This window comes from Paenibacillus alginolyticus DSM 5050 = NBRC 15375 (genome assembly GCF_000422905.1).
GTDB lineage: Bacteria > Bacillota > Bacilli > Paenibacillales > NBRC-103111 > Paenibacillus_E > Paenibacillus_E alginolyticus.
Genome location: NZ_AUGY01000042.1, coordinates 1 through 57,671 on the forward strand (window position 1 = coordinate 1; position 57,671 = coordinate 57,671).

General features: G+C 44.1%; 55 protein-coding genes, 3 tRNA genes, 1 pseudogene and 1 riboswitch (1 of these 60 running past the window's edge). Of the genes and pseudogenes, 44 read left to right on the forward strand and 15 right to left on the reverse strand.

Annotated elements, in window-relative coordinates; translation table 11 throughout:
- Window positions 1-988: 988 nt before the first annotated feature.
- The 8 genes from pyrR (at window position 989) to G519_RS0118990 (ending at window position 10,205) form a co-directional block, all read left to right on the forward strand.
- Window positions 989-1,543: a bifunctional pyr operon transcriptional regulator/uracil phosphoribosyltransferase PyrR gene (pyrR, locus tag G519_RS0118955; RefSeq protein WP_029196045.1), complete on the forward strand. Its 555-nt coding sequence runs from the start codon at window positions 989-991 to the stop codon at window positions 1,541-1,543.
- Window positions 1,519-2,445 (forward strand): aspartate carbamoyltransferase catalytic subunit, encoded by a 927-nt coding sequence (locus G519_RS0118960; protein WP_127527930.1) that lies wholly within the window; start codon window positions 1,519-1,521, stop codon window positions 2,443-2,445. Before pyrR ends, G519_RS0118960 begins: the two co-directional genes overlap by 25 nt.
- A gap of 20 nt (window positions 2,446-2,465) precedes the next feature.
- A complete protein-coding gene (locus G519_RS0118965; protein ID WP_029196047.1) occupies window positions 2,466-3,749 on the forward strand; it encodes a dihydroorotase in 1,284 nt (427 codons plus the stop codon).
- 186 nt (window positions 3,750-3,935) lie between these two features.
- The gene (gene carA / locus G519_RS0118970; protein ID WP_029196048.1) at window positions 3,936-5,120 is read left to right on the forward strand and encodes a glutamine-hydrolyzing carbamoyl-phosphate synthase small subunit; all 1,185 of its coding nucleotides are present in this window, start codon (window positions 3,936-3,938) and stop codon (window positions 5,118-5,120) included.
- A gap of 14 nt (window positions 5,121-5,134) precedes the next feature.
- Entirely contained in the window at window positions 5,135-8,344 is a 3,210-nt protein-coding gene (carB, locus tag G519_RS0118975) for a carbamoyl-phosphate synthase large subunit (protein ID WP_029196049.1), read from the forward strand.
- Window positions 8,345-8,440: 96 nt separating this feature from the next.
- Window positions 8,441-9,130, forward strand: a complete 690-nt coding sequence (gene pyrF, locus G519_RS0118980; protein WP_051253512.1) for an orotidine-5'-phosphate decarboxylase — start codon at window positions 8,441-8,443, stop codon at window positions 9,128-9,130.
- A 40-nt stretch (window positions 9,131-9,170) separates the two neighbouring features.
- The gene (pyrE, locus tag G519_RS0118985; protein WP_029196051.1) at window positions 9,171-9,812 is read left to right on the forward strand and encodes an orotate phosphoribosyltransferase; all 642 of its coding nucleotides are present in this window, start codon (window positions 9,171-9,173) and stop codon (window positions 9,810-9,812) included.
- Window positions 9,813-9,896: 84 nt separating this feature from the next.
- A riboswitch (cyclic di-GMP riboswitch) is annotated at window positions 9,897-9,981 on the forward strand.
- Between the two features lie 20 nt (window positions 9,982-10,001).
- On the forward strand, window positions 10,002-10,205 hold the full coding sequence (locus tag G519_RS0118990) for a putative motility protein (protein WP_029196052.1): 204 nt from the start codon (window positions 10,002-10,004) through the stop codon (window positions 10,203-10,205).
- Window positions 10,206-10,718: 513 nt separating this feature from the next.
- Here the strand turns inward: G519_RS0118990 and G519_RS0118995 are convergent.
- Window positions 10,719-11,591, reverse strand: a complete 873-nt coding sequence (locus tag G519_RS0118995) for a LysR family transcriptional regulator (RefSeq protein ID WP_029196053.1) — start codon at window positions 11,589-11,591, stop codon at window positions 10,719-10,721.
- A 123-nt stretch (window positions 11,592-11,714) separates the two neighbouring features.
- On the opposite strand from G519_RS0118995, the gene dapA reads away from it, so the two are divergent.
- The gene (dapA, locus tag G519_RS0119000) at window positions 11,715-12,596 is read left to right on the forward strand and encodes a 4-hydroxy-tetrahydrodipicolinate synthase (protein ID WP_029196054.1); all 882 of its coding nucleotides are present in this window, start codon (window positions 11,715-11,717) and stop codon (window positions 12,594-12,596) included.
- A 13-nt stretch (window positions 12,597-12,609) separates the two neighbouring features.
- Window positions 12,610-13,017: a RidA family protein gene (locus tag G519_RS0119005; RefSeq protein ID WP_029196055.1), complete on the forward strand. Its 408-nt coding sequence runs from the start codon at window positions 12,610-12,612 to the stop codon at window positions 13,015-13,017.
- 97 nt (window positions 13,018-13,114) lie between these two features.
- Here the strand turns inward: G519_RS0119005 and G519_RS0119010 are convergent, their stop codons facing one another.
- Both G519_RS0119010 and G519_RS0119015 read right to left on the reverse strand, forming a co-directional pair.
- Window positions 13,115-13,621, reverse strand: a complete 507-nt coding sequence (locus G519_RS0119010) for a GNAT family N-acetyltransferase (protein WP_029196056.1) — start codon at window positions 13,619-13,621, stop codon at window positions 13,115-13,117.
- Between the two features lie 24 nt (window positions 13,622-13,645).
- Window positions 13,646-15,022: a dipeptidase gene (locus G519_RS0119015; RefSeq protein ID WP_029196057.1), complete on the reverse strand. Its 1,377-nt coding sequence runs from the start codon at window positions 15,020-15,022 to the stop codon at window positions 13,646-13,648.
- A gap of 178 nt (window positions 15,023-15,200) precedes the next feature.
- Between G519_RS0119015 and G519_RS0119020 the strand changes: the two genes are divergently transcribed.
- The 22 genes and pseudogenes from G519_RS0119020 (at window position 15,201) to G519_RS47670 (ending at window position 39,066) form a co-directional block, all read left to right on the forward strand.
- Window positions 15,201-15,746 (forward strand): GNAT family N-acetyltransferase, encoded by a 546-nt coding sequence (locus G519_RS0119020; RefSeq protein ID WP_029196058.1) that lies wholly within the window; start codon window positions 15,201-15,203, stop codon window positions 15,744-15,746.
- Between the two features lie 134 nt (window positions 15,747-15,880).
- Window positions 15,881-16,501, forward strand: a pseudogene (locus G519_RS43635) (nitroreductase family protein).
- Window positions 16,502-16,786: 285 nt separating this feature from the next.
- A complete protein-coding gene (locus G519_RS53030; RefSeq protein WP_268617356.1) occupies window positions 16,787-16,909 on the forward strand; it encodes a hypothetical protein in 123 nt (40 codons plus the stop codon).
- Complete coding sequence (locus G519_RS0119040) at window positions 16,899-17,420, forward strand: VanZ family protein (RefSeq protein WP_029196059.1); 522 nt, start codon at window positions 16,899-16,901, stop codon at window positions 17,418-17,420. Before G519_RS53030 ends, G519_RS0119040 begins: the two co-directional genes overlap by 11 nt.
- Before the next feature lie 42 nt (window positions 17,421-17,462).
- Window positions 17,463-18,158 (forward strand): response regulator transcription factor, encoded by a 696-nt coding sequence (locus tag G519_RS0119045; RefSeq protein WP_029196060.1) that lies wholly within the window; start codon window positions 17,463-17,465, stop codon window positions 18,156-18,158.
- A complete protein-coding gene (locus G519_RS0119050; RefSeq protein WP_029196061.1) occupies window positions 18,151-19,260 on the forward strand; it encodes a sensor histidine kinase in 1,110 nt (369 codons plus the stop codon). Before G519_RS0119045 ends, G519_RS0119050 begins: the two co-directional genes overlap by 8 nt.
- Before the next feature lie 344 nt (window positions 19,261-19,604).
- Window positions 19,605-20,375 (forward strand): ABC transporter ATP-binding protein, encoded by a 771-nt coding sequence (locus tag G519_RS0119055; protein WP_084160229.1) that lies wholly within the window; start codon window positions 19,605-19,607, stop codon window positions 20,373-20,375.
- Window positions 20,338-21,438: an efflux RND transporter periplasmic adaptor subunit gene (locus tag G519_RS0119060; RefSeq protein ID WP_029196063.1), complete on the forward strand. Its 1,101-nt coding sequence runs from the start codon at window positions 20,338-20,340 to the stop codon at window positions 21,436-21,438. Before G519_RS0119055 ends, G519_RS0119060 begins: the two co-directional genes overlap by 38 nt.
- Window positions 21,438-24,371, forward strand: coding sequence for an ABC transporter permease (locus G519_RS0119065; RefSeq protein WP_409372017.1), 2,934 nt, complete (start codon window positions 21,438-21,440; stop codon window positions 24,369-24,371). Before G519_RS0119060 ends, G519_RS0119065 begins: the two co-directional genes overlap by 1 nt.
- Window position 24,372: 1 nt before the next feature.
- On the forward strand, window positions 24,373-25,305 hold the full coding sequence (locus tag G519_RS43640; RefSeq protein ID WP_051253506.1) for an ABC transporter ATP-binding protein: 933 nt from the start codon (window positions 24,373-24,375) through the stop codon (window positions 25,303-25,305).
- Entirely contained in the window at window positions 25,302-26,780 is a 1,479-nt protein-coding gene (locus G519_RS0119075; RefSeq protein WP_029196065.1) for an ABC transporter substrate-binding protein, read from the forward strand. Before G519_RS43640 ends, G519_RS0119075 begins: the two co-directional genes overlap by 4 nt.
- A gap of 52 nt (window positions 26,781-26,832) precedes the next feature.
- The gene (locus G519_RS0119080; RefSeq protein ID WP_029196066.1) at window positions 26,833-28,986 is read left to right on the forward strand and encodes a hypothetical protein; all 2,154 of its coding nucleotides are present in this window, start codon (window positions 26,833-26,835) and stop codon (window positions 28,984-28,986) included.
- Window positions 28,987-29,261: 275 nt separating this feature from the next.
- On the forward strand, window positions 29,262-32,372 hold the full coding sequence (locus tag G519_RS0119085; RefSeq protein ID WP_029196067.1) for an efflux RND transporter permease subunit: 3,111 nt from the start codon (window positions 29,262-29,264) through the stop codon (window positions 32,370-32,372).
- A 29-nt stretch (window positions 32,373-32,401) separates the two neighbouring features.
- Window positions 32,402-33,658, forward strand: a complete 1,257-nt coding sequence (locus G519_RS0119090; protein ID WP_029196068.1) for an efflux RND transporter periplasmic adaptor subunit — start codon at window positions 32,402-32,404, stop codon at window positions 33,656-33,658.
- A gap of 66 nt (window positions 33,659-33,724) precedes the next feature.
- Entirely contained in the window at window positions 33,725-35,476 is a 1,752-nt protein-coding gene (locus tag G519_RS0119095; protein ID WP_029196069.1) for a hypothetical protein, read from the forward strand.
- Between the two features lie 164 nt (window positions 35,477-35,640).
- Window positions 35,641-35,805, forward strand: a complete 165-nt coding sequence (locus tag G519_RS51315; RefSeq protein WP_164484139.1) for a hypothetical protein — start codon at window positions 35,641-35,643, stop codon at window positions 35,803-35,805.
- A gap of 91 nt (window positions 35,806-35,896) precedes the next feature.
- Window positions 35,897-35,973: transfer RNA gene (locus G519_RS0119105), tRNA-Met, on the forward strand.
- A gap of 11 nt (window positions 35,974-35,984) precedes the next feature.
- Window positions 35,985-36,058, forward strand: a tRNA-Ile gene (locus G519_RS0119110).
- Window positions 36,059-36,499: 441 nt separating this feature from the next.
- On the forward strand, window positions 36,500-36,856 hold the full coding sequence (locus tag G519_RS43645; protein WP_036633410.1) for a hypothetical protein: 357 nt from the start codon (window positions 36,500-36,502) through the stop codon (window positions 36,854-36,856).
- Window positions 36,857-37,040: 184 nt separating this feature from the next.
- Window positions 37,041-37,319: a DUF2277 domain-containing protein gene (locus G519_RS0119120; protein WP_029196070.1), complete on the forward strand. Its 279-nt coding sequence runs from the start codon at window positions 37,041-37,043 to the stop codon at window positions 37,317-37,319.
- Window positions 37,320-37,464: 145 nt separating this feature from the next.
- Window positions 37,465-38,211: a DUF1906 domain-containing protein gene (locus G519_RS0119125; RefSeq protein ID WP_029196071.1), complete on the forward strand. Its 747-nt coding sequence runs from the start codon at window positions 37,465-37,467 to the stop codon at window positions 38,209-38,211.
- An 81-nt stretch (window positions 38,212-38,292) separates the two neighbouring features.
- On the forward strand, window positions 38,293-39,066 hold the full coding sequence (locus G519_RS47670) for a stalk domain-containing protein (protein WP_051253507.1): 774 nt from the start codon (window positions 38,293-38,295) through the stop codon (window positions 39,064-39,066).
- Between the two features lie 49 nt (window positions 39,067-39,115).
- Here G519_RS47670 and G519_RS43655 read toward each other — a convergent pair whose 3' ends face one another.
- On the reverse strand, window positions 39,116-40,252 hold the full coding sequence (locus tag G519_RS43655; RefSeq protein ID WP_051253508.1) for a hypothetical protein: 1,137 nt from the start codon (window positions 40,250-40,252) through the stop codon (window positions 39,116-39,118).
- Between the two features lie 167 nt (window positions 40,253-40,419).
- On the opposite strand from G519_RS43655, the gene G519_RS0119140 reads away from it, so the two are divergent.
- Genes G519_RS0119140 through G519_RS0119150 form a run of 3 tightly spaced genes read left to right on the forward strand, consistent with a single transcriptional unit; the run spans window position 40,420 to window position 43,123 of the window.
- Complete coding sequence (locus tag G519_RS0119140; RefSeq protein ID WP_036633411.1) at window positions 40,420-41,253, forward strand: alpha/beta hydrolase family protein; 834 nt, start codon at window positions 40,420-40,422, stop codon at window positions 41,251-41,253.
- Window positions 41,254-41,256: 3 nt separating this feature from the next.
- Window positions 41,257-42,618, forward strand: a complete 1,362-nt coding sequence (locus tag G519_RS0119145) for a Na+/H+ antiporter NhaC family protein (protein WP_029196073.1) — start codon at window positions 41,257-41,259, stop codon at window positions 42,616-42,618.
- Window positions 42,611-43,123, forward strand: coding sequence for a metallophosphoesterase (locus tag G519_RS0119150; protein WP_029196074.1), 513 nt, complete (start codon window positions 42,611-42,613; stop codon window positions 43,121-43,123). Before G519_RS0119145 ends, G519_RS0119150 begins: the two co-directional genes overlap by 8 nt.
- Window positions 43,124-43,375: 252 nt before the next feature.
- Here G519_RS0119150 and G519_RS0119155 read toward each other — a convergent pair whose 3' ends face one another.
- The 7 genes from G519_RS0119155 to G519_RS0119185 all read right to left on the reverse strand — a co-directional run bounded on the left by G519_RS0119155 (window position 43,376) and on the right by G519_RS0119185 (window position 50,526).
- On the reverse strand, window positions 43,376-43,756 hold the full coding sequence (locus G519_RS0119155) for a hypothetical protein (RefSeq protein WP_029196075.1): 381 nt from the start codon (window positions 43,754-43,756) through the stop codon (window positions 43,376-43,378).
- 23 nt (window positions 43,757-43,779) lie between these two features.
- Window positions 43,780-44,607: a hypothetical protein gene (locus G519_RS0119160; RefSeq protein WP_029196076.1), complete on the reverse strand. Its 828-nt coding sequence runs from the start codon at window positions 44,605-44,607 to the stop codon at window positions 43,780-43,782.
- 5 nt (window positions 44,608-44,612) lie between these two features.
- Window positions 44,613-45,107, reverse strand: coding sequence for an anti-sigma factor family protein (locus G519_RS0119165; RefSeq protein WP_029196077.1), 495 nt, complete (start codon window positions 45,105-45,107; stop codon window positions 44,613-44,615).
- A complete protein-coding gene (locus G519_RS0119170; RefSeq protein WP_029196078.1) occupies window positions 45,104-45,628 on the reverse strand; it encodes an RNA polymerase sigma factor in 525 nt (174 codons plus the stop codon). The genes G519_RS0119165 and G519_RS0119170 overlap by 4 nt, the downstream gene beginning before the upstream one ends.
- 35 nt (window positions 45,629-45,663) lie before the next feature.
- Complete coding sequence (locus G519_RS0119175) at window positions 45,664-46,959, reverse strand: VTT domain-containing protein (protein WP_029196079.1); 1,296 nt, start codon at window positions 46,957-46,959, stop codon at window positions 45,664-45,666.
- 88 nt (window positions 46,960-47,047) lie between these two features.
- Entirely contained in the window at window positions 47,048-50,134 is a 3,087-nt protein-coding gene (locus G519_RS0119180; protein ID WP_029196080.1) for an efflux RND transporter permease subunit, read from the reverse strand.
- 197 nt (window positions 50,135-50,331) lie between these two features.
- Complete coding sequence (locus G519_RS0119185) at window positions 50,332-50,526, reverse strand: hypothetical protein (RefSeq protein WP_029196081.1); 195 nt, start codon at window positions 50,524-50,526, stop codon at window positions 50,332-50,334.
- A gap of 361 nt (window positions 50,527-50,887) precedes the next feature.
- Between G519_RS0119185 and G519_RS0119190 the strand changes: the two genes are divergently transcribed.
- Window positions 50,888-50,960 (forward strand) — tRNA-Val (locus tag G519_RS0119190).
- A gap of 158 nt (window positions 50,961-51,118) precedes the next feature.
- Here G519_RS0119190 and G519_RS0119195 read toward each other — a convergent pair.
- From G519_RS0119195 to G519_RS50305, 3 genes are all read right to left on the reverse strand, one after another.
- Complete coding sequence (locus tag G519_RS0119195; protein WP_029196082.1) at window positions 51,119-51,409, reverse strand: hypothetical protein; 291 nt, start codon at window positions 51,407-51,409, stop codon at window positions 51,119-51,121.
- Between the two features lie 197 nt (window positions 51,410-51,606).
- The gene (locus tag G519_RS0119200) at window positions 51,607-51,816 is read right to left on the reverse strand and encodes an alpha/beta-type small acid-soluble spore protein (RefSeq protein ID WP_029196083.1); all 210 of its coding nucleotides are present in this window, start codon (window positions 51,814-51,816) and stop codon (window positions 51,607-51,609) included.
- 157 nt (window positions 51,817-51,973) lie between these two features.
- Window positions 51,974-52,117, reverse strand: a complete 144-nt coding sequence (locus G519_RS50305) for a hypothetical protein (RefSeq protein ID WP_154669592.1) — start codon at window positions 52,115-52,117, stop codon at window positions 51,974-51,976.
- 311 nt (window positions 52,118-52,428) lie between these two features.
- On the opposite strand from G519_RS50305, the gene G519_RS0119210 reads away from it, so the two are divergent.
- From G519_RS0119210 to G519_RS0119250, 8 genes are all read left to right on the forward strand, one after another.
- Window positions 52,429-52,755 (forward strand): hypothetical protein, encoded by a 327-nt coding sequence (locus G519_RS0119210; RefSeq protein ID WP_029196084.1) that lies wholly within the window; start codon window positions 52,429-52,431, stop codon window positions 52,753-52,755.
- 167 nt (window positions 52,756-52,922) lie between these two features.
- Entirely contained in the window at window positions 52,923-53,474 is a 552-nt protein-coding gene (locus G519_RS0119215) for a superoxide dismutase family protein (RefSeq protein ID WP_029196085.1), read from the forward strand.
- Window positions 53,475-53,495: 21 nt separating this feature from the next.
- Complete coding sequence (locus G519_RS0119220; protein WP_029196086.1) at window positions 53,496-53,969, forward strand: hypothetical protein; 474 nt, start codon at window positions 53,496-53,498, stop codon at window positions 53,967-53,969.
- A gap of 216 nt (window positions 53,970-54,185) precedes the next feature.
- Entirely contained in the window at window positions 54,186-54,392 is a 207-nt protein-coding gene (locus tag G519_RS0119225; RefSeq protein ID WP_029196087.1) for a hypothetical protein, read from the forward strand.
- A gap of 426 nt (window positions 54,393-54,818) precedes the next feature.
- Window positions 54,819-55,517, forward strand: coding sequence for a glycosyltransferase family 2 protein (locus G519_RS0119235; RefSeq protein WP_029196088.1), 699 nt, complete (start codon window positions 54,819-54,821; stop codon window positions 55,515-55,517).
- Between the two features lie 6 nt (window positions 55,518-55,523).
- Window positions 55,524-55,865, forward strand: a complete 342-nt coding sequence (locus G519_RS53580) for a DUF2304 domain-containing protein (protein WP_029196089.1) — start codon at window positions 55,524-55,526, stop codon at window positions 55,863-55,865.
- On the forward strand, window positions 55,862-56,218 hold the full coding sequence (locus G519_RS0119245) for an EamA family transporter (RefSeq protein ID WP_051253509.1): 357 nt from the start codon (window positions 55,862-55,864) through the stop codon (window positions 56,216-56,218). Before G519_RS53580 ends, G519_RS0119245 begins: the two co-directional genes overlap by 4 nt.
- Before the next feature lie 27 nt (window positions 56,219-56,245).
- A complete protein-coding gene (locus tag G519_RS0119250; RefSeq protein ID WP_029196091.1) occupies window positions 56,246-57,457 on the forward strand; it encodes an ArnT family glycosyltransferase in 1,212 nt (403 codons plus the stop codon).
- Here the strand turns inward: G519_RS0119250 and G519_RS0119255 are convergent.
- On the reverse strand, window positions 57,426-57,671 hold the 3' portion of the coding sequence (locus tag G519_RS0119255; RefSeq protein WP_029196092.1) for a CBS domain-containing protein. Its footprint extends 186 nt past the window's final position; the window shows 246 of its 432 coding nt (coding positions 187-432); its start codon lies beyond the right edge, outside the window — the gene reads right to left on this strand; it ends in the stop codon at window positions 57,426-57,428. The two genes, G519_RS0119250 and G519_RS0119255, sit on opposite strands and share 32 nt — an antisense overlap.

Genomic DNA, 57,671 nt, shown 5'->3' on the forward strand with positions numbered 1-57,671 from the left:
GGAGTTGCTCAGACAGTTCGCAATACGATTTCAGTTGCAACAGCTGAGCAACGACATGAAGCCCTATGGCTGAACCCGCAAACAGCTTCTTTGACCGATGATCCTGAAAAATAGACCGATAATCTAGGACATTGAGCACTTTGAGACATTGACAAACTACTAAAAATTCCTTATCGTTATCCATGGTTTGCTCCTTTGTTTGGGAGAATGATGGATAGCGCGTCATTCCCTAAACATAGGTGCTTTTTCTTTGTTTGTCTAGATTAATAAATACTTTATATTACAAATTAAGTAAATATTTGATGTGAGGTTTGATGCATCGGTAATGTACAAAATGCAGTTAAACGCCATTTATTGAGGAAGATATCTTTGATTAACTGCACTTTTTGCATCAATTTGATTTCGAGCGCTCATCAGCTGCTGCAAAACCGCGTTTACGTTTCGTTCACATGCTGATTTTTTGATCACTTGGAGCAACCATCACTTTGCAATCTAACGTGTGACTTATGTCACGAGCTTTTCGAAAGTAATAGCTGAATATATCTCAACATTTGTCATGAAAATGGATTTTGATATTGACTTATTGTGTCGAAAGTGGGATAATTCTTTTAATTAAATATGTACCTTTAAAAACAGTCCAGAGAGGCTGGCAAGGTAGTCGATGAGAAAAGACGGGATATACTGAGTCGCGGATTCAGTGTAGACAAAGCTAAGGGATGTGCGCATCCTTATGCCCCGCTCTGTATCTTTATGCACTCGTAACTCCTTGCCAATAAATGGGCAAGGAGTTTTTTGGTTTTGCTAACAGAAAACCTACGAATGCATGCGATGCCAGTTTTCCTACGGAAAACTAAGTAATTGCTTACGATGCAAGTTTTGCTAAAGCAAAGCTCAGCAAATGCTTACGATGCAAGTTTTCCTACGGAAAACTAAGTAAATGCTTACGATGCCAGTTTTGCTAAAGCAAAACTCTCAGGAGGCGAGAAAGATGAATGAAACGGCCGAACACACGATTATTGATGAAATGGGAATTCGCAGAGCGCTAACGCGGATTGCGCATGAGATACTGGAAAAGAATAAAGGGGTAGAGAATTGTACCTTGATTGGGATTCGGACCCGTGGTATTTACTTGGCCAAGCGAGTAGCAGAGCGAATTCTTGAGATTGAAGGTGTGCCGGTTCCTGTCGGAGAGATTGATATCACTTCTTATCGTGATGATCGCGTGAAGGTGAGGTCAGTGGAAAATGTTCAGGAAGGCGGCAACATCCAAATTCAAGACCGCAAAATCATCCTGTTCGATGATGTGCTTTACACCGGAAGAACGGTGAGGGCAGCCATGGATGCATTGATCGATCTGGGCAGACCGCAAATGATCCAACTGGCCGTACTAGTTGACAGAGGGCATCGTGAATTGCCCATTCGCCCTGATTATGTAGGAAAGAACGTACCTACCTCCAAAAGTGAAAGTATTGAGGTGCAGCTTACAGAAATCGATGAGAAAGATGGCGTCGTTATTCGATGGCAGAGGGGGAAACAGGAGTGAGCATAGTGGGTACACAAACCAAGCATTTTTTAGGTTTGAAAGGCGTAAGTGCAGGGGAGATAACGAGCATACTTGATCGTGCTGCCTACTGGGAACAATCATCTTCAAAGGTGACGAATCAGTTTAAAGGCAAATTCGTTTCCAACTTGTTTTTTGAAAATAGTACAAGAACTCGGTTCTCCTTTGAACTGGCGCAAAAGCGGCTCGGAGCTGACGTACTTAATTTCTCCGCAGCGGAATCTAGTGTACAAAAAGGTGAGTCGATCTACGATACAGTTCGTACCCTCGAGTCCATGGGCATCGATGCGGGTGTTATCCGATTGAAGCCAAACGGTGTTCTGCAAGAGCTGGCTGAGAAAATCAAAATCCCGCTCATTAACGCGGGGGACGGCAATAATGAGCATCCAACGCAGGCGCTGCTCGATTTCTACACAATGCGCAAACAGTTCGGCGCCATCAAAGGTCTGACGGTCTCGATCATCGGAGATATCTTACACAGCCGTGTCGCTCGCTCTAATCTTTGGGGCCTAATCGCACTAGGAGCAAAGGTGCAGTTCTGCGCGCCGGAAAGCATGCAAGCTCCGGAGCTGGCTGAGTTCGCACCGTATGTGTCCTTCGAGGAAGCACTGAAAGCGGACGTGGTCATGATGCTGCGTGTGCAGCTTGAACGGCACGACAAAGGAATCATTCGCTCAGCAGAGGAATATCGCGAGCAATATGGGCTAACGACAGAGCGCGCAAGCCGCATGGCACCTCATGCAATCATCATGCATCCAGCACCAGTCAATCGAAATGTAGAGCTTGATGATGAGCTGGTAGAACACGAGAAATCCAAAATTTTCACACAAATTGCTCATGGTGTTCCGATTCGTATGGCGGTCATCGAACGAGCTTTATCATAATACAGGGGGACTTCAACACAATGGGCATTTGGATCTTAAACGGGCTTACCGTCGATGTAAATAATGTACAAGCGAAGAAACACATTTTGGTAGAGAATGATAAAATTGCAAAGGTTATAGATGTAGTTGATGGTTCGGTTCCACCAACCGAAGGCCATGAAGTCATTGATGCAGCAGGTAAGCTGGTGACTCCAGGATTCATCGATATGCATGTCCACTTAAGAGAGCCTGGTTTTGAACATAAAGAAAATATCGCGACCGGAACACGTTCCGCAGCAAGAGGCGGCTTCACAACGATCGCTTGCATGCCGAACACAAGACCTGTGATCGATACCGTTGATACGGTGAACTACATATTGGATAAAGCGGCAACAGAAGGTGTCGTCCGTGTTCTTCCGTACGGCACGATTACGAAGAACGAGCTGGGCCGCGAGTTAACCGATTTCGCTGCGCTGAAAGAAGCGGGCGTCATCGGTTACACCGATGACGGCGTCGGCGTACAAAGCGCGCAAATGATGAAGGATGCGATGGCGTTAGCTGCATCGATCGGGATGCCCATCATCGCGCATTGCGAGGATGACACGCTTGTGGTTGGCGCGCCGGTCAGCGAAGGCACGTTTGCGAAAAAGCACGGACTCAAGGGAATCCCGAACGAGTCCGAGGCGATTCATGTGGGTCGCGACGTGCTGCTAGCCGAAGCGACTGGTGTTCACTATCACGTGTGCCACGTAAGCACCGAGCAGTCCGTTCGACTGATCCGCCATGCGAAGCAGTTCGGCATTAAAGTGACTGCCGAGGTATGTCCGCATCACCTCGTGCTCTCGGAAGAAGACATCCCAGGGCTCGATGCCAACTGGAAGATGAACCCGCCGCTGCGCACACCGCGCGATGTGCAGGCTGTCATCGAAGCTTTGGAAGATGGCACGATAGACATTATCGTAACGGATCACGCGCCGCACACCGAAGAAGAGAAAGAGAAGGGCATGATGCTGGCTCCATTCGGCATCCTCGGCTTCGAAACCGCGTTTTCATTGCTTTACACTAAATTTGTACTAACAGGCAAATGGTCATTAGGCTTCCTTGTAGATCGTATGACGAAAAAACCTGCCGACGTATTCGGTCTTCCATACGGAACACTGGAAATAGGCAGCGCAGCTGATATCACCATCGTGGATTTGGAAACAGAGCGCGAAGTTCTCAAAGAAGAGATCGTTTCACGCAGCAAAAACACGCCATTCATCGGCTGGAAGCTGCAAGGCTGGCCGGTTGTTACCATTGCTTCTGGCAAAGTGGTTTGGTCATAAATTGTTCTTAAATGATGTTGAAAACAAACTAAAATCCGCTTTAAGATCTATACGCAGATCGAAAAATCGTGTATATTTATACAGAATGATAGATTTTTATGCAAATCTTATACAAAACAAGAAGTTGTAGGCATGACATCCGCGGTTCGTAAGAATCGCTGACAATAGCGAAGGAGTTGAAAGAACATGCAAGCAAGATTGTTGCTGGAAGACGGCACTCTTTTTACAGGAAAATCGTTCGGTAGTGAAGGTGAATCCGTCGGCGAGGTTGTATTCAATACAGGTATTACAGGTTATCAGGAAGTGCTTTCCGATCCTTCCTATTGCGGTCAAATCGTGACCATGACGTATCCATTGGTGGGGAACTACGGTGTGATTCGGGATGATTTTGAATCCGTACGTCCTTTCATTCATGGCTTTGTCGTTCGTGAGCATGAAGAGATTCCTAGTAACTGGAGAGCGCAATATACGCTGGGTAGCCTGCTGAAAGAATACGGCATCGTTGGGATCAGCGGCATCGATACGCGCATGTTAACTCGTAAAATCCGTCATCACGGCGTTATGAAAAGCCTTTTGACAACATCCAATAAATCCATTGCTGAGCTGACTGAAATCTTAAGAGGAACGCCTCTTATGACGGATCAAGTCGCTCGTGTATCCACGAAAAGTGTATACGGCGCACCAGGTCACAAAGAACGTATCGTTCTCGTAGACTTCGGAGCCAAAAGCGGAATCATCCGCGATCTAAGCAAACGCGACTGCGACGTTGTTGTTGTACCTCAAGATGCTACAGCTGAACAAATTCGTCGCCTTGCGCCAGACGGCGTGCTGCTGTCTAACGGCCCTGGGGATCCGAAAGATGTACCTCACGCTGTGGAAATGATCAAAGGCTTGCTTGGCGATATCCCGCTCTTCGGTATTTGCTTGGGTCACCAGCTGTTCGCACTGGCATGCGGCGCCGACACGGATAAGCTGAAGTTCGGTCACCGCGGCGGTAACCATCCGGTGAAAGACCTCATATCTGGTCGCTGCTACATTACTTCGCAAAACCATGGCTACACGGTTAAGGAAGAATCCGTCCAAGGAACTGACCTTGAAGTGACGCACATCAACAATAATGACCGCACTATTGAAGGCTTGAAACATAAAAAATACCCTGCTTTCTCGGTTCAGTATCACCCAGAGGCAGCACCGGGGCCATTTGACTCCAGCTATTTGTTCGATGATTTCATCTCGCTGATTCGTCAGCACAAAATCGATAACCCACAGCAGCCGCGCCAAGCGCAAATGCTTGCACAGTGGAAAGCTTCCACGGCATCGACATCTGTAAGTAAAGCTTACGAAGCAAGTTTTGCTAACGCAAAACTCTAGGGAGGAACTGCAATATGCCAAAAAATAATACACTCAAAAAGATTCTCGTTATCGGTTCCGGTCCTATCGTCATCGGTCAGGCAGCGGAATTTGACTATGCAGGTACACAAGCTTGCCAAGCGCTTAAAGAAGAAGGCATGGAAGTTATCCTGATCAACAGCAACCCTGCTACGATCATGACGGATACGAACATGGCGGATAAAGTATATATCGAACCGATTACGCTTGAGTTTGTTACGCAAATCATTCGTCAAGAACGTCCTGATGGTTTGCTTCCAACACTCGGTGGTCAAACAGGTTTGAACATGGCCGTTGAACTAGCTCGTGCGGGTGTTCTGGAAAGCGAGAACGTGAAGCTTCTGGGAACACAGCTTACAGCGATTGAGAAGGCAGAGGATCGTGACCTTTTCAGAGACTTAATGAGAGAATTAGAGCAGCCTGTACCAGATAGCGTTATCGTAACGACGGTTGCTCAAGCGGTTGATTTTGCGAACGAAATCGGCTTTCCAATTATCATTCGTCCTGCCTACACACTAGGTGGAACAGGCGGCGGTATCTGTAACACGATGGAAGAATTGACGGAAATCGTTGCTTCCGGAATTCGTTACAGTCCAATCGGTCAATGTCTCGTAGAGCGCAGTATTGCGGGCATGAAAGAAGTCGAGTACGAAGTAATGCGTGACGCGAATGATAACTGTATCGTGGTATGTAACATGGAGAACTTTGATCCCGTGGGTGTACATACCGGAGATAGTATCGTTGTAGCACCAAGCCAAACCTTGTCGGACCGTGAGTATCAAATGCTGCGTTCGGCATCACTGAAAATCATTCGCGCCTTGAACATTGAGGGTGGCTGTAACGTACAGTACGCGCTTGATCCGCATAGCTTCCAATACTACGTAATTGAAGTGAACCCGCGTGTAAGCCGCTCTTCAGCGCTTGCATCCAAAGCAACGGGCTATCCGATTGCAAAGATGGCTGCGAAAATTGCGATTGGCTACACGCTCGATGAGCTAGTCAATCCAGTAACAGGCCAAACCTATGCCTGCTTCGAGCCAGCACTGGATTACATCGTTTCCAAAATTCCGCGTTGGCCGTTCGATAAATTTACGGCAGCAAACCGTAAGCTGGGTACGCAAATGAAAGCGACTGGGGAAGTTATGGCGATTGGCCGTACATTCGAAGAGTCCATTCATAAAGCGGTTCGTTCCTTAGAAATCGGCGTACACCGTTTGTTCCTTAAAGAGACGGATCTTATTGATCAAGAAACACTCGAGTTACGCCTGCAAAAGCCTGACGATGAGCGTCTGTTCTTACTCGCAGAAGCGTATCGCAGAGGTTACACTGTGGAACAATTGCAGAATTTGACGAAGATTGACTGGTGGTTCTTGAACAAACTTGAAGGTCTGATCAAATTCGAAGCTGAGATTGCTGCTGCTGATTTGACGGCTGAGCTGCTGTTCGAAATCAAGCGTAAAGGCTTTACAGACCGTGCTGTGGCTGAGATACGCACACTTGCAGGCAGATCGACTTTCACCAAAGAAGCAGACGTGAGAACATTCCGTCTACAACAAAATATCAAACCAGTTTACAAAATGGTAGATACTTGCGCAGCGGAATTCGAAGCTTCAACGCCATACTACTATTCAACTTATGAGCAAGAAGATGAAGTAACGGAAACAACGAAAGAGAAGGTTGTCGTGCTTGGTTCCGGTCCGATTCGTATCGGTCAAGGGATTGAGTTCGATTACTCCACGGTTCATGCAGTTTGGGCGATCCAAGCGGCAGGTTACGAAGCGGTTATTATCAACAATAACCCAGAAACGGTATCAACAGATTTCAATACATCCGACCGCTTGTACTTCGAGCCTCTCTTCTTTGAAGACGTGATGAATGTGATCGAACGCGAAAACCCAATCGGGGTAATCGTACAATTCGGTGGCCAAACAGCTATTAACTTAGCTGCACCTTTACACAAAGCCGGTGTACGCATTCTCGGTTCCGATCTCGAAAGTATCGATACGGCGGAAGATCGTAAGAAATTCGAAGCTTTACTTAGCAAGCTCTCCATTGCTCAACCACCAGGCGGTACCGTTACATCGGTTGACCAAGCTGTGGGTACAGCAGCGAAATTCGGATATCCAGTTATCGTTCGTCCATCTTACGTCCTTGGTGGACGCGCCATGGAAATCGTCTACTCCGATGAAGAATTGCTAAGCTACATGGAATATGCTGTGAAAATCAACCCTGAGCATCCGGTTCTGATCGACCGCTACATGCTCGGTAAAGAAGTAGAGGTTGATGCCATCTGCGATAGAGAAACGGTTCTAATCCCTGGGATTATGGAACACGTTGAACGCGCAGGGGTTCACTCCGGTGACTCCATCGCGGTTTATCCGCCGCAATCGATCTCGGATGCGATTAAACAACAAATTATCGACATTACGACGAAAATCGGCCTTGAGCTGAACGTAGTGGGTCTAGTCAACATCCAGTTCGTTATTCATAACGATCAAGTGTATGTGATCGAGGTTAACCCGCGTTCATCCAGAACCGTGCCTTTCTTGAGCAAAGTAACGAACATCCCGATGGCCAACGTGGCTACACGCGTCATTATGGGACAAAAGCTGGCGGATATGGGCTACCAAGGCGGATTATGGCCGGAAGACAAGTACGTATCGGTTAAAGTGCCAGTGTTCTCTTTCGCTAAGCTGCGCCGTGTTGATACAACTCTCGGACCTGAGATGAAATCGACAGGCGAGGTTATGGGGCGCGATATCAATTTTGCCAAAGCACTCTATAAAGGCTTAATTGGAGCGGGGATGAAAATTCCTGCAGCGGGATCTGTCGTAGTAACCGTAGCTGACAAAGATAAAGAAGAAGCGATTGAAATCTTAAAAGGCTTCTATCGTCTTGGATATAAAATTATTGCAACAGGCGGAACAGCATTGGCCATTGAACAAGCTGGGCTTCCAGTAACAACCGTGAACAAGCTGAGCGAAGGTTCGCCAAACATTCTGGATCTCATCCGCAGCGGTGATGCACAGTTCGTTGTGAACACGCTGACGAAAGGTAAAGAGCCAGAGCGTGACGGCTTCCGCATTCGTCGTGAAGCGGTAGAGAACGGTGTGGTTTGTATGACATCACTCGATACAGTAAGAGCGCTTGTTAATATGCTTGAAGCAATCAACTTCTCCTCGCGTGCAATGCCAATTCATGTCTAAGACTAGGCTTAACGAAGTCAGTTTTGCTAAAGCAAAACTCTAAGGAGAGTGACGAACTTGAGTATTCTAACTCGCACAGATGTTACAGGACGCATTATGGTCGCTTTGGATTATGCGAACGCAGAAGGTGCTGAAGGGCTGCTAAAGCAGCTCGAAGGCATCCCTTGCTACGTGAAGGTGGGCATGCAGCTGTTCTATGCTGCAGGTCCAAGCTTCGTCGCGAGCCTGAAGGATCGCGGCTACAAGGTGTTCCTCGATGTGAAGATGCATGACATTCCGAACACGGTCAAAGGCGGCGCGGAAAGCGTGACGCGCCTTGGGGTTGATGTGTTCAATGTCCATGCTGCCGGAGGCAAGCAGATGATGGAAGCCGCCTTGGAGGGTGTCGACAAGGGGCTAGCCGCCCAAGCTGCACGCCCAATCGTTATCGGCGTGACGCAATTGACCAGCACAAGCGTGCAGGTGCTGAATGACGAGATCGGCCTGACCGGTACGGTTGAACAGGCCGTCATTCGTTATGCCCGCTTAGCGCATGCTGCGGGGCTTCAGGGTGTTGTCGCGTCACCGCTTGAGGTGACTGCGATTAAGGCGGCGTGCGGTGACGGTTTCGTCACCGTGACGCCAGGCATTCGCCCTGCGGGAGCCGACGTAGGCGACCAATCGCGCATCATGACGCCGGCTGAGGCGTTCGCGCAGGGGACGGACTACGTCGTGATAGGTCGACCGATCACAGGCGCAGCGGATCCAAGAGCAGCGATTGAAGCGATTATCGATTCAATCGTGTAATAAGCTTTTGTCTAACTACGGAAGGAACGGTGGTAGGAACATGAGTCAACTCGAAGCAATAGCGCAGCATATTGCAGCGTCGTTATTAGATATAGAAGCGGTAGCACTTCGACCGCAGCAGCCTTTTACATGGACATCTGGCCTCAAGTCGCCAATCTATTGTGACAATCGTCTGACGATGTCACACCCAGCTATTCGCGAAGCGATCGCTGACGGATTCGCAGCTTTGATCCAAGAGAAATTCCCGGATGCTGAGGTTGTTGCTGGTACGGCAACAGCGGGCATTCCTCATGCCGCTTGGGTAGCTCAGAAGCTAGGTCTCCCGATGATCTATATTCGCGATAAAGCCAAAGGGCATGGCAAAGAGAACCTGATTGAAGGCACTGTGAAACCAGGACAAAAGGTGATCGTGATTGAAGATCTTATCTCTACGGGAGGCAGTTCTTTGAAAGCGGCTATTGCTGTCAAAGAAGCTGGCGCTGTATCGCTGGGCGTGCTGGCGATTTTCTCCTATCAGCTTGATAAAGCTACAGAAGCGTTCCAAGCTGCGGATATGCCGCTGTACACACTTTCCAACTACGCTACACTGCTAGAAGTGGCTCTAGAAAAGGGTAAAATCAAACAAGAAGATATGGAATTGCTTCGTTCTTGGAGATCGAATCCTGCTGCATTTGGTGTGTAAGTTTGTATGACTTAAAATAATGCGAAGATTGACGAATTGTGTAAGATTATCCTATACTAGAAAAGTGCTAGGTACTGCCTAACATCTGCGAAATGGCAAATGGCGCGAAAGCGACAGACGCAAAGCTATAGGGGCTACTCGGTTTACCGTATGCTCGCCAGCTACCGAACGATGAGAGGAGGAGTGCTCGTGAATATCAGCAACAGTATGATGACTGCGATTAGTGGCGGAGACGCTTTGAAGCAAGCCGTTGGCATTGAGCTTATAAGCAAAGTAAGTGATATGCAAGCAGCTTCATCTAGTACATTAGTACAGGATTTTACGAAATCCCAACAGCTGGTTACCGCTTCAGCGACACCGCATTTGGGTGGCAATCTCGACATCCGCATATAAGTTCATAACAGAGAAGCTCTACCTTTACGTAAAGGAGAGCTTCTTTTTTTACTTATAAGAAGTTATATATTTTGGGTTAGGGGGTAAAACAAAGCTTATTCCCTCCTGATGTTTGTAGAGCGGACGGGCCTAGATAGAGAAACTAGCATGTGAGAGCCTGCATTCAGACTAGATATTATCCCTTGCCCACAGAACTGTTGTATTTTGTGCAACAATCCGGCGGGAATCGCTCAGAAATAGGCGTTTTAAGCCTAAATTGCTGCACGAAATACAACAATAGCAGGCTACTTCGGCGTAAGAAGGGTGTATTGTTGCACAAAATACAACTTGGACTATGGTGTACTCGGGGATTTTCAATTGGCGGGTTCCCAACATGTGGCGGAAGCCTATCTGCACTCACGAAAGCTGAATGACTCTAAAATCGAATTTTGGAGTTATGAATAATAGTTATGAATCACAAAACTGCTGAACGACTCTAAACGGCGGAATAATCCGTGTTTCTTATTCGCCAGGTTATCCTTGGGTCAGTTGGTGAATGAATGTTTGCAAAGGCTGAGACATCCACTTTTTGGGGTGAAGCAGCAGCTGAAGGTCCAATTTTACGTCTGGATGTGAAAAAGGAAGATGAGCTAATTTCCCTTGTTCCAGTTCATCCTGTACGGCAATTTGGGGCAGAAGGGCGATGCCAAGCCCATTCATGACGCAGTGTTTAATGGTTTCTAAATTACCGAGCTCAAATCCAATCTGAAGCGGGATAGCATGATCTTTTAGCAACTTTTCAAACATGCCTCGATAGATGCAGCCCTCTTCTGTAACGATAAATTCGGTTTGCTGAAAATCGGTTAGTTGTATCTGTGTTCGTTTCGTTAGCGGATGCTCAAGCGGTGCCACCAAAACTAATGGTTCTTCCCTAACTTTTGTACAAGCAAGGGCGGTATCTGAAGGATAACGATCTAACAGGAGTCCAATGTCATAGTCCCCATCTCTGACTTTGGTTATGAGGGAAGCCTCACTGTCAGGGAAGAGCTGGATATTCAGTCCAGGGAATTGTTGCTTCAGCACATGTAAATAGGGAGGTAAATAGTAAGCAGCGAGAGAGTTAATTGTCCCGATCGTCAGTGTTCCGCTGACTTCGCTTGTTATCATTTCTTTGGATTGATCATAGAGGTCAAGCATTTGCAAGACTAGCTTTAGCAAGCTTTCACCCGGTGCTGTTAATCGAAGCTGACGTCCGTATCTTTCGAAAAGGGGTACGCCATACTCTCGTTCCAGCTTCTGAATTTGCATCGTAATGCTCGATTGCGCATAGCCCAACTCTTCAGCAGCTCGTGTAAAGCTCTTTCTCCGTGCAACCTCCCGAAAGGTTCGGAAATAGGTTAGATCCATGGGAACCCCTCGCTTCATTATCAAAATTTTTGATGAGTCTTATCATTTATTATAGCTAACTGTGATGCAATGATCCATGCTAAAGTGAATGTACAAATAGATGAGGACTGGGAGATGATTGGGATGTTAAGAGAGAAAGACTTACATGGGATCTATGTTCCCATTATTACGCCATTTGATGAAGAGTATGAGGTGGATGCAGCCTCTTTTTATAATCTAGCTTACAATTTATTTCAAGATGAGATAGACGGACTGGTCGTCAATGGAACGACAGGGGAATCTCCGACGATTACAAATGAGGAGATGGCGATCTTGTTCGCTACCGCACAAGCAGCTCGTGAGGCTGCGCAAGTAAATGCCTCGATCATTGTAGGTACAGGAACGAATGATACGTTGTCCACGGTGAAAAAGACGGAAGCTGCTGGGAAATTAGGAGCTGACGCCGTTTTAGTTGTTGTGCCTTATTATAATAAGCCGAGTCAACAAGGGATCATTGAACATTTTCGCCGGGCAGCCAGCGTTGGTGTGCCTGTCATTTTATATGAAGTACCGCATCGCACAGGCGTGACGTTGGAACTTGATACGGTGCGTACGATACTTGAACTTGATGGCGTCATCGGTATGAAAGACAGTACGCCGAACACACGATTGGTGTCTGAGCTTACCCGTCTTGGCTCGAAACCCGTTTTGTGCGGGGAGGATTCACTGCTTTATGACGCGCTAAGCTCAGGTGCTAAAGGGATTATGAGCGCGTCAGCGAATGTAATGACGGAGCGGTTTGTATCGGTTTATCGCCATTTTGAAGCTGGACAGCACGAGATGAGCAAACAGCTATTCGAGGAGTTGCTGCCCCTCATTCGATTGCTTTTCGAAGAGCCGAATCCGGCACCTCTCAAATGGCTGCTTGAGCAGCAAGGTGTCATTGAATCGGGAACCCTTAGATTGCCGCTTCTTTCGGTGACAGAAGGCTTGCAGAAGAAGTTAGCCGCTTTTTTACAAAAATGAGAGGGAGAGAGTTATGAATCGGACTAGGGTATTTACAGGCTCACCTTGGGAGCCTGTTGTCGGCTATTGTCGGGCAATTCGGGTGGGGAACCGGATCGAAGTTGCTGGCACAACGGCAATGAAGGATGGTGAGGTCGTTGGCGTTGGTAATCCGTATGAACAAGCAAGGTTCGTCCTCCAGACGATCGAGCAGGCGCTGCAAGAACTTGGGGGTCAACTGTCAGATGTGATTCGAACGCGGATGTTTGTAACGGATATTTCGTTATGGGAGGAATTCGGCAGGGCGCATGGGGAGTTTTTCCGTGACGTGCAGCCTGTAGCAACGATGGTAGAAGTGAAGGCTTTAATAGATCCTTTGTTGTTGATAGAGATTGAGGTAGAAGCTCATTTATATAAGGAAACTTTGAATGGCTTGAAATGAGGCTTTTCATAAGGCTTTAAGTATAAAAAAGCGCTTGTCCTCTTAGAAGGCGATTGAAAATCGCGAGTATAAGGGGAAAGCGCTCTTTATTTCCATATTAGCCTACACGTTTACCAAGAATGATGAGGTCGCGCTCGATTCCGTCCAGTTCGGCAATGCCAGGCAGATGGGCCCAATTAGCGAAGCCAAATTTACGGAAAAGGTGGAGGCTGGGATCGTTATGACCGAAAATGAAGCCGAGAAGCGTCTTCAGTCCCAGCTTTGGACTTGCCTCTATCGCATGCTCCATCAGGTAACGACCAATACCTTGGCCGCGATAAGCTTCATCGATATAAATGCTGACTTCCGCTGTAGCGTTATAGGCAGGACGGCCATAGAAGGATTGAAAACTGAGCCAGCCACAAATGCGCTTGTCGTTTTCCAATACCCATAAAGGACGGAAGTCCGCGGTATGTTCATGGAACCAGCCTTCACGACTAGACGTGGTCACGGGTTCTGTATCTGCTGTAACCATGCGTCCTTCAATTGTGGAATTATAAATCCGCACAATTTCCGCTAAGTCATCCAAGCTGGCATCGCGGATCATTAGGTTGTTCGTACTCATGTTAAGACTCATCCCTTTCAGTGATTATTCACGCATTGCGGCAAGCTTCAGCCAGAAACGGCTAATGGTTTCTGTACCTTTATCCCAATTGACCAAATGAAAATGCTCATTCGGTGCGTGCAGGTTCTCACCTGGCAAACCAAAGCCAAGCAGCACGACGGGGGCGTCTAATACGCGTCCCAACACCTCAACAATCGGGATTGAACCTCCGCTTCGTGTATATACAGGCCAAGCGCCATAGGTATCCTCATAAGCTTCCGCCGCTGCTACCATGACAGGCTCGTCGATTGGCGTGATAAAAGGATTTCCGCGCAGCTGGCGGTCTAGAGTCACTTTTACGCCAGGCATTGAAAGGGCACGGATATGATGTTCAACCGCATCCATGATTTCTTCGGGGACTTGTGCGGCTGCGAGACGGCAAGCTATTTTAGCACTGGCACGGTTAGGAATGATTGGTTTGATGCCTTCACCCTGAAAGCCGCCGCTCACGGATGTGATTTCCAAGGTCGGTCTGGAAGTTGTTTGTTCATAGAACGAGAACCCTTTTTCCCCATATAGCGTGTCAACATGTAAGTCCGATCGAACCTTATTCGAGTCGGGTTCTACTTGTTTAAATGCTTCACGTTCTTTGTCCGAGAGCTCGATGACGCGATCATAGAAGCCTTTTACCGCTACACGACCATCCTCATCATGGAAGGAATTCAGCAGCTTGGATAAAGCGTGAATCGGATTTTGAACAGCGCCGCCGAAAAGGCCCGAATGCAGGTCGCTATTTGCGCCATCCACCGTAATTTCAAACCCAGCCAGCCCGCGAAGTCCATACATAAGTGCAGGTTTTCCTGGTCCTTGCATCTGAGTATCGGAAAGAACAATGGTGTCAGCTTGCAATTTATCTTTATACTTTTCCACGAAGGCAGGCAGGTGCTTACTCGCAATCTCTTCTTCGCCCTCAATACAAAACTTCACATTCACAGGCAGACTGCCGTGCGTTCGTAAAAAAGCCTCAATCACTTTGGCATAAAGCAGCAGTTGACCTTTATCATCGGTGCTGCCGCGGCCAAATAGCTTGCCGTCTTGAATCACAGGCTCAAATGGAGGTGTGTTCCAGAGTTCGAGCGGCTCAGCCGGTTGAACATCATAATGGCCGTAGACAAGTACTGTTGGCTTGCCCGGAGCATGCAACCAGTCTGCATAAACAACAGGATGTCCCCCGGTAGGCATAATTTCAATGTTCTCAAGACCGGCTTTCTGCAAAGACTGAGCCGTCCATTCTGCGCAGCGAATCATGTCAGGCTGATGCTCGGCGACAGCACTTATACTTGGAATCCGCAAAAACTGCATTAATTCCTCTATGTGTTGGTCCCTTTGCTCATTCAAATAGGTTTTGATCGTTTCTATCATGTTAATTTCTCCTTCTTTGTAAGCCATTTAGATAGTTGCTTCTTTTTAAGTTCCCCAAATGCAAGTAAATTCCTGCAAATAAGTAAGGAAGACATACATTTTAAAAGAAAGTTGCACAATGTAAAGAGAAGTAGGTATTATTGGTTAGGTAAATTCTGCTAATGAAGGGGGAAAATTGATGAAACTCTTGGTTAAGACCGAACGAATGTCTTTAGTTATATTGGATCGTTCTTCCGTAGATCTGGTTCTGGATTATGTGATTCGCAATCGAACTTTTCTCGAACCGTGGGAATTAGAGCGGAATGAAGCGTATTTCACGAAGGATTATCAGGCTGAGCAGTTGGAACAAGAAGCAGTGAAGATCAAGGAAGGCCAGATGCTTAAGGTATGGATGCTATTTGAAGAACGTATAGTTGGGTCAATTGCTCTTAGTAATATCGTCAGAGGTGCCTTCCAATCTTGCCACTTGGGCTACCGAATGGACGGAAAGCTTCTTAATCGAGGTCTCATGACAGAGGGACTGAAAGCGATCATTCCCTACGTTTTTGATGAGATGAAACTTCACCGCATTGAAGCCAATATCATGCCTCGAAACGCGGCGTCCCTGAAGGTCGTTGAGAAGTTGGGCTTTTATGAAGAGGGCTTGGCGCTCAAATATTTACAAATACATGGCGTTTGGGAGGACCATATTCATATGGTACTGCGCAATACAGCTATGGAATAAAATTCGTGAAAATCACAGAAAAATGTCGAAAAATGTAATCGGAAATAGTCAAATCATTTTGCTATCAAGTCACTACTCTAATAGAATTAAGTATTGAGCAGGTACTCATACATCATCATTAGGGGGACTTCATGTTGAATGATTTTGAATCGGTTGTAAAATCTAGACGATCTGCAAGCAAATTTACGCAAGGGATCGATATTTCACAAAAAGAATTAGAGCAAATTTTTTCCCTGGTTAAGTTTGCCCCATCCGCTTATAACTTACAGCATGCTAATTATGTTGTTGTCACAGACCCTTTGATGAAACAGAAGGTTTATGAGGCGGCTTACAAACAGTACAAAATTCAGAGCTCATCCGCAGTTATTGCGGTCCTTGGCGATTTGGAAGCGTATAAGGATTCTGCAAGAATAAATGAAGGGCTTTTCCATTTGGGATTTTTCAGTAAACAAGAGTTAGATTCTGAAGTAGAGTAAGTGACACATTTCTATGAAGAACGGGGAGAGCCATTCAAGCGAGTTGAAGCGATCCGGAATGCAAGTCTATCAGCCATGTTATTTATGCTTACAGCGAAAGAGCAAGGTTGGGATACTTGTCCGATGATCGGTTTTGAGGCAGACAAGCTCATTGAGGCGCTTCAATTAGAGGAACGTTTCGTTCCTGTTATGTTAATTACGATTGGGAAAGAAGATACGACCAGTCAGCGGCCACGCGGTTATCGTAAACCGATTGGTGAGTTTGTGAAATATGTTTAATTAATAAAGACCGTTATTCGCTATCAAAGTGGCGATGAGCGGTCTTTTCCTATTTGAGGGATGTACAAGCTTAAGAAAAATTTTATTTTTAACCCCATTTCTTATTAATTAGTTTTCTTTATCCTAGGAGTGAATGAATGGTTAGGAGGAACTAAGGATGAAGAAGTGGGTTTTGTGGCTTGTAATACTTTTACTGCTCGGCTATGGATTTAGTCAGCACAAACTGAAAGTCGTTAACGAGAAATCACCGGAAGAAGAGAATCAACTCAAGAGGTGACTCCTCAAATGAACGAGCTTAAAGTAACCAAAGATCAGATTTATAAAGGCAATTTGTTGTTGGTCAACAAGGATCATCCGGTACCTCGGCTTATGAATCTCAAGAAGGTGAGAATTGCGTATGAAACATAAAATAATGTTGAAAGATATTACAATTCAAGTACTATTTACCCTTTATGTGTACACGTTATTCAAAATTATTCTATTTAAGTTCAGCTCAATCGACCTGACATTTCTCTGGCATCAGCTTAAGATAAGTCTGAGGAATACGGATCATATGAGCAGGCAACTTCAAAAAGGTAATCTGATTCCCTTTAAAGAAATATCCAGAACTATTCATGATATCTCGAGTCATGGTCTAATTAACTTGGTTGGGAATATTGCGATATTCATTCCGTACGGAATTCTTCTTGGTTTAATGTTAAGAAACAAAAAAGTATCATTTATAGGCGCGTTCATTCTTTCATTAGGTTTAAGTCTAATCCTAGAATTAGCGCAGGCCTTTTTCTCTATTGGACGTTTTGATGTAGATGATCTGATACTCAATTCAAGCGGGGGCTTGTTCGGTTTCATTATTTTCAAATTATTTGCTTTGTTAGTTACTACATCAAGTGCTAACCAAGCAAGAGGCAGCTCCATCTGATACAATAAAAAGCAATACGATGGTCATACAGGGGTGGAAGGAATGAAATCGATTACAATTCTGATTGCGGATGATGAGGCAGAAATTGCCGATCTGATTGAATTGCATTTAGAAAAAGAGGGTTACCGCTGCGTGAAAGTAGCAAATGGGCAGGAAGCTATTGCTGCTATTCAGACGCATTCCATTGATTTGGCTATTTTAGATATTATGATGCCCATACTGAATGGCTATGAAGCAACAAGGCAAATTCGGGCTCAGTATCATCTGCCAATCATTTTTTTAAGCGCAAAAACGACGGACCTTGATAAGATTACCGGATTGGTAAGCGGAGCGGATGATTATGTAACCAAACCGTTCAACCCGATGGAATTGGTTGCTCGAGTGAATGCTCAGCTGAGGCGTTCCACACAGTTTAATCAACCAAAGCAGGGGGGCAAGCAACCTTTGGAGGCAGGCGGACTGGTCATCTATCCCGAAGAACGAACCGTATTCGTTTACGGCAAACCCATTGAATTAACTCCAAAAGAGTTCGATATTTTGTATCTGTTAGCCAGTTATCCAAAGAAAGTTTACAGCGCGGAAAATATCTTTCAACAGGTCTGGGGCGATGTATATTATGAAGGCAGCAATACGGTCATGGTACATATTCGTACCTTACGGAAAAAGCTAGGGGAAGACGATCATAAAAATAAACTGATCAAAACAGTTTGGGGGGTAGGATATACATTCAATGGCTGAAATGATCCGAAGCTTTCGATTTAAAATGATTCAGTTCTTTGGTTTAAGCATGCTTTTTTCCGCTACCATAACCTATGTGCTCTATAAAGCTCTTCAACTCTATTATTATACGACCAAGTTCGAAAATCCATTGACTAAAATTCGATATGTCATGAGAGATATTGGGGATATTAACTTCTTTTTGCTTATTTTCATTCCTCTCTCGATTTTGTTTTTCTTTCTCTTCACCAAGCAATATGCGGCTTATTTCAATGAAATATCCAGCGGAATTAATCAGCTTGCGAATGGTAATTTCAATAGTCGCATCCATATTCCCTCCAAAGATGAATTCGGGGACATTGCGAGAGATATTAATCGGGCAAGTGAACAATTGCAGCAAGCTTTGGATAGAGGAGATTTTGCAGAAAATAGCAAGGAACAATTGGTCTTGAACTTGGCTCATGATTTGCGTACGCCGCTGACTTCCATTTTAGGTTATTTGGATTTCATTCTTCAGAACGATCAGTTGACTGCTGATCAAATGAAGCACTATACGAGCATTGCTTTTACCAAGTCTCAACGTCTAGAAAAGCTCATTGATGAACTATTCGAAATCACTCGTTTGAACTATGGAAAGCTGAACATTGAAAAAAAACCAATCGATATGAGCGAGCTTCTCATTCAATTAAACGAGGAATTATACCCTGTTTTTGAGAAAAACAACCTAACAACTCGATTGAATGTGACTCCGCACTTAATTGTTTTGGGGGACGGTGAGCTACTGGCACGTGTATTTGAAAATCTGCTGACGAATGCCAATCGCTATGGAAAAGATGGCCAGTTTATTGATATTAATTGCAATATTGATGCGGAAGATGTGGCGATTCAAGTGATCAATTATGGGGATTGTATTCTTCCGGAAGAACTGCCGCATATTTTCGATATGTTTTTTACCGGCGATCAAGCGCGAACACATCGTGAGGGGAGCACTGGGCTTGGCTTGTCCATAGCTAAGAATATTGTAGATCAGCATCAAGGCACAATTACGGCCGAAAGCAGTGTAATTCGTACGCTTTTTGAAGTCCGTTTCCCGCAAAAAATGGCATTCGAAGAACCCGGTTAGCTATTTGGCCGAACATTTAATGAAAAATTTATATTTACCCTACTTATTCTTTTAACAGTCTCCCCTATTCTAGATGTATGAATAGAAAGAGGAAACTGTGAATGAAAAAGTGGGGTTTTTGGTATATCCGGAAATCAGGTAGATGGGGTGATTGTTATGTAAAAAATAGGCAATTCGTTGTATGGATGAATTTTCCATTTGATAGTATATTTTAATAGATTCATACAAACGGGTTTATCGCCAAAAGGCTTTCAGGAAATTTTCAGTTTCATGAAACTTTTTGGAAAGATCTTCCGTCTATTTTATCATACATACAGTTTGGAAATGAAAGGAAGACATACCAAATGGCAAGCTGGTTTCGTAAAAGAAGCGCTTTGGACGCTTTAGCTGTCGATGAGGAACCGCAATCTGATGAACGATTCTCGCGTCTCAGCCAACGCCATTCTCCGTTATTAACGGTGAGTGGGGTACACCGCTCCTTTCAAGTTGGAGGCCAAAGGTTAGAGGTACTGAAAGGGATTGAGATGGAGCTCAAACCGCTGCAGCTTGTCATGCTCAAAGGCCGATCTGGTTCAGGGAAAACGACGCTGCTTAATTTAATCGGGGGGCTTGATCAGCCGAATGAGGGGGGAATTTTGTTTCAAGAGCACGCTTTTCATCTCAGCAGTGACGATGAACGAACGTTGATTCGTCGCAAGGAAATTGGTTTTATCTTTCAATCCTATGCATTAATGCCCTTGTTGTCTGCTTGGGAAAATGTCGAGCTAGCGCTGCGAATGGCGGGTATTCCGCGTTCTGAGTGGAAAGACCGTGTGAAGCATTGCCTTGAGCTCGTTGGGCTTGGCAAGCGGATGCATCATCGTCCTTATGAGCTATCCGGCGGCGAGCAGCAGCGTGTCGCGATTGCAAAGGCGATTGCGCATCGACCTTCCCTTATTTTGGCGGATGAGCCTACTGCTGAGCTAGATTCCCAGATGGGTGCGCAGATTATGTCTGTTTTTCGCAGCATCATGAAAGCAGAACAAGTCACGATATGTATGACAACACATGACCCTACAATTTTGGAGGTTGCCGATCATGTTTACGAAATGGTGGACGGAAGATTCGTCACTTAATTGGACGATGAAGCCTTTAGCTGCACTGCTTGTATGTTCGACATTACTACTTGCTTCTGGATGTTCACTTTTGCCTAAGGAGCAGGATGAAGAATCGCTTCCGACGATTAATCCGCCTAAGCTTTCCAAAAAGCCTGAATATACGGTGAAAACGGAAACCCTTGAAACGAAAGTGAGAGGGAGTGGGCGCTTAATGGCTTTGCAAGAGGAGAAACTGTTTTTCTCCGAAGATATGTCAGCCAAACGGATCAGTGCCATTCTTGTGAAAAATGGGGATTCCGTTGAAAAAGGTCAGCCGATCGCGGAGCTTGACGTAACGGATATGGCCAGTGATTTGAAGCGGAAGAAGCTTCAAACACGTAAGGATGAACTTACGATGATCGAAACGCTGCGGAAAGCAGATGAAATGTCGCCTGAGCAAATTGAGCAGGCAAAGATTGATTTTGAGTTGAAGCGTGAAGAACTGACCAAGCTTGAAACGCAAGTTGGTAAAGCGCAGCTGCTCGCTCCGTTCAGCGGAACTATCGTTACTGTAACAGCCAAGAAAGGCGATACGGTGAAGACCGGAGAATCCGTTGCGACCCTTGCCGATCTGAATGAACTAACGGTGGCCGCAAGTATTAGTGCAGATGATGCGAAGAAAGTAGCCATTGGCATGGACGTGCAGGTGGATATTAATTCAGCCGGCCAGCACAAAGGGAAAGTGAAGCAGCTGCCGAACCCGCAAGCTGGGAACAACAATAATAACGGCATGTTTCCGGGTCAAGGTGGGCAAGGTGAGCAGGATACAATCGATAATTATTTGGTGGTTCAGCTTAGTGAGTTTCCGAAAGGGCTGAATCGAGGTACACCGCTTAGTGTTACGATTATTACCCAAAGAAAAGAAAACGCCACAACTATCCCTCTAGCTGCGCTTCGCTCGTATTCGGGTCGGAATTATGTCCAGGTCATCGATAATCAAGGGAATAAGAAGGAAGTGGACGTGGAAATTGGTCAGCAGACGTCAACAGATGTGGAGATTGTAAAAGGTCTCACAGCTGGACAGAAAGTAGTGGGTCGCTAATGTCCATGCCGATGCTGCGGTTTTTATTTCGGAAAATGTGGAATACCCGTTGGCTAACGCTCAGCACCTTGCTTGGCCTAGTGATGGCTGTTGCTTTCACCACGAGCATTCCGATGTATGCCGATGGGTCGCTGAAGCGAGTTGTCGCCAAATCGTTAGAAGAAAAGAGCGAGGGACTTCCAGCAGGCTCGCTGCTCATGCGCTATCAAGCTGTTGGGACAGAACGTGCAGGGCTTACAGAGCTCAAAGACGTCAATATGTATATACAAGATGAAATTCCGAAAGATGTGGGCTTTCCCTTACAGACCTATGCAAGAAACTATTCCATCAAAGGAGCGCAACTAACTCCCGCAGATGGGACAAAAGCAGACCCTAGTAAACGTCGGCAAATGACATTAACGACGTTAAGCGGACTATCCGATCAGGTTGAATGGTCCATCGGACAGATGCCTTCTGGGCAAGTGCAGAATGGCCTAATAGAAGCAGTAGTCTTAGAAGAAGCTTTGTTTCGAAACGATCTGCATGTAGGGGATATATTCAGTTATTCGGTTTCAGGTGCAGGCGGCAGTCAATTATTAAAAGTGAAGATCGTGGGTTCCTTCAAACCCAAAAATGAAGCGAGTCCTTATTGGTTTCAAGGCTTAGAAGGGTTAGTAAACGCACTTATTATTCATGATGATGTATTCATGAAGACGTTGTTAACGGAGAAGAAAATTCCGCTTCAGCTCGCTAATTGGTATTATGCATTCGATCTGCGGAATATCCAAACCAGTCAATTATCGCCACTTGAGAATCGTCTGGAGCGTTTGGATATCAACTTGTTCCAAAAGCTGAAGAATACAAAGGTGGATGTTTCATTTAAACCGATTCTTACTGAATTTAAAGCCCAAAGCTTGCAGATGCAAATTTTATTATTCACATTAGCGGCTCCAATGATTGCGATGGTTTTTTATTACATTGTGATGAATGCCAGACAATCGCTTGATCGACAGCGAGGTGTGATTGCCATCCTGCGAAGCCGTGGAGGAAGTACGAAGCAAATTGTAGGCATATACTTTCTGGAAGGTTTATTGCTTGGGGCGATTGCATTGCTGGTTGGACCTTTTATGGGCTGGTTCATGGCGAAAAGTATTGGCTCATCCAGTGGATTTCTTACGTTCGTTGATCGTAAATCAATTCCTGTTGGCTTCACTAATGAGGCATTGCTATACGGCGGGCTCGCTGTTCTGATTGCAATTCTTGCCAGTGTGATTCCAGCTGTTCTTTTCGCAAGATCTTCGATTGTCAACTATAAGCAGCAGCTAGCAAGATCAGACCGCTCGCCACTATGGCAGCGTTGGTTTATTGACATTGTACTGTTAGGACTTGTTGGCTATGGCTTTTATTTATTTGATCAACGCCAAGTACTATCTATCCAAACAGGGCTAACGACCGATCAGCTACAGGTGCATCCGCTGCTGTTTTTCGTTCCAGCACTTTCAATCTTCGCGCTAGGCCTTTTCTTTCTGCGCATCTTTCCGTGGCTGCTGCGATTGTTCGGCTGGCTAGGACGCAAATTCCTGCCCGTGCCGCTATACTTGACGCTTGTTCAGCTTTCGCGCTCAGCCAAAGCCTACTATCCGCTCATGCTGCTGCTTATCCTTACGCTCGGCCTCGGCGTATACAATTCTTCGGCTGCGCGTACGATTGATCTGAACTCGACGGAGCGGATCATGTATCAATATGGTACCGATGTTGTGCTGCAAACCGTTTGGGAAGGCTTCTCGGACGATCTGCCGAAGGATCCGAACGCAGGGAAAAGCGGCGGCGGTGCTCAGGGAAGCGGAACATCAGGTGCCGGAGGTAATAATGGCGGCAATGGCAGCGGTGGCTCGGGTGCGGGTGGAGGCCAAGGTCAAGGCGGCCCGAAACCTGGAGAGGAGACACCAACCAAGATTCGTTATGTTGAACCGCCCTTCCAAATGTTCCGTGATCTAGAGGGCGTCCAGGCTGCGGCCAGAGTTTTGCAAATGAAAGCGAACGTTGTTGTTTCAGGTAAATCAACTGGTCAGGGAATGATCATGGGAATCGACAATGCTGATTTTGCTAAAGTAGCTTGGTTCCGGCCCGATTTATTCCCAGCGCATCCGAATCAATACCTGAATTTGCTAGGAAGCTATGAGCAAGCTGTCATTATACCTTCGAATTATGCAAGTAAATATGCGCTTAAAGCGGGTGATCTGCTTTCAATTACCATTGGTCAGCAGCCCGTGGAATTCGTGATTGTTGGTATCCTGCCGTATTGGCCGAGTCAATATCCGGATCAGACACCATTTTTCATAGCAAATTTAGATTACATATACGATCAGGCACCAATTACACCCTATGAAGTATGGCTCAAAATGAAACCGGATGCTAAAGTTGCTCCGATTGTTACAGCTCTGCAGGCGAAGGGAATTGAGCTTGCTTCCGTGAAGGATGTTCGTAACGAGCTCATTATTCAGAAGAAACTTCCAGCAAGAGGCGGCGTCTTTGGCATTCTTAGTCTGGGCTTTCTCGTCTCAGTGATCGTCTCCTTAATCGGCTACATGCTATATTGGTTCTTCAATTTATCTAGCAGAGTTGTGCAGTTTGGGGTACTTCGCGCCATGGGACTTTCCCGCAAACAATTGACTGGCATGCTGCTCCTAGAGCAAGGTTTTACGGCTGGATTGTCCATCGCATTAGGCATCGGAATTGGGAAATTAACGAGTTATTTCTTCCTTCCTTTCCTTCAAACTTCTCAGAATGTGAAGACGCAGGTGCCGCCGTTCCGAGTGGTTTTTGATTCCAAAGACACTTATCAGCTATATTTCGTGGTTGCTTTCATGATGATAACAGGGGCGCTGTTACTGTTCTTACACATTAGAAGGCTGCGCGTTCATCAGGCTGTGAAGCTGGGAGAGGAGAAATAGCGTGATTACTTGCGAGGGATTAGTCAAAATTTATAAAACAGACGAGATTGAAGTTGTCGCTTTGCAGGGGCTAAACATTCAGATTGACGCCGGTGAGCTTATGGCCATTATCGGGAATAGCGGAAGCGGCAAATCCACATTGCTGAATATATTAGGAGGTCTTGATCGCCCTTCTGCAGGTCAAGTGAAAGTCGGCGATTGGGATTTACTGAAGATTACCGATAAGCAGCTAGTTGATTACAAACGACATACAGTCGGCTTCATCTGGCAAAATAATGCGCGAAATCTTGTCTCTTACCTGACCGCGCTCGAGAATGTGGAAATGCCAATGATGCTCAGCGGGAACTATGACCCTGTCTACGCGAAGCAGTTGCTTGAATGGGTCGGTCTCAGCCACCGCATGAATAACAAGCTGCAAGAACTGTCCGGTGGTGAGCAGCAGCGCGTGGCAATTGCGATTTCGCTTGCTAACCGCCCGCGTTTACTGCTTGCGGATGAACCGACGGGGTCGGTGGATACGAAGACGGCAGATATGATTCTTTCTATTTTTGAGCGGCTGAATAAGGAATTAGGTGTGACGATTGTCATTGTTACTCACGATATGTCCATGGCAGGCAAAGTAGGGCGAGTCGTTGCCATTCGAGACGGCATGACAAGCTCGGAGTTTATTGCTCGCAATCCTTCGATTTCCGCACTCGATGGAACGTCGGCAGGTCTCACAGGTGATGACCATGAGGAATATGTGGTACTGGACCGTGCGGGACGATTGCAGGTTCCGAAGGCTTACTTGAACGCTCTACAAATTGACGGAAAAGCTACGATGGAGTTTGATGGCGAGAAAATTATGATTAAAGCACCGAAAGATCTATCTACGAGTGAAGGTATCGAACGAATGGAAGCAAATTCACAAACCGTTGGAGGAAAATCAAAATGAAGAAGATTTCACGTAAAATGCTTGCTACAACCCTAACGCTGGTTATGGTAGCTCCATTAGCAGTTGCTTGTACCAAAGGGGAAAAAACGGATGATAAGCAGGAGCGCGTACTTAAGATCGCGACTTCTATGATGTACGGAGGTGATGACGAGTATTTCAGACAACAATTCACCGAAATATTTGAATTTGCCAATCCCAATATCAAGATTGAAATGATTCCAACGATGGATGATAAGTTCCGTTATGGCAACATTCAACCTGGAGAGAAAATGCCCGATCCCATGGAGAAGCTGAAGGAAGTCATGCAGGGAGATAATCCGCCGGATGTGGTTATGCTTGGTTATGAACAGCTGCCGGATATGATTGAAAGCAACATGCTTACACAGCTAGATCCACGAATAACGAAAGATAAATTCGACACCGCAGGGATCGTTCCAGCGGTTATGGATGGTATGAAAAATGCAGGCGGCGGGAAGCTTTACGCACTTGCTCCGACATTCAGCTCTTCTGCACTCATTTATAATAAGAAAATGTTCACAGATGCGGGAGTCGATTATCCGAAGGATGGGATGACCTGGGATGAGACCTTCGATCTTTCCAAACGCCTTGTTAAAGGGGAAGGGGACAGCCGCATCAATGGTTTCGCATTTAATACGCAATCGCAAGGCGGAGATTTGTTCTATGGTATGCAAATGTACACAGCTCCCCTGCAATTGAAAATGTTCGATGATGCTGGAGAGAAAATGACGGTGGATACGGACCAATGGGAAAAAGTTTGGGCAAAAATGGCTCAGATGCAAAAAGAGAAAGTGTTCCCAGAGATGATGGATCCGTCGAAGCCGATGAACCGTCAGTATGATCAAAATAATCCTTTTGCCTATGATGATTTCATGTCAGGTCGCTTGGCCATGGCGATTATCAATTATGGTCAAATTCAACAGCTTACGAATGCAAACAAAAATGCAGCGAATTTTAAAGGCTATACACCAATCGAGTGGGATGTTGTTACGATTCCTTCCCATCCGGAAGCAAAAGGTGTTGGCGGATCCATCTATATGAATGGTATTATGGGTATAAATGCCAAAGCGCAAAACCCTGAGGATGCTTGGAAATTCATTAAGTTCATTAATGGCGAAGATTGGGCAAAATTGAAATCTCATAGTTCCTATAACTTGGTTGCTCGTTCCAAATATTTGAAGCCTAAAGATGGATTGGACTTTCATATGGAAGCTTTCTACAATGTGACACCAGCTCCAATGGATAATAACATGAAAATTTATCGCACGAATCCTAACATTTATCAGGTACAAGAAATTGGTCGTACGCAGTTTATGAATGTCCTTCAAGGAAAAACGACAGCTCGCGAAGCACTCAAGCAATGGCAGACCCAAGGGGATGCGATGCTCAAACAAATGAAGGAAAATCCAAATACGCCTATGAACCCGATGATACAACAGGCTGTGCCTGCTGGCTAAGGCATGTTGGAATTCTTATAGGATGATATTATGAAGGAGGACGCTCATTACCATGTACATCAAGAAACGCTATCGCTTGGCAACCATTGCTTTGTCTGCTGCATTGGCACTAGGATCTGTTACACCTGTTTGGGCGGATAGCAGTCCATCCGCTATTACTACGACCTTAGGTAAGGTTTCCATTACTGGCAGCAGTTACTTTGAATTGAAACAGATCCATGTATTGCCTGATCAAAGCGGCAAGCTCGCGACATTTACCATTACCATTCACAACGAAGGGAGCAGTGAGCTGCAATTTATTGATTACTGGGTAAGGCTAAAAAGCAAATCCGGCAATCAATTTTCAGCACGCTTGCTGCCAGCAGATAAGGATAAGAACCGGGTTGCTCCCGGTTCAACGACTGATTTAACGTTCTATGCGACCGTTAACACTAGCACGAACCTTCAAGATCTCGTTGTCCAATTTATCAAATGGGATTTTAGCCAGTCCAATTTTGAGCGTGTCCTGGGCGAAGTCGCTGTACCGGATTCTTATACAGATGTAACGCCTTCAGATGGCGCTGCTGTCATTTCTGTAAATGGAACCAACGTGAAAGCTGCAATTAAAAAGTTTGTCAGCAATAAGAATGAAAAATATCACGTTCCTACCGTATATGTGACTTTAGAGAATGCTGGCAATCATACCGTTACGATTCCTTCTTACCTCTTCTCCATTCGTACTAAAGAAGGCTTGCTTTATCCATTGGAAGCAAAAGGATTGAAAGATTTGAAGATCAATCCGAAGGAAAGCAAAGAAATTCAGCTATCTGGTTCCATTCCGGTAGCCGTTTCACCGGACGAGTGGCAGTTAGCGGTAGCTGAAACCATTCCTGACTTGAAATTAAATGTTTCCATTGCGAATTTTGGGCTGCCTGCCGTTACGCAGCAAGAAGGCGGCTCTGTTGGTAAGGAGTATTCCTTCACAAGTAAGTCAGGTGTATATACAACTCAGCTTAATGGATTGCATCGATTACCTTGGGAAGATCAAGACCTTTTGACGGCTGATTTGACACTAAGCAATAAAGGTGAGGAATCACTTCCGATCCCGAAATTATCAGGGTACTTCCTGCTTGATGGCGCTGTGAAAATTGATGCCAAGCTCATCCAGACGTCGAAAGTAATCGGATTGGGTGCTGGAGCGAGTGTCAATCTGCAAATAGCAGGCAAAGTGCCATATACGTATGAATTTTCACAAATTAAATTAGTTCTGCAAGAGAATGACGGGGAAACGCCACCAACTGGAACGGGTACTGGTACGAGCAGTGCTGCAGCAACGGATGTGCTGGAATTCTCCACTCAGGCCGAGCTTCAGGCCATTCCTTTCATTGGTATGGGCCAGTCCTATACATCCAATGATATTGGGCGTAAAGCGAAGTATTTAGTGCGAAGCGTATCCACTTATGAGGATAAAACGAATATCATGTACTCCGCAATGGTGGAAGCAACCAATTTGGAGAAGCGTTTCACGAATGTATCCAAGTTCGTTGCCAATTTCCGAACCTCGGATGGAACGGTTTTCCCGGCAACGGTTGCTGAAGTAAAGAACAAGATTAGTCCAACAGGAAAAGCGTTATTAAATGTATGGGCTTCTGTGCCAAAAGGTTACACGACAGCGAATATGAACTTACTTCTCGGAGAAGCAGTGACCGAAGGGAAGCTGTCGGAAGGCGAGAAAGCCGCCCCTGATTCCTATGTGAACCCTGTATCCTACTGGCTGCCTGATGAGAAGACGAATGTAGCGACAACGCTGAAAAATGTCGAATTATTCCCCTACACCATTACGATTGATAAAATTGGAACATCGATTGAGGATAAAGTATTTACTATAAAATTTAACTACGAGTTAACGAAAGAAAAGCTAACAGAGATTAATACCGAAGGCCATAACTTGCTGCTTGTTTTTGAAGATGGCGGCGGGATTAAACGATTTGAGAAAAAGTTTGATTTCAAAGATTTCGACGTTATCAACGGGGATTCAACGGCAGATGAAGATACGAAGATGCGTCTGGGTAAGCGGGAGAACTTCAAAATTACAAATCCTGACCCGGGTCTCATTTATAACACCAAATTCTTACAGAAGTATACACTCAGTATTTATGACGAGTTTCAAGGTCAGAGAAAGCTGCTGGCTTCACAGAAAGCTGATTGGTTTATCACAACGGACTAATTCATTATTTAAAGCGGAGGCACTCAGCCTTCGCTTTTTTTCATTTAAGTCACATGAAGTCATAACCATTTATCGGCTCATATGACCAATTTATGACTCAAATATGACTTCATTCACCTGTTTTTATCAAAATGAAGAGCTATAATAAACCCTGACCGAGAAAAAACATAAAATTTTCAATTCTAGTTTATGTTTTGTTAAGAAATTCCAAGTATGATAATTGAGTGAGCACGAAGGATGTAGGTATTAAAGCTGGTGATAGGGGAGAAGTGAGAATGTCCAAGTTAACCGAGTTTTCAATGAAAAATGTGGCAGCTGTTTTCATCGTCATGCTGCTGTTGGTCGTAGGAGGAACGTTTTCTACAACCACATTAAAGGTAGAAAGTATGCCTGATATTACATTTCCGGTCGTCATTATTAGCACTACATACGTAGCACCTCCGAAGGATGTGCTGGATGAAATTACTAAACCACTTGAGAAGGCTGTCGCGGGGTTGGATGGATTAAAAACCCTAAGCTCCAGCTCGCAGGACAACTACTCACAGATTATCCTGGAGTTAGACCAAGATAAGAAGCCTGAAGATGTGAAGAAAGACGTAGAGAGCCTAATCTCCAATGTGAAGATGCCTCAAGGTTCGGAGAAACCTAAAGTGTTAACAGCAGGCTTTTCTTCTGAACCGGTCTATTATTTGGCGGTTTACGGTGAGGCAGGAATGAACCAAACCGAGCTGGATAAAGCCTACAAAGATACGATTCTTCCTGGCTTTAATGGCCTTAAAGGGATCGACCATGTGGATTCTGTAGGCAATCAGGATGCTGTGCTTACCATTAAATTGGATGCTCCTGCGATAAATAATTATGGTCTAACACCGGCGGATGTTTCGGGTTTGATCAAAGCCTCATTGGTATCTAGCCCTGCGGGTACGGTTGATTTCAATGGAAACCAGCAGATGGTTCGAGTCAAAGGCGAAATGGATACGATTTACAATTTGGATAATTTGAAAATCACAACGAAAACAGGCGATACGCTTCTTCTCAAACAAATTGCCAAAGTTGAAGCCATCAGCGAGTCCAAGTTCATTGCAAGATTAGATGATCAACCAGCTATCGGCGTTCTGCTTTACAAAACGAAAGCAGCGAATGCTGTTGAGTTTGCAGATAGCGCAGATAAGCTTATGACGGATTGGGGAAAAACGCTGCCTGGCGTGAAATTCCACAAAATTTACAATTCAGCTAACGATATTAAAGATTCTATTCACGGTATGGTACAAGAAGGCGGATTAGGCGCAGTTCTTGCCTCACTAATGATCTTGCTCTTCCTGCGTAATATACGTATGACGATCATTGTACTTGTATCAATTCCTCTTTCGATTCTTGTTACGTTATTAGTCATGGGACCTCTAGGCATTTCTCTTAACATCATGACTTTAGGGGGAATGGCCATTGCCGTCGGGCGGGTCGTCGACGACAGTATCGTCGTTATTGAGAATATCTACAGTCAACTGCAAAGAGCGCAAGAACGTAACGAATCTGTTATTAAATTAGCAACGAAACAGGTATCTAGTGCGATTACTTCCTCAACAATTACAACAGTGGGTGTATTTGGTCCCATCGGATTTGTTAGCGGGGTAGTAGGTGAAGTATTCCGTCCTTTTGCGATTACACTCGTCGTTGCTTTAATGTCTTCCTTGATTGTTGCCTTAACGGTGATCCCGATGCTGGCTAAGCTGATGGTACTTCGAAGCAAGAAGCTTACCAATCACGATGACAATCACGTGGGACCTATGGCTGAGAAATACAAAAAAGCGATCATATGGTCATTGAATAACCGCATCAAAACATTATTGATGGCTGGTTTAGCTCTTATACTCTCGATCATTATTACAGTACCTAATTTAGCGGTGGCTTTCATGCCCAATAGTGAAGCCGTTAAACAAGGGGTCATCGAAATTAAAATGCCGCGAGAAACATCCATCGAAATGATGAATGAGAAGTCTAAAGAACTTGAAAAAGACTTGAAATTACATAAGGACAAAGCGGGCAAACCCGCATTCAAATACATTGAATCCCTTGTAGGCTACAACCAGAGCAGTGACCGCTATGCTTATAGAGCGATGATGTTTTTCGAGCTAACAGCAGAAACCGACGCGACAGAAGGTGTCAAAAAGTATAAGGAAGATTTGTTGAAACTGATGCCTCCAGGATCCGATGTGAATATTCAATTGTTTACTGGTGGGCCTCCTACCTCAACTGGATCTGATTTCTCCTATTCACTAAAAGGGGATGACCAGCTTTATCTCAAGCAAGCTTCGCAGTTGGTAAAAGATAAAATGAAGGAGTTTCCTGAGCTGAACGACATTAAAGACAGCTTGAGTGATTCCAAAACCGAAGTAGAAATTACGGTTGATCAAAACAAAGCACGCTTGTATGGACTCTCCAGTGCTCAAATTTTACAATCCGTTAACGCCTGGATTGCCGAAGAAAAGCTTGGCGACCTGAAATTTAATAATGTCACTTATGCCACCAAAGTTATGTTGAATCCTGCCTACAAAAACTCTGTGGATAAACTGGGTACTTTCTTAGTCAAGACGCCTACCGGTCAAACGATTCAGTTAAATGAGGTAGCTCGAGTCAAACAGATTGAAGCGCCAAATAACATTAGTCGTGAAGATCAAGAACAAATTGTTAGTGTAAAAGCGAAAATTGATGCCACTGATAAAGGCGGCGTCAGCAAGAAAATTACAGAAGAGTTAGCCAAGTTAGAACTTCCTTCAGGCGTAACTCGTGAGGTGAAGGGCGTATCCGATGATATAAATAAAAGCTTCATGCAAATGTTTATGGCCATCATCGCTTCCATTTTCATTGTTTACATGGTCATGGTCATTGCCTTTGGAAACGCTAGAGCACCGCTTGCGATTCTGTTTTCACTGCCGCTTGCTGCGATTGGGGGCCTTTTAGGACTTCTAGTAACTGGCGAATCGATCAATGTAACTTCGCTCATCGGGTTCCTCATGCTGATCGGAATCGTTGTAACGAACGCGATTGTACTTGTAGACCGCGTACAGCAGCTTAGAGAGCAAAATTATTCGATTCGTGACTCCCTTATTGAAGCGGGAATTACGCGGTTAAGACCTATTATCATGACGGCAGGTGCAACAATCATTGCACTCTTGCCTTTAGGACTTGGATTATCCAAAGGAACGATCATTTCCAAAGGGTTAGCAGTTGTTGTTATTGGCGGTCTTACGACTTCTACTTTGCTAACACTCGTAATCGTGCCTATCATGTATGAGATCTTATTTAAGAAAAGAGAAGGCCGCCTCTTCAAGAGAAAAGGAAAGTCGAATTCTATTCAATCGGAGCAAGCAGGATCTGCGCTTCAATAAGCTAAACAGGGGAAAAGGAGAAAACGAATATGAAACGTCAGTTGTTTATGATTAAACAGAGTACTAAATTATTCGGTGTCGTCGCGCTTAGCGCGGCGATAGCCGCAGGATGTTCCGCATCACCAGCAGCAAGCCCGGCGGCAACAACTGCTGCAGTCGAGCAAGGGGTTAAGGTAGTCAAAACGGCCAAAATTGCCAAACAAAAGATTGGTGAGCCAGTAGAACAAGTCGGAGACGTGGTATCATCCGTTCAATTAGATATTGTCGCGAAGTCCGGTGGAGAAGTCATTGAAATCGTGAAGAAACGCGGAGATATCGTAGAGAAGGGCGATGTGCTTTTCCGTTTGGATCCAACGGATGTTTTGATACAGAAGGATTTGAATTCTGTTAATATAAAAGGTGCACAAGCAGGGCTTACAGAGGCTAAACAGAGGAACTCGAACGGGATTGAAGATGCCAAGGATGGCGTTTCTAAGTTGGAGACCGCCGTTAGTGATCTGGAAAAAGCCTACAACACGGTTCGTAATGAATACGATCTAGGGACAGCAACGAAATCTCAATTAGAGCAAGCGGAAACTGCGCTTAGTAATAGAAAGAAAGATTTAGCAAGCGCACGTAGATCACTGAAAACACTGCAAGAGACGAATTCGCTTGCACAAGTAGAGACTAGTTTAGAAACGGCGCAAGTAAATGCGCGGAATATCGAGAGGACACTTAGCAATCTTGAAGTAAAAGCACCAGCTTCCGGCGTGTTGACCGATCTTAATGTTACTGTTGGTCAAACGTTAGCGCCAGGCGGCCGCGTAGGGGAAGTTCAACAGACGAATCCGATCAAAATCAAATCGCAACTCACGGAATCGTTGGCTAATCTTGTTAGAGGCAAAAACGAATTGACTTTCTACATACCAGGGGTAACGACAAAAGCCGGAGCCAAAGTGACTTACTTATCGGATGTGATCAACGGACAATCCAAAGCGTATGATCTGGAATTGGAGGTTCCGAATCCGGATGGCAAGCTGAAACCAGGCTCCAAGGCACAAGTTGAGCTTACCAAGGAAGACGAACAAAATGTACCTGTCGTTCCAAGTCTTAGCATTGTTCGCGAGGGTGGTAATAATTTTGTCTTTGTTGTGAACGGTGAAACGGTACAGAAGCGTAAAGTAGAACTTGGCCGATTGAATGAGACCAATCAGGAAGTTATCTCCGGAGTCAAAGAAGACGAGATTCTTGTTATTTCCGGTCAACATCAACTTAAAGATCAAGATAAAATAAAAGTGGGTAACTAACCAAAACTTAAAAAGGAGAGACTTTGAGCTCCTGCTCAAAGATCCCTATAATTGGAGGAGAAATAAGTGAATAAGAGGATGAAGAGATCACTAGCTACCATTGTTCTATCAGCTGCACTTTTAACTACAGCATCTTTTCCTGCATGGGCTGCGGATGGTCTGAACTTGGCAGCAGCAGCGGCAGCAAATATGAATATAAGCTATACACTGACGGATAAAATTGAGGTTGAAATTAAAAGCATGCTCAATGAGCACGAGTCGGATTCAACGAAATTGGGTGCCGTCATTCGAATTAAAAATACGAGTGGTAAGATCACTCGTGTACCTGACTTTGAACTGCGGGTTCGCATGGCAGATGGTGTCGAATATACGCTGCAGCCAAGTGCCAAAAATCCTAAATCCATACTACCCAAGAGCCAGCAAGAGCTCAGCTACCTGACGACGGTTGAACGGAGTGACAATGTTGCTCTTACCGACCTCAGCTTTGTAGATGTGAATCTTGAGGTGTATCCAAAAGAAGAAACAACACTGCTTGCCGTGGCCGTTGACTCTGGCATCGTATGGAATGGCAGTGACAGCACAATAACGAAACCAACCGCGATCCTGAAATGGGGAGAAGCCTTTACCTTACCTTCTTTGCGCTCAACCCTTGGATTCATACCTGTTGACATTCATAAGGAAATCACAGCCAAAGGAGTGAGCACGGTTGTTCAAATTCAAGTCGTAAATCCGACCAAAGAACGTCAGACCGTTCCTAACTTTGGGATTGATGGGAAGACAGAAAATAACGTTTATTCCGGCAGTCGCGCCGAAGCTTCTGTCATGCTAGATCCAGGTGAAAAGAAATATATCCATATTGTCATTCCAACCGATCTGGATACGGAATTTACTAGCTTGAATGTCGTAACACCAGAGAGTTTTGCCAGTGCTACCGGTGATGGCAAGTTCCGCGAAGACACCTATCGGATAGGTCGTGTCAATATTCTTCTCCCTACTGGTGCCGCGACACAAGGAGTCATCCCAGCTCCAGAATACACCTTGGGTACACCAGTTAAACTGGATTCTACAAATAAGTTTGTACCTTCCAATGTGGATGTTTCTTTGGTTGAATTACATGTAACAAGCAATGAAGACGATGGCTTTAATACAGCTGTAGCGAAATTTAAACTGACGAACAAAAGTGACCGTCCGATCCCAATTCCGGCGATCCAAACGGAACTTGTTAGTAAAGATGGTTATGCATATGGAGGAAGAAGACAAGAAGCTACAGCACTAAGTGTTGTACCAAATGCCTCGTATGTGGTTAGTTATTCATATGCACTTCCAGCATCTGAAAAAGGTGAAGGACTGAAAATGAACCTTTACAGCCAACAGGTTAGTGGAGAAACGACTTATAAATCACTGCTTGCTATGGCGAAGGTGCCTGTTCAGAAGAATGATCCAACGAGTAAAACACTAAACGTATATCCTTACGATATAACGATTAAAGATTGGACGATTTCAGCTATTTTCCAAGGTAATATGACGTACGATTATAAGCTGAAGCTGGATCTAGATATTAAGCCGGATAAGCAAGTAACGGTTGATAAATTTAACAGTAAGCTCTCATTCGAATTATTCGATAATGTTGGTAATCCGGTAGGAAAATCAGTTGTAGCATTATCAGGGGAAGGGCGTTTATACAATGGTTCAAACACAATTAACCTAAATGCGAGATCCAACCAACTGGACTTCCCGATTCAGGTCAAAGTATTTGAGACATTCACAAACGAATTTGGTGAATCCGTTAAACGTTTGTTGACCACATTCAAACAATAGATAATGAAACGAAAAACTACTTGGACATGTGCTTCTAGAGCACTTCCAAGTAGTTTTTTGCTATATATGGAGCGGTAGTTATTGCATTGTGGTGGAGTGCTCATAAGGAGATCTTTTTTTGGATAAGATAGGATTAACGAAATGAATATAACGGAGTGAAAGCAATGAACTGGATATATTGGGCTAAATTATATGATTCCAAGTTTCAAGCGGGCTGTCTGGCGAAAAGAATGGAAGAAGACTGGTGGATTTATGGCTATGAATGCCCACAAGAAGTGGAAGTATTTAAGTCCAAAAAAGGGCGATTTGGCGTTCGTTATAACACTTAATTTGCACGAAATACCCTAGAAATTAACGCTTGACTTAGACCGCGCATTTAGTGTATATTTATTTTTGTCGCTGTTGAGCGGCAGCTAATGACGCGGGGTGGAGCAGCCCGGTAGCTCGTCGGGCTCATAACCCGAAGGCCGCAGGTTCAAATCCTGCCCCCGCAACCAAATTTTATTTTGGGCCTATAGCTCAGTTGGTTAGAGCGGTCGGCTCATAACCGATTGGTCGGGGGTTCGAGTCCCTCTGGGCCCATAGCACGGAAACCCTTTTGTATAAGGGTTTTTATTATTTTATAGCATCAAATAAGCCTCTCAGTCTCATCACTTTTCGATGATATGGAGAGGCTTTTTAGCAAAAACAGGCTGAACATTTCGGAAATGGATGGGATGTTGAATGACAATACTATTCGGAATAGATCTTGGGACATCTAGCGTAAAGACGGTTGCTATGAACCCCATGGGACAGATCGTAGGCTTACGAATGTTTGAGATATTTACGTCTATGGCGTAAGATGCTTTTGTATCAAACTTTACAAACAGTCTCGTTAAATGTCGGCGCAATTCTTTTTTTATTTTTTTGGGATAAAAGACACTCCGAAGAGAAATCTTATACAAGGTTGCCAACAGTAAGACGTTAAAGTACGTGAAGACATTTAGTAACAGCTTATGACCCAAAAAATGAGGAGGATTTTTAATGTATCAAAACCAAAATATGAATAACCAATTTCAACAAACGCAAGGGATCATTGCGCAACTTATAAACCAAACGCAGCAATCCTCGCAGATGTACCAACAAATGCTTCAACAAGAGCAGCAAAATGCCATGAGACTTGAAGAATTAGCACAACGGGAACAACAAGCCGTCCAAATCATTCAATCTGCGCTGCATGGCCACCAAATGGCTATTCAACAATTACAACACGTTTCTCAGTTGTGCAGACAGCTTGAACAAACGGCTCAAAGCAGCTTCCAGTCTCCCAATATGCAGCAACCTCAACAACTAACGAATTATGCCAATTCGTATGGTTCATCGTTCCGCGGGTATCAATAATACGAAGCATGAATAGATGAAAAAGGATAGAGGCTGACGATAATCGTCGGCCTTTATTCGTTGTCCTTATAGTGAGTTAAAATGCGTCAGGAGCGATGGTTGTCTGCAGCGATGAATGGATGGTGTGCTTATTTTCGGATGTTATTGTAAAATTAATGGTATACCGATTCAAAAGGAGAAAGTTATGTGCCGAAATATTAAAACTCTATTCAATTTCGATCCAATGGCTACTGATGATGAAATTCAGGCAGCCTCGCTGCAATTTGTAAGAAAGATCTCAGGCTTTACTGAGCCTTCAAAGGCTAATGAAGCGGCATTCAATCAAGCTGTCATCGAGGTAAGTATTGTTGCCCGGAATCTGTTGGACTCCTTGGTAACTAATGCTGAGCCTCGAAATCGTGAGGTTGAAATCGAACGTGCGCGCGTTAGGAATGCCAAAAGATTTGGAACAAAAGAAGATTAAGAACTTCATAGAAGAGATCGGGTTCTTTCTTACGGGGAAAGAGCCTTTTTTGTCTTTCATGGATAGGCATTCAACTTGTCCTTGTAGCGCTCAACCCTCGCTGCGCATATCCTGTATGAAACTAGTAGAAATTAGGTGATAGAAAGTGACCAAAGGTTTTGATTGTTCAACGCCTTTAACGGCACAAACCGCCGCTGCTTTCGTCAAAGATGGCTACTTGTTTGTAGCCAGATATCTCGTTCCGAGTGGTTTCAAAGCGTTAACCAAAGGTGAAGCAGACACGATCAGCGAGGCAGGTCTGCAAATCGTATCTGTCTTCGAAACAACTGCAAATCGAGCTCTCGGCGGAAGAAGCGCAGGTTTGGCGGATGGGGCAACAGCTGTGCAGGTTGCTCATAATCTTGGCCAGCCACCTGGCAGCTGTATATATTTTGCAGTTGATTTTGATGCCTCAAGCGCCCAAATGCCTACCATTATTGCCTATATCCGGGCAGCGAGTGAGGCGACACCCGAGTATACGACAGGTGTATATGGTTCTTATACGGTGATGGAAGCCGTCCGTAACGCGGGAGCTTGCTCTCATTTTTGGCAAACGTATGCTTGGAGTGACGGTAAAAAGTCGAGTTTTATAAACATTTATCAATACTTGAACGATGTGGTTGAGCATGGGATTGGCGTGGATTATGATGAATCATATGGGAAAGAAGGTTGGTGGAACACGATAGCACCACCTGAGCCCCCTGTGCCGTATCCTCTGTCTCCTAAAGATGCCAATGTGATTATACCGTTCCTTTCGGCTGGATATGAGGCGACGTCATCAACTGCGGCTAAAGAGGAATTTCATCGTCTTGCCAATGAGCTGCGCAGAGTTTCGGGTCAACCGCAACAATAATCGCCCAAAAGTAAACCGAATCCTCCATTGATACGTTTACTCTATTGAGTAGATGTACACTTTCAAAGGAGGATTTTTAATATGAAAAAAAGCTTATTCGCGGTTGTACTCGGTTTCGGTTTGCTGACTTCAAGCTTCTTATCGGTTTCAGCTCATGACCATGAGACTGGGCATGATAGCATGGCGGCTGACATGAGTATGAAAGCATCTTTACAACAGCAGGTAAAATCCGATATGAAGCTAACTTTAAATGGTAAACCCTTGCAGCTGGATGAGTCTTACCTCATTGATAACTCTTTGTTTGTGCCGTACCATGCCTTTGCGGAAGGAATTGGATCCGAAGTGGGCTATGACGCCGCTACACAAACGGTAACGGTAAAGAAGGACGCAAAAACGGTTAAACTCATGATCGGATCCTCCGAAGCCAATGTGGACGGCGCCAAAGTATCTATGGTCGGTCCAGCACAGTTAATCAACAGTTCCACCTTCGTTCACTCCCGATTTTTGGCTGAAGTGTTCGGGATTAAGGTCATGTATGATGAAGCAACGCGGACGGTAAATCTCGTCAGCGGAGAGACTTCCGGATCCGGACAAGAGGTAGCTAAAACCTATTACGTGAATATGGAGGGCTTTGCTTTCAAAGAAGGGGATATCACTGTTGAAGCTGGCTCTACGGTTATTTTTACGAATAAGGATAAAGTGAAACACAATGCTGTCGCTGATGATGGCAGTTTCAAAACCGCGCTTTTGGCGACGGGTGAATCGGAAAGTGTTACATTTGCCAAGCCAGGTGAGTATACGTACTTCTGTCAGCCTCATAAGGATTTCATGAAGGGTAAAATTACCGTGAAATAAAGATCATAAGCCCGGCATCTCTCGACTAGCGCAGAGATGCCGGGCTTTATTATTGAATGACGGCGCTGCGGATATACCAGCGCTCATCAAGCGAAGCTCTTTCGAGGCGAAAGAGCACGCGCCTATTCACAACCGCGGATGCACGCATCGGCGTAGCCGAAACGTCAACCGCGGTGTCCAGCTGCAGGAGCTGGGACACGTCCCGCTCCGGGAACTTGGACAGTCGGCGCATGCTTCGCACATGCACCGCCTGTTCTTGCCCGGTGGTGACCTGCAGCAACTGCAGGTCACCTTGGTTCGCCGCGCTGATCCACACGTCGATCAGCGCCCAGGGCGAGAGCTTACTGATGTATTCCGTCAGCAAGCCTGCCGCTCGGTGCACCATGACCTGGTGCGCCGGGTCTACGGAGCGGGAGCCGTGCGTCACGCTCCCGAGGAAGTGAATACAGAAATGACCGTTGAAGTCATTTCCCGGTATACCGTCACCTCCATGCGGCATGCCGTGCATGGACCCGGCCAGCGTGCGGCCGTTCAGCTTCACGAGGACCGCCTTGCGGTCCCAGCTCCAAGCGCCGCCGTAGATGGCTTTGAGCGTCGCGGAGTCGGCTTTGGTCAGCGGCTGTACATCCGCATGATGGGAGCCTGCGCGTCGCTGCCCCTCAAAGCTAAGACCGCTCTCCACGTCTACGATAGTGAATTTACTGTATTTGGGGAGGACTTCACTCGCCTCCTCCCAAGGAAGTATTTCGCCATAGTGCTTGGCTCTAACAACTTGAACTTGCGAACGAAGCGTGTTTTGAGCGGCGCTTGATATGTTTAACGTGAGTCTCGCCGAGAGATCTACCACTTCACCATTCGGGGTAACACCATAGCTTTGTTGCACACCCTTTTTATCAAAGGAAAGCGTGGTATCCGGGAGAAGGGGGGCGACGAAAGGGGCACCAGTATCTCCATCTTCTAGCTCTCGTTGTAATTTTTTATCTACAAATATAGCTTCAGTTTGATAAGCAGCGTGAGGTGAAACTTTAACGACCAGCTGGAGCTTCCCAGAACTCGCGGTTTCTTCAAGCTGTGGCATTTCGCCGTAAGTATGCGCGTTAATCCCTATTGCAGCTGTTAGTAGGCTTGTAAGCAACAGCGTGCAAAACAGCTTTCGGAGCAAGCTGTTTGCTCGGTGTGGATGCATAGGTTAGCTTCCTCCTAATTCAGTTTGATAAGCACATAATCAAGTTTTTACTAAATGACTTAAATTTATGAACAGCCGTCCTGACTATGCTGATCTATTTTGATTTGTGATAAAATAACAGAAGTATGCCGTGATTAGCACACGATTTGGAAGGGAAGGGAATACGAATGAAACCAAGCGCGGGTAAACCGTTTGAATTATGTATAGCGACTGATCGTGTTGTGAGAGGGGACTTTTATGAAGCGGCATCACAGCCGGCCAGAGGGACTTTAATTATTTGTCACGGGTACAAAGGCTTCAAAAATTGGGGGATGTTCCCGCATGCGGCTCAGGCGTTAGCCGAAGAGGTCGATGTGATTTCGATCAATTTTTCGCACAACGGCGTGGGCGCTGACTTACTTGAGTTTACGGAACTTGAGAAGTTCGCTCGAGAAACCTATTCCAAGGATTTAGAAGATTTGCATGCGGTTGTGAATCATATTCGTAACCGTGAAAGCTCAACAACCCCGAAACCCATTCTTCTTTTAGGTCATAGCAGGGGGGCGGGTGTGTGCTTGATCTATGCGCTTGATCATCCTGAACACATTGCCGGTGTGATTAGCTGGAACGGAATTGCGAATGTCGATTTATTTACGGAGGAAAATAAAGCGCAGATGCGGGCAGCAGGGCGAACGTACACGATGAACGGGCGCACCAAACAAAACATGCCGCTGGACCTCGAAATCTTAGAAGATATGGAGCATAATCGCGAGCGCTTCGATATTGTGGGTAGGATTAGCACTGCTAAATTCCCAATCGCCCTTATTCAAGGAACGGAAGATGGAGAGAGAGGAATCCGAGGCTCACAGAGGCTTGTTGAGCAAAATGCCGCCATTGCATGGATTAGAATTCCTGAGGGCAACCATACCTTTGGCTCGGTACACCCGTATCAAGGGGAGACGAAGCCGTTGAAAGAAGCAATACATGCAACCAAACGAACGATACAAGGGATGTTAGCCTAAACGATGTTAACGATTAGACAACTTAGTGCGGTAATCACGATAACGATTATAGGGCTTGCTGCTGCGTATTTTCTACATATTCCTTTAGTGATTGGATTTTCGTTGGGGCTATTGACATTGGTTGCCCTCATTTGGCGAGCGGGAACAACATTGCAGGACATCTTGAAAAGCATGTGGGAAGGTGTTAAACACACCAAAGAGGTCATTTGGATTCTTGCCCTAGTTGGCGTAGTTATTCCTACATGGACTATGAGCGGTACGATCCCATATATGATTGATTTGGGCCTTAGTGTAGTTGATCCCAGTTTTTTTCTAACCTTTTCATTTGTTCTTTCTGTTTGCATCTCCATGGTGCTGGGCACATCTACAGGAACGCTTAGTTCCGTAGGAATCCCATTAATTGGGCTGGGGCTGCTGCTGCAAATCCCGCTTCCTATGGTTGCTGGTGCACTTGTGTCGGGTGCTTTTGTTGGCGATCGGACTTCACCATTTTCCAGTGCAAACAGACTTGTGGCTTCTTCAACAGGTGTTTCCATGAAGGTCCTATTTAAAGCGTTACTACCCACAACTATAGGTGCGCTAGGTGTCTCGCTGGGGTTTTTCCTCGTATGCGATATGAGTGGAGAATGGCATTGGAGTGACATCACCTTACACAATCAGCAGTTTGCTTCGGGATTTAGATACAGCTTGTGGATCTTGCTGCCAGTGCTTGCCCTATTGATTTCGATCCTTTTAAGGTTCAAAACAAGAAATGGCTTCCTCTTGTCGATTGCTTGTGCCATCCTAATTGGCATGAGCTTGCAACAAATAACTTGGCATGAATGGCTGCATGATATGTGGTTTGGCTACCATTCCAGCATGTTTAACTCTTTGCAAACCAAAGGGCTTTCCAACATGATCGAACTGATTGCCCTTATCGCACTCGCGGGAGCTTATAGTGGCATTTTAGAAAAGTATCGTGTCCTAGAGACATATATGCAAAAGCTGCTGGGAGAGACGTCCGCTTCACTCCTTTCGGCGACTGTACGAACAGCACTGTTTGGCCTAGGCCTAGGCCTTGTTTCGTGTACGCAAACATTGCCAATTATGATGACCGGGCGGAGTTTGAAGCCTTTTTGGGAAGAGCGATTTCCTCGCAGTCAGCTGGCTCGAGTTGTGGCTGATTCAAGTCTTATTCTAGCTGCGATGATTCCATGGAACATGCTTGCCATCGTCTGTGGAACAATTGTAGGCGTACCCGTGCACGCGTATGTTGGCTATGCGCCGTTTCTTTGGGCTTTGCCTGTATGTACCTTGCTGTGGTCCTTATGGTGGAGAGACCGTGAAAGTTTAAGTAGTAGAAGAGGAGGGGGATTCGATGGCTAATACCTATTTTATTTCGGACCATCACTTTGGTCATTCATCTATTATTGATTTCGAAGCTCGGCCTTTCGCCGATGCAGACGAAATGACCGCGACGATGATTGCCAAATGGAACGCTGTTGTTAGTAAAGAAGACAAAGTATTTCATCTAGGGGATTTTTCCTTCTTGAATAAAGAGCGAACTCAAGCCATTGTTTCGGAGCTAAACGGTTATAAAATCCTCATCTTAGGCAATCACGATCGAGGAAGGTCGAGAACCTGGTGGCTTGAAGTCGGCTTTGACGAAGTGAGCGAGTACCCGATCATTTATAAGAATTTCTTTTTCCTATCCCATGAGCCGATGTATATGAACAAACAAATGCCCTACCTCAATGTACACGGCCACATTCACAGCCAGAAATACGAGGGACGCCATTACTTTAATGTGAGTGTGGAGCATTGGGATTATACGCCAGTTTCTTTTGAACAGATTAGAGATTCAGTTGTAGTGAGTGAGGAGCAGTCGTGAAGAGGCTGTCCAATAAGACGTTCTTCTTTAGACTCCCTCTTGTTTCCACTGTTGCACTACATGGAAAAGTTACCGTTAATTTTGGTTTTTTTTCATAAAAAGCTAGTTTACATGGAGTTTTCCAGTTAGATGACCGTTTTGAGCAATTAACGCCAGATGAACTGGAGGAATTTCTGTTAGATTTCGCTCCGTATCGAAAGAAAATAGAGGCTGCTCGCTAGGTTTTCAACCTTTAGAGTCAGCCTCTTACTTCTAGTGTCCCGCTAATTTGTTAATGGTTTCTATTTTCTTATCATGACTTAGCCTAACAAACACAGTAGATATTTCACTTTTTGGGTTATCTACACGAATATCACGATTGTTGAAATGCACATGATCAATTCCTAGACTATGGAACATAAATTTATGATCCTCCGTATCCAGACCTTCGAATGAGAAGTCTCCCATGAGTCTGAAAATGTCATCATGACCTTTCATAAGAACATCGATATGGTTAGTGGTTACGTGAATATTCAGCAGCAAGGTATTGGAAAATTCGATTAGAAAGGTTCCTTTACGAATTCCTTTTTCTAATCTATGCCACTTTCCAGTAATAGCCTCAACCAGCGTACTACCATCAGAGTACTCGTTCATTTTGCCACCTCTCTAATTGCGTATTAAACTCGGTTTTTCTTTCTTACTTTTTCAACAAACCAAATCGTTGCAACCCCAAAGGAAAACAGGAAGATAACCACAAGGAGGAGTAACCCCAGAATAGGAATATTTACAGATGAGGTTAGAATAAATGCTCCTAATGTGGCTTTAATCCAGTCCGCTTTCCCCGATGTTCCTTGGACTCGTTCTGCAATGAGATAACTAATGGTGGTCATTCCAAAAGCAAATGCAACAAAAATAATGAGACCTATAAGAAGTATGAAAGGTATTCCAACTACGGTAAGTAGCAAAAGCAAACTTACTGCGATAAGAATCATTCCGCTAAAAAAACCTGTATAGATCAGCTTGCCCATGGATTCAAACCTATGTTTCTCAATAAAAGAAGCGGTTCGATGCTTACCCAATAAGATCATCAGCAGGGGGATGAGTATCATAATTAAACTTCCAGCTAATTGAATGACCCATATTCCAAGCACGAGTCCTCCACCAATAAGAAGACTATTTTGAGTAGCATCATCCAAGGAAATACTTATGACGTCGCCATTAATCACGGATCCAGCGTCTTGTTGGACTTTCCCTCCAATGACAAATACAAAGCCTTTAACCTGTGATGTAGACCCAAGGTGGACGTCACCATTTACAATAACAATAGAGTTAGCGATTGATCCCAAGACGAGAGCATTTCCGCCAATAATAATAACATCATCAACCGTTTGATTGGCAGGTATCGTTGTCGTTTGATGCTCATAAATACTTTTCGCCATAACAGAAGAAGGAAGCAGCACGAATGCGAACAAAACCAAAAGGGCTGCATATATTGTTTTTTTCAAATAAATTATCCCCTTCCGTTCATGTTAGTCTGGAGCAATCGACGTAGATAAAAACTTGAGAAAATAAGCATGAAGATTGAAAAGATGATCGATGCACCAAATAAAGAGGGAACTGACGTTAGGACACTTGGTATGACAAAGACGAGAACAGCTATAAACTTAAACAAAATGGATATTAATGTAACAAATACAGGCCCAGATAAAATTAAAACAATAAGAACAGTAAGAATTCCTAATACTGGTAAAGTAACCCACGCTTTATTAATAGGCTTAGCAGCCGGATTTAAATTTATTTCATTCATGATTCTTTGTTCTAGGTCCACTGGGGCTTCAAAATCCTGAAATGCGGAGGAAGCTTGAAACTTCAAGTGAAGCAGATCTTCATATAAAGTCTGGCATTGTTCACAATAAGCTAGATGTTCTTCTAGGATGCGATTTTCATCATCATTCAGTTCGTTATCGATATACGCTGACAATATATCATCCGGATGGTTAATCATAGCTCATCCCCCTTTTTCATTTCAATTCGCAGCGCCATTCGGGCAGCATGCAAGCGAGATTTCACGGTGCCTACGGGTACATCTGCTATAACGGCAATCTCATCATATTTGTATCCATGAATATCATGCAAGATAATAACCTCTCGGTGTTCTGGAGTCAGATGTTTCATTGCCTCTTCAATCGTCAGTCTGAGGTGTGTTGGTTCATAACTTACATTTAATTCTTCATTTTCTGTTGAAAGTGGTTGTTCTTTAGTACGTTTTTTTAATTTATCCTTACAAAGATTCGAAACAATGCGAATTATCCAGGCAGAAAAGGCATACTCCGTTTCAAGTTGATTCATCGAATAGTAGGCTTTGATGAAGGCTTCCTGTGCGGCATCTTCTGCTTCCATCTGATCCCCTAGCATACCTAAAGCATACCGATAAACATGACCTTTATACCTCTTTATTAATGCAGTGAAAGCTTCCTTTTCTCCTCGTTTGGCTTGGTAAATTAATCGGTAAAGTTCTTCATCCACACAGTATCAACCCCCCTTACATCCAAACGATGCAACTACGATGCTATAAATCCATTCTTACGGAGCATACGAAGGATCTCTAGTAAGATCACATTTAAGCTAATCCAAGCACCTCCAAATGCATAACCAGCAATTACATCGCTTGGATATTGAACATCAAAGAAAATGCGACTGACCCCTACTAGCAAACATAGAAGGATCACAAGCAATGTTGCAGTGATACGAAACTTCAACTTTACTTGATGCCGAACCAGTAGATAGGCAGCAAAGCCACAGACGGTTAATGAAATTAATGTCTGCTCACTTGGAAATGTAGAGGGGAATGGATAGTTAGTAGAAGACGGACCAATGCGATGAAACAATGCCCGCAATCCCTCATCCAGAGCCTCTCCTCCCACAATAACCATTGTAAAAGACAGCAATTCAAGCATACGATCTTTGCTTTTTATTAAAATCCAAAGAGAGGTAACTACGATTAAAGGGACAAATACGTAATAAGAGCCCAATAGGGCAAAACGGTTCATCCAAACCGTCCAATCTAGATCAAATACCTCATGTATGATATAGCTCGTGACTTCATCGAATAAAGCAAATTCATTAGCTAAGAAATCTTGGATTAGTCCAATCATTAAGGTTATGAATGCAGCGAAAATCGCAAAGGCAGCAAGCACAATAAACTTAACCTTACCCATAGAATGAAAGTTAAGGATTCCTTTTTCCAGACTATTCGTAAGCATTTCCTTAAATTGAAGCTTATTTTTTCTATATAAATATACCATGATGAAAATGAAAGCCGCGATAATCCCAGCGTAAATCAGATATCGATTCATCGTATGATGATATTGCTCCCATTTCGGACCTAATACTTTCCCAAGGGAAATAAAAACACTCACCCAAAGAAAAGCTCCAGTGTAAGCATACCAGGCATATTTACGAAAACGAATACGTGTCACGCCCGAAAAGTACCCGGTAAAATGTCGAATCCCAGGAATGAAATAGGCGATAACCAGCACTTTATTCCCATACCTCTGAAACCAATAAGAAATCTTATCAAGTTTATCGGGACCTAAATGAACACGAGTACCATATTTTTCAAAGAACGGTGAACCTAGTCGGAAACCAATCCAGTAAGAAAGGGTCACACCGGTTGATACACCGGCACCAGCTGTTAATATACAAAGAAACCAATTTAGCTTTCCTTGAAAAATCAGCAGTCCTGCATAGCTCATCAAAACTTCCCCAGGAAGCGGTAACGCAAGCATTTCAAGCAAAAGGGCAAAGAAGAGAACCCAGTAGCCATAATGTTCTAACCAGCTTGTTAAAAAGCCCAATGAAATCGTCCTCCTTTCTTAGTATTTTGATCGCTCAAAGGGAAAAATAACCCTTTATCCTGCTCAAGGGTTATTTTTAATTATTCTTTTAGTTCGTTTTTGTCTTTTTCTTACCTTGCATCCATTCATAAATAATAGGAATAACCATGAAACTATTTAGCGTTGAAGTGATCATCCCTCCAATGACAACAATGCCAAGCGTTTGGGAGATAACGGTATCGGCACTCTGCGATAGAGCCAATGGCACAAGTGTAAGTACAGTTGTACCTGCTGTCATGAAAATGGGGCGGACTCTAGATAAACTGCCTTGGAGTACAGCATCTCTCAATTCAATGCCATATCTACGATTCCGTTCAATTTTATCAATCATGACGATTCCATTCGTTACTACGATTCCTATTAGCATCAATAGACCGATTAGTGCAGCGAGGTTCCACTCACCATGAATGAGATATAGAGAGATTACGACACCGCTTAAGGCAAGAGGAATGCTTAGTAGAACCGCAAACGGTGCTTTCCAGCCTTTGAAAACAAAACTGGTGATAAGCAGAACAAGTAAAATGGATACAGCAACTGCAATAGAAATTTCAACAATCATTTGCTTTACTTGCTCAGAAATGCCGCCAAGTGAATAGGTGACTCCGTTTGGCAATTGAATGCTTTTCAGTGTGTTATCCACATCATTTGAAACTCTGTTGACATCATTGGAGATGATTTGCGTAATCACAACGGCAAGAGGCTCTCCATCACGTTCTTGAATAGATGATGAAGCATTATTTTCATGAATACTTGCTAGTTGATCCAATCTAATTTGTTGACTATCTTTTGTAATAAAAGACTCTGCTGCTAGGGAAGCTAGAACATCCTTAGACTCGTTTATTTTTGAAATATTTGCATCCTTCGTTTTAATCGGATCGATGTAGACATCGACACCCGTACTTCCGCTAGCAGTAGGAATGTCAAAATCTTTAGCTTTCGTCATGTAAAGGGCTAAAATCTTATTGATATCTTCAAGCTTAACGCCTGTTTGTTCGATTTTATCTCGATTTAATGTTACTGCAAATTTAGGAATACCACCTGTTAAATCTGTTTTTCCGTTCACGCTCAGACCAGTTACCTTAGCAAGCTTAATACGAACTAACTGTGCAGCGGTTTCGAGTGTTTGTTGATCGGCTCCGCTAAGCATTATTTTCATTTGTGAATCGTCACCAGCAATGTTTTGGTTTGTGACCGTAAATGCTGCTTTGCTGGTTATAGCGTCTAGTTCTTTCTGTTCGTCTTGGATAAATGCATTCAATTGATTCTTATCTTTCAATATGACGGATAAGTTCCCTACATTCGGTAGCTGTATAAAACCACCGCCTGCATCGAAAACATCATCAGCTTGCGGAGTAAAATTCGAACCGAATGTAGCAGAAAATGAAGCTACGTTTGGATGATTTCGAAGTACGTCCTCCACTTTCTTCACTTCTGAATCTACCTCCGAAAGCGAACTTCCCTTAGGCAGTTCGACCTTAACTGCTACTTGGCCAGATTTAGCACTGGGTAACAAATTAATCGGAAGCTGCGTGGCAAAAAATGCCGCGGCTACAAACAAAACAAGGGAAGTAGTGATAACCGTTTTCTTTCGTTTCAACGCCAAAAGTAATACAGGTTTCATTAGGGGCTCAAGGGTTACGGCTTTTGTATCTAGTCCTTTCCAGCCTAGAAATGCAAGCGATGGTATCACAAACATGGCCACAAGGAAGGATACAACAAGGGCGATAACAACAGACCATGCGAATCCCGAATAAGAAGCACCAATAATGCCACCTACTAAAGCAATTGGAACATAAACGGCAATCGTTGTTGCTGTAGAAGCAAAAATCGCAGGCAGCATCTCATTTACAGCTGCAACAAGCGCTCCTATGACAGGTTTATCTTTATTTTCTTGAACTTTCCGATACATATTGTCTAAAATAACAATGGCATCATCAACGATTCTCCCCATAGCAACGATAAGACCTGATATTGTTAAAATATTGAGTGTTACTCCCATAGCTTTCAAAATGGCTGTTGTTGCTAATAGAGAGATAGGTAAGGATATCGCAATTAAAAGGGTAGATCGAATATTTCGGAAAAAGAATAACACGCACAGCATGGAGAACAAGCAACCCCATAGCCCTTCATGAACTAATCCTTTCAAAGAGGAATTGAGGTCATGTTCTCTGTCTACTAACAGATTTAGCGCGACATCACCGTTTTTAACGGATGTAATCTGCGAAGTGCGATCTCTTACTTTTTGTGCAACATCGGTGATGTTGGCAGACGGCGTTTTTAAAACATCGAGTAACACGCTTGCTTTTCCATCCGTTCGAGAAATGGTTTTCACATCGGTTAGAGAATGGGAAACATCTGCTACTGCCGATAGGGCAACGGATTTTCCTTGTTTATTTTTGATCTGAATATTCCCTATTTCTTGATCACTGAGATTCCAACTTTCAATAACAACGGGGATAGATGCTCTTACATTGGCAATGTTTCCTTTAGACCAGTTCGGTAGTGAAGTCGTAATGGATTGATTGAAGTCATCCATCGTCATTCCACTAGTCATTAAGTCTTTCATTCGGACTGTGATGACATATCCATTATTAGCTCCGCCGACTGTTCTTACATCAGCTACACCAGGTACGGATTTTAAATGGTTGACAATATCCGTTTGAATCTTTGATCGAAGCGTGAGGTCATCCACTTGTGCGCTTTTGGAGATCAAACTGTAGCTTAGTATTGGAAACGAACTTGTCGTAACACGAGTAACTGCAGGCTTGGCCACACCGCTAGGTAGATCAACATTGTTTAATGCTTGCTTAATTTCATTTTCTGCTTTACTCATATCAAAAGTCATGGGGAAATAGAGGTTCATGAGTAAACCGCCATCATAGGAGGTGGTCTCTACATTCGTTAATCCATCTGACGTACGAATCGCATCCTCAAGTTTTGAGGTAATATCCTTCTTCATTTGTTCTGCTTGATATGCTGGTGCGCGGAGAGAAACCATGAGAGTTGTATTGTTGATTCCCGGTAAGTAATCACGCTGCATTTGAAAAGCAGAGGCGGCTCCCCAAGCTATAATAAGCACGATACAAATAATGATGATCGTGGCACGCTGCATGGCAGCTTCAATCAGTTTCTTCATTTTGAAACTCCTTTCAAATTTGCCTTATAACTTGAAGGACTTTGCTTTTGCCCAGATTGTTCATCTTGTCTTTTGGTTTTTTTATCCTGTTGGTTTTTTGGATGTAGGTATACTGAAAAATCAAAGAATCCCGTCCTATGGAGGACGGGATTCAGTCATCATATTAATTTTAGAAAAAGAGCCTTCAATCTCAACCCTTATTTCTTTTTCACTTCTTCTACAAACACGTCACTTGCGTCACGGTTACTTCCAAGCTCGAGGATCGTATATTTCTTCTCACCAATCATGATGACATCTTCAACTTCTGGAAGCGGATCCCCTAGATACACAGTTCCCAAATACACATTACTGCTCTTCAAACGTAAATTCCATCGATGCTGTTGTTTCGTCATTTCCTTGTTCCTCCCAAGATCTACTGTCATCAAGTTACCATAAATCAAGCCAAGATGAAAGCCCCACTATCAAACAAGCTCCTAAGTATGGTACAGTAGTATCAAGATTGTCCGGAAAGGTTGACCATTACATGACTGCACAAGGTGTCTCAAAGGAAGAACTTTCCATCCTGCTCCCCAAGAATGACGAGTTATTTCACGGTTCACTGGCGAACATATCTTACATTCCCAGGTCCAAAAAGAAACGAGGAACGCTTCCATTTTTCCAAAAGCTGTTCCGTTATTGGCGTAATTAAGAATGATAACCATCTGTTGACAATCACCTAAATCCTTGGTATATTACTAATTGTCTTCAAAAAACGACTTGTTAGCTCAGCTGGGAGAGCACTATCTTGACAGGGTAGGGGTCAGTGGTTCGAGCCCACTACAGGTCATACCGAGAAAGTCCTTACATGGTAAGGGTTTTTTTTTGTTTCTCATATTTTTTGTGCTTTGAAACGCTATTCTAATCGGATGATTCCGATAGATGGCGTTTTTTTATGGTTCTCAATGCAAATAAAAGAGGCTGCTCTTTGCAGCCCCCGTGTATGTATTAACGAATGTTGTATAGGGAAGCAAGGCAATCAACGAACATTTTGTTGTATTCTTCGCGGGTATAATCTTTATTGCAGGCAATGTCTCTGCCCAGGAATTGAAACCAGGTGATTTCGGTGGGGATTTTTTTGTAGACAAACTTTTCATTTTGGATGAGGAACGTATCATTCTCGAAATACGGTACATTGTCAAATTGGAGAGCTTTTTCGCCTTTTTGTTCACTAACTAATGTGGCCAAAAGAATGAGCATGCGGTAGGGATCACGGAATATTTCATATTGTTCAGTCAAGGTAAACACTCCTTTATCGGATAATGGACAACGTAATCATACTAGAACTATTTTCAGAATAGAATACTTCCCTGGAAACTGGTGAGGAAATTGAAGAAATACATGATCATTTCGAAGGAAAAAAAGAAAAGACTGATTTTCACTCTAAGGAGGATCGAGTGAATCAGTCTTTTTTTGCTTGCTCCTACATCAAAGGATTAGCGTTTGAAGCTGGAAAGTTGTTGCTCAGCTATTTGCACTAATCGCTTCGTGATGTTGCCACCAATTGCACCAGCATCACGTGTTGCCAAATTACCGTTGTAACCAGTAGGGGAGAGAGGGACACCAATTTCCTGAGCGACTTCATACTTCAGTTGATCCAATGCTGCCTTTGCTTGTTGTACGACTAAAGTGTTGTTTCTAGCCATTCATAATCATCTCCTTTTTTTTGGTACACCAGTATTATTTGAATGTTCAGATTATTTATTCGCGAAATTTTAAAAAATTTACAAGTTTTTTTATCGTCTTCCAAATATCAATAAACCCCCAACCAGTAGGCTGGGGGGGATTATATAATTAGAATGATTATTCCTCTTCGGATTCCGTGCTTTCTTCCGCAGCAGCAGCTTCTGCAACTTCTTCAGACACCTCTTCGCTCACCACTTCTTCGGTGGACTCTTCGGCGATTTCCTCTTCATTTTGGGATACAACTTCTTCTTCTTGGCTCATTTGTTGTCACCTCCTCCGATACGTATAGTATCATCTTAGCTGCTTCTAGCAGGCTACACAAGTAGGGCAATAGGGAAAATGATAGATTTAATGTAACCTTTATCTGTTTGTCATTCCTTGTGGAATTTGAATAGCAACTTAAGTCGTAATCTGCTAGAAAATGCTTTGTTTTCGCCTGATTGCACGATTAAGCATGTTTTATTTTTTCTATGAATATACATGAGGCGAAGCAGCAAAAGTTCAAGATTTGCTAAGCTGAGCTTATGCTTACGAAGTTAGTTTTCTTACGAAAACTCTTAGGAGGAATCCGAATGAATCGGTCGGATGTTATTTTGGAGTTACAACTTGTACCGGAGCTGCTTAAACAAGCAGAAGCCATCTATGTGGATGCGGTATCGGAATTGGCATGGGCGAAGCATCAGCTTCTAGCCAAAGAATGTGAAGTTATTGGGGATGGTATGGTTACAGGGAAAAACGAGCTTCAACGACAAGCGGAGATGTGGCCATACACCAAAGATTTACAGCAGCAAGTTTTGCGGATGGAAGACGCCGTCGAGCATACGAAGGTTGAGTTCCATTTCTACAAGAGGAAGCTAGAGAATCTACAAATCATCGCGAAACTCATGACGATTTTATAAGGAAATAATGGAATGAGTCAAGTCTGCAATCAAGAGATTGCAGGCTTTTTGCTATAGAACGCTAATGATGAAAAATTTGTTCTTTTAATGCGGTTACAGTGTAATGCAGTTGTGCATCCTAAGGGTAGATTATGTAAAAGCCAAGTATTCGGGAGGATATCACCAGTATGAAATCAATGAAGATCATCATGACTGCCAGTCTAGGATTGTTTGTACTTACCGCATGCCAAAGTGTGAAGAGCACGGTAACATCAGAAGCTGCCTCACCACCATCAGAGCTGCAATTCTCGCTCATAGGTTCGAGCGGCCAACCCATAGGGACAGCCCATTTAACATCTGTTCAGGATGGCGTTCAAATTGATCTCCAAGTCAGCGGGTTGACACCAGGCAAACATGGCTTGCACTTTCACGAAAAAGCAATCTGTGAAGCCCCTAATTTTGATTCGGCAGGAGCCCACTTCAATCCATTTAAGAAGGAACATGGCTTTCACAATCCTAAAGGCTTTCATGCAGGGGATCTCCCTAATTTGGTTGTGGATGCACAGGGGAATGGGAAGTTTAGTGCCGTTACAAAGTCTGCAGTGCTGCTTCTAGACAAGCCGAATTCATTGCTAAAACAAGGGGGGACTAGTCTGGTCATTCATGAGAAAGAAGATGATCTGAAGACAGATCCAACCGGTAATTCGGGTAAACGAATTGCATGTGGTGCTGTGAAATAAAGGAAGGAGCTGGCTGACAACATGATTAAGACACAGGATCTCAAGCTGCAAATGGATGAACTCACGAAACAAAATGATATGGTGCTCATCGAGCTAGAGCAAGTAAAGAAGATGTTGATTAACAGATCTCAAAGCTCACAAGGAAACCAAGGGCAGCAACAGTTTAATAATAGCAGCAGTGACCAGCAAGCCTCTGACTCTAATCAACAAGCGCAGGGGCAAAACCAAGATCAGAACCAGAATCAAAGTAAAAGAGCTGGTCAGGGAGACGCGAACGGTCAGCAAGTAACAGACTTAGCCAATGATTTATTGAAAATTAAGGATCTCGTTGAAAAATTAGAACAAAAAACGTCCCAATATGTAAGCAGTCAGTCCAATGGTACGTTAACAGAGAAAGATGCGGTTAATCTAATACTAACCTTAATGAATGGTATGGTAGATTGGGCGAGCGAATTTGTTTCATCCAGAGCGTCGTCGAATGGACAAGTACAATAGTCGAAAATGTCAATGAAAAGGCAAAAGAGCCGCATGAAACAGCTCTTTTGTCTTTTTTGTCGAATGCTATTTATTCATTAAGTGAACTTAATAAAAGGTTTATTGATTTTTTAGGCGATTCGACAATATGTCCATATTTACAGATGGCAGGATGACCGATAAAGTAAAGTGTAGACAAAAAGAAAGAGTACAAACCATGGATGGGGTGTTGGAATCGTGAGAGAAATCGATATTAATCACGTCATGAGTCAGCTTGGCATTCAGCCAATACAATGGCAAGAACTTCAAGATCAACAAAACAAAAAAAAACAACAAGATGACGTTGAGCGTAATGGAACTGTCGACCCATCGCTTGAAACTTCCCCATTACTTAATGACCCCTATGCCATCAACTTTCACTTGGATATTCACGTGAAACTCTAGCTCATGATAAAGGGATTGCCACGTTTTCCATTCTTATTTTACTGTATGCGCTCGATAATCCAACCCAAAGTTTCGTCAGAGTCCAAATGGAGTTTGGCTTTTTCTTTATCGAAAATGATGGACTTGTTGATCATATAATGGTTACTTGCTGTTTCGATGATCGGAAGGATGGGATCCAATCCCCATTCTTTTTTTTGCGGTAAAAATCGAATAAATGGATCTCTTCCCGAATCACAGTGGTATCACAAATATGATCCAAGGATATCCTTCCTTTCCAAGCAAAGTTTTCCTTATAGTTTGTCTCTTTAAGTCAGGACCTATCCGTCTGCCTTCTTCCAATTTGGTTTAATCAGATGGAGAAGCGGGTATGCTTGGGAATAGAAATGGTTAAGAATGGATGATTGTAAGGAGGGAAGGAATGACCTAATGAAGACACTTTCCATTATTCCGGCTTATAACGAAGAAAAAACGATAGCAGGCGTGGTGGCTTCCATAAAACGAGAGCAGCCTGATATGGATATTGTCATTATCAATGATGGTTCCACGGATCGTACCTCAGCGGTTGCCCGCGCGTTACAGGATGCGGCGGTAGTCGATTTGCCAGTCAATCTTGGCATTGGGGGCGCAATGCAAACAGGATATATGTACGCACTAAGGAATGGCTATGATATTGCTATTCAGATCGACGCAGATGGTCAACATGATCCAAAAGCGTTACGTCAAATCATGGAACCAATCTTGAATGGGCATGTGGATTGCTGCATCGGCTCTCGCTTTCTGGTGAAGACCGCGTATCGTTCAGCTTGGAATCGACGATTGGGCATTTTCTTTTTTACCTGGATGATTAGTTGGATGCTTGGTAAGACGTTCACTGATCCTACATCGGGTTTTAGAGCTGTGAACCGTTCTATCATTGAGCTTTTTGCCAGGTATTACCCGGAGGATTATCCAGAAGTAGAAGCTATCGTTTTACTGGAGCGGCAGCATTTCAGACTGAAAGAAGTATCCGTCTTAATGCATGAGAGGAAAGCGGGACATTCGTCCATAACCCCTCTGAAATCGCTTTACTATATGGTTAAAGTATCTCTTGCTGTATGTATGACTAGAATTCGTAATGTGAGTTGATGATTCGTGAATGTATATGTTTGGGCAATCTCTTTTTGTTTAGTGTTTATTTTCATTTCCGTAGAGCTTATTCGTAGGCAAAAACTACAGGAGCAGTACGCCATTCTCTGGCTAGTACTAGGATTTATCATGGCGTTGTTTAGTGTGTTTCCAAGCTTATTGGATCAGGTATCGCATAGAATGCATATCTACTACGCACCTTCGCTTTTTCTGGTGGGATTGTTATTTTCCCTTGTGTTTATCATGCATTTAACGCTAGTTATCTCTAAACTTCATCGTAAATTAACCCGATTGATACAGGAAGTTGCACTGCTTCAGGAACAATTACGAGGGAAGGGATCAGAATGAAAGGGATGACGGCTCCGATTCTCATTGTTTTCCTAAATGTATGTTTACTGGTCTGTGGTCAAATTGTATGGAAAATTGCGCTCAATCGAACGCCATTAACAGGGATTCATAATTTAGGAACTGTACTGATGCAGCCTTATATTCTTGTGGGATGCTTACTCTATGGCATTGCTACTGTGATATGGTTCTTTGCTCTTAGCCGATTTGATCTAAGTCGTGTTTATCCGCTCCAATCCATTGCGTATGTACTGGGCGCGTTGTTCGGTTGGTTGGTATTAAACGAGACGTTCACATCATCGCAATGGTTAGGGCTGCTCTTCTTAGTTGGAGGCGCCTTCCTGTTAGCTAGATAGGTTAGTCAAATAAGGAGAGATGGTCTTATGAAACGCGGAGTTTGGCTTGGCTTGCTGCTGCTGATGTCTGCTGCTTTGTATATACGCTTACATTATGTGCTTGAAGCTAAATACCCACCGTTAGAGTGGGATCAATTAGAGTACACGAAGACAGCCATTCAATTGCTTGAAAAAGGCATATTCGCCTATCGTGATACTGTGCCTAATTCACTCGTGACACCCGGATTTCCGCTGCTCTTAGCGGCAGTATTTAGCCTTACAGGCTATGAACAACTGGAGCCGGCATTAATGGTCGTTCGTATCCTAAACTGCTTCGTTTCACTAGGCGCGATTCTATTCTTATTTCTGATAGGAAAAAGACTGTTTAACCCTATAACAGGGCTAATCGCCAGCGCTTTTGCCGCGGTGTATCCTTCCTACGTATGGTCAACTTCACTCATCTTAACGGAGGTTCCTTTCTTGACTGTTTTTACGGCTCTGCTCTATATGCAGGTACGTATCATTCAGGATAACAAATGGCGGGATCATCTATGGATGGGGGCTTTGCTTGGGCTTTGCGTCCTTATTCGTCCGAATGTACTTCCCTTGGCTGTGATTCCTTATATGTTTCTTTGGGTCAGAACGAAGAAAATAGACGCAGCCTATGGATTACTTGCAGCTGCGTCTTTTGCCTGTACGATGATACCTTGGTGGATTCGGAATTGGATGACTTTTCATTCTTTTATTTTTATCGCCAACGGAGAAGCGGGCAACCCGTTCCTTGGAGGAACGGACCCCTACTTCCGAGGAACAATCGATTGGGATCATATCGATTCACATCATCAGTTCGCTGAAGGTCTGCGACGGATAAAAACAGGTTTAGCCCAGGAACCGTTGTTATGGATGAAATGGATGACAATTGGGAAATTACTTGTCTTTTTTAAAACGATGTGGGTGGGACCTTATCCATTTTCTGTCCCTGCTTGGTATGCGAATGCATTAACACAATTGCACACTTTCTTAATTGCTGCAGGCAGCTTAACGATGATCATTTTCAGCTTTCGCAAGCCTTCGATTCAATATTTAACCGTGGCATTTCTCATATTTTTAGGCGTCCATATGGTATTTATTCCGGTTGATCGCTATGTGTATGGTATGCTTCCCTTTCTGATGCTGGGCAGCGCCTATTTGATTACACAAGTCATCACCTTACTTCATAGCGCTTGGACTACCTCTCTCCTGCAGCGGAGGGGGATTTAAACTCGAGCTGCTTCGCGCAGTATTCGATAATCTCGCTTCGACGAACGATCCCGATGAATTTATCGGAATCATCTACAATCGGAACGAAGTTTTGTACTTTGGCCAAATCGATAAGATCGACCATATCGGCATGAATATGAACCGGTTTATTTTGTACACGCAGAGGAACCTCGGCCAATATATGGCGGTGAGCATTTTCGAAGCCAATTCCGTC

Excerpts from the sequence above, each read along its gene's own strand:
- pyrR (WP_029196045.1), top strand. The coding sequence starts at position 989 with ATGAATGAAACGGCCGAACACACGATTATTGATGAAATGGGAATTCGC.
- G519_RS0118960 (WP_127527930.1), top strand. The coding sequence starts at position 1,519 with ATGGCAGAGGGGGAAACAGGAGTGAGCATAGTGGGTACACAAACCAAG.
- G519_RS0118965 (WP_029196047.1), top strand. The coding sequence starts at position 2,466 with ATGGGCATTTGGATCTTAAACGGGCTTACCGTCGATGTAAATAATGTA.
- carA (WP_029196048.1), top strand. The coding sequence starts at position 3,936 with ATGCAAGCAAGATTGTTGCTGGAAGACGGCACTCTTTTTACAGGAAAA.
- carB (WP_029196049.1), top strand. The coding sequence starts at position 5,135 with ATGCCAAAAAATAATACACTCAAAAAGATTCTCGTTATCGGTTCCGGT.
- pyrF (WP_051253512.1), top strand. The coding sequence starts at position 8,441 with ATGGTCGCTTTGGATTATGCGAACGCAGAAGGTGCTGAAGGGCTGCTA.
- pyrE (WP_029196051.1), top strand. The coding sequence starts at position 9,171 with ATGAGTCAACTCGAAGCAATAGCGCAGCATATTGCAGCGTCGTTATTA.
- G519_RS0118995 (WP_029196053.1), bottom strand. The coding sequence starts at position 11,591 with ATGGATCTAACCTATTTCCGAACCTTTCGGGAGGTTGCACGGAGAAAG.
- dapA (WP_029196054.1), top strand. The coding sequence starts at position 11,715 with ATGTTAAGAGAGAAAGACTTACATGGGATCTATGTTCCCATTATTACG.
- G519_RS0119005 (WP_029196055.1), top strand. The coding sequence starts at position 12,610 with ATGAATCGGACTAGGGTATTTACAGGCTCACCTTGGGAGCCTGTTGTC.
- G519_RS0119010 (WP_029196056.1), bottom strand. The coding sequence starts at position 13,621 with ATGAGTACGAACAACCTAATGATCCGCGATGCCAGCTTGGATGACTTA.
- G519_RS0119015 (WP_029196057.1), bottom strand. The coding sequence starts at position 15,022 with ATGATAGAAACGATCAAAACCTATTTGAATGAGCAAAGGGACCAACAC.
- G519_RS0119020 (WP_029196058.1), top strand. The coding sequence starts at position 15,201 with ATGAAACTCTTGGTTAAGACCGAACGAATGTCTTTAGTTATATTGGAT.
- G519_RS53030 (WP_268617356.1), top strand. The coding sequence starts at position 16,787 with ATGAACGAGCTTAAAGTAACCAAAGATCAGATTTATAAAGGCAATTTG.
- G519_RS0119040 (WP_029196059.1), top strand. The coding sequence starts at position 16,899 with ATGAAACATAAAATAATGTTGAAAGATATTACAATTCAAGTACTATTT.
- G519_RS0119045 (WP_029196060.1), top strand. The coding sequence starts at position 17,463 with ATGAAATCGATTACAATTCTGATTGCGGATGATGAGGCAGAAATTGCC.
- G519_RS0119050 (WP_029196061.1), top strand. The coding sequence starts at position 18,151 with ATGGCTGAAATGATCCGAAGCTTTCGATTTAAAATGATTCAGTTCTTT.
- G519_RS0119055 (WP_084160229.1), top strand. The coding sequence starts at position 19,605 with ATGGCAAGCTGGTTTCGTAAAAGAAGCGCTTTGGACGCTTTAGCTGTC.
- G519_RS0119060 (WP_029196063.1), top strand. The coding sequence starts at position 20,338 with ATGTTTACGAAATGGTGGACGGAAGATTCGTCACTTAATTGGACGATG.
- G519_RS0119065 (WP_409372017.1), top strand. The coding sequence starts at position 21,438 with ATGTCCATGCCGATGCTGCGGTTTTTATTTCGGAAAATGTGGAATACC.
- G519_RS0119075 (WP_029196065.1), top strand. The coding sequence starts at position 25,302 with ATGAAGAAGATTTCACGTAAAATGCTTGCTACAACCCTAACGCTGGTT.
- G519_RS0119080 (WP_029196066.1), top strand. The coding sequence starts at position 26,833 with ATGTACATCAAGAAACGCTATCGCTTGGCAACCATTGCTTTGTCTGCT.
- G519_RS0119085 (WP_029196067.1), top strand. The coding sequence starts at position 29,262 with ATGTCCAAGTTAACCGAGTTTTCAATGAAAAATGTGGCAGCTGTTTTC.
- G519_RS0119090 (WP_029196068.1), top strand. The coding sequence starts at position 32,402 with ATGAAACGTCAGTTGTTTATGATTAAACAGAGTACTAAATTATTCGGT.
- G519_RS51315 (WP_164484139.1), top strand. The coding sequence starts at position 35,641 with ATGAACTGGATATATTGGGCTAAATTATATGATTCCAAGTTTCAAGCG.
- G519_RS43645 (WP_036633410.1), top strand. The coding sequence starts at position 36,500 with ATGTATCAAAACCAAAATATGAATAACCAATTTCAACAAACGCAAGGG.
- G519_RS0119120 (WP_029196070.1), top strand. The coding sequence starts at position 37,041 with ATGTGCCGAAATATTAAAACTCTATTCAATTTCGATCCAATGGCTACT.
- G519_RS47670 (WP_051253507.1), top strand. The coding sequence starts at position 38,293 with ATGAAAAAAAGCTTATTCGCGGTTGTACTCGGTTTCGGTTTGCTGACT.
- G519_RS43655 (WP_051253508.1), bottom strand. The coding sequence starts at position 40,252 with ATGCATCCACACCGAGCAAACAGCTTGCTCCGAAAGCTGTTTTGCACG.
- G519_RS0119140 (WP_036633411.1), top strand. The coding sequence starts at position 40,420 with ATGAAACCAAGCGCGGGTAAACCGTTTGAATTATGTATAGCGACTGAT.
- G519_RS0119145 (WP_029196073.1), top strand. The coding sequence starts at position 41,257 with ATGTTAACGATTAGACAACTTAGTGCGGTAATCACGATAACGATTATA.
- G519_RS0119150 (WP_029196074.1), top strand. The coding sequence starts at position 42,611 with ATGGCTAATACCTATTTTATTTCGGACCATCACTTTGGTCATTCATCT.
- G519_RS0119155 (WP_029196075.1), bottom strand. The coding sequence starts at position 43,756 with ATGAACGAGTACTCTGATGGTAGTACGCTGGTTGAGGCTATTACTGGA.
- G519_RS0119165 (WP_029196077.1), bottom strand. The coding sequence starts at position 45,107 with ATGATTAACCATCCGGATGATATATTGTCAGCGTATATCGATAACGAA.
- G519_RS0119180 (WP_029196080.1), bottom strand. The coding sequence starts at position 50,134 with ATGAAGAAACTGATTGAAGCTGCCATGCAGCGTGCCACGATCATCATT.
- G519_RS0119185 (WP_029196081.1), bottom strand. The coding sequence starts at position 50,526 with ATGACGAAACAACAGCATCGATGGAATTTACGTTTGAAGAGCAGTAAT.
- G519_RS0119200 (WP_029196083.1), bottom strand. The coding sequence starts at position 51,816 with ATGGCTAGAAACAACACTTTAGTCGTACAACAAGCAAAGGCAGCATTG.
- G519_RS50305 (WP_154669592.1), bottom strand. The coding sequence starts at position 52,117 with ATGAGCCAAGAAGAAGAAGTTGTATCCCAAAATGAAGAGGAAATCGCC.
- G519_RS0119210 (WP_029196084.1), top strand. The coding sequence starts at position 52,429 with ATGAATCGGTCGGATGTTATTTTGGAGTTACAACTTGTACCGGAGCTG.
- G519_RS0119215 (WP_029196085.1), top strand. The coding sequence starts at position 52,923 with ATGAAATCAATGAAGATCATCATGACTGCCAGTCTAGGATTGTTTGTA.
- G519_RS0119220 (WP_029196086.1), top strand. The coding sequence starts at position 53,496 with ATGATTAAGACACAGGATCTCAAGCTGCAAATGGATGAACTCACGAAA.
- G519_RS0119235 (WP_029196088.1), top strand. The coding sequence starts at position 54,819 with ATGAAGACACTTTCCATTATTCCGGCTTATAACGAAGAAAAAACGATA.
- G519_RS0119245 (WP_051253509.1), top strand. The coding sequence starts at position 55,862 with ATGAAAGGGATGACGGCTCCGATTCTCATTGTTTTCCTAAATGTATGT.
- G519_RS0119250 (WP_029196091.1), top strand. The coding sequence starts at position 56,246 with ATGAAACGCGGAGTTTGGCTTGGCTTGCTGCTGCTGATGTCTGCTGCT.